53 protein-coding genes and 1 pseudogene are annotated in these 57220 nt (G+C 37.3%); 34 read left to right on the top strand and 20 right to left on the bottom strand.

The window, feature by feature from the left end:
- The coding region (locus tag BTO23_RS21295; RefSeq protein ID WP_170066697.1) for a hypothetical protein at positions 1 to 519 on the bottom strand (519 nt) is incomplete at its 3' end.
- A 166-nt stretch (positions 520 to 685) separates the two neighbouring features.
- Here BTO23_RS21295 and BTO23_RS05540 point away from each other — a divergent pair.
- Together BTO23_RS05540 and BTO23_RS05535 are read left to right on the top strand one after the other, a co-directional pair.
- The gene (locus BTO23_RS05540; protein ID WP_105063126.1) at positions 686 to 1840 is read left to right on the top strand and encodes a hypothetical protein; all 1155 of its coding nucleotides are present in this window, start codon (positions 686 to 688) and stop codon (positions 1838 to 1840) included.
- 187 nt (positions 1841 to 2027) lie between these two features.
- Positions 2028 to 2648, top strand: a complete 621-nt coding sequence (locus tag BTO23_RS05535) for an inovirus Gp2 family protein (RefSeq protein ID WP_105063125.1) — start codon at positions 2028 to 2030, stop codon at positions 2646 to 2648.
- Between the two features lie 41 nt (positions 2649 to 2689).
- On the opposite strand, the gene BTO23_RS05530 is transcribed toward BTO23_RS05535, so the two are convergent.
- The 4 genes from BTO23_RS05530 to BTO23_RS05515 all read right to left on the bottom strand — a co-directional run bounded on the left by BTO23_RS05530 (position 2690) and on the right by BTO23_RS05515 (position 6275).
- Positions 2690 to 3133, bottom strand: coding sequence for a hypothetical protein (locus BTO23_RS05530; RefSeq protein WP_105063124.1), 444 nt, complete (start codon positions 3131 to 3133; stop codon positions 2690 to 2692).
- A 1-nt stretch (position 3134) separates the two neighbouring features.
- Complete coding sequence (locus BTO23_RS05525; protein ID WP_105063123.1) at positions 3135 to 4493, bottom strand: hypothetical protein; 1359 nt, start codon at positions 4491 to 4493, stop codon at positions 3135 to 3137.
- Positions 4494 to 4579: 86 nt separating this feature from the next.
- On the bottom strand, positions 4580 to 5275 hold the full coding sequence (locus tag BTO23_RS05520; protein WP_105063122.1) for a GTPase family protein: 696 nt from the start codon (positions 5273 to 5275) through the stop codon (positions 4580 to 4582).
- Positions 5276 to 5282: 7 nt separating this feature from the next.
- The gene (locus tag BTO23_RS05515) at positions 5283 to 6275 is read right to left on the bottom strand and encodes a GTPase family protein (RefSeq protein ID WP_105063121.1); all 993 of its coding nucleotides are present in this window, start codon (positions 6273 to 6275) and stop codon (positions 5283 to 5285) included.
- Positions 6276 to 6367: 92 nt separating this feature from the next.
- Here BTO23_RS05515 and BTO23_RS05510 point away from each other — a divergent pair, with 92 nt between their 5' ends.
- On the top strand, positions 6368 to 6568 hold the full coding sequence (locus tag BTO23_RS05510) for an AlpA family phage regulatory protein (protein WP_061036726.1): 201 nt from the start codon (positions 6368 to 6370) through the stop codon (positions 6566 to 6568).
- A gap of 47 nt (positions 6569 to 6615) precedes the next feature.
- On the opposite strand, the gene BTO23_RS05505 is transcribed toward BTO23_RS05510, so the two are convergent.
- From BTO23_RS05505 to radC, 5 genes are all read right to left on the bottom strand, one after another.
- Positions 6616 to 7389, bottom strand: a complete 774-nt coding sequence (locus tag BTO23_RS05505; RefSeq protein WP_105063120.1) for a helix-turn-helix transcriptional regulator — start codon at positions 7387 to 7389, stop codon at positions 6616 to 6618.
- Between the two features lie 235 nt (positions 7390 to 7624).
- Positions 7625 to 8527 (bottom strand): LPD25 domain-containing protein, encoded by a 903-nt coding sequence (locus BTO23_RS05500; protein ID WP_105063119.1) that lies wholly within the window; start codon positions 8525 to 8527, stop codon positions 7625 to 7627.
- 88 nt (positions 8528 to 8615) lie between these two features.
- On the bottom strand, positions 8616 to 9083 hold the full coding sequence (locus BTO23_RS05495; RefSeq protein ID WP_105063118.1) for a DUF2787 domain-containing protein: 468 nt from the start codon (positions 9081 to 9083) through the stop codon (positions 8616 to 8618).
- 64 nt (positions 9084 to 9147) lie between these two features.
- Entirely contained in the window at positions 9148 to 9597 is a 450-nt protein-coding gene (locus BTO23_RS05490) for a DUF2787 domain-containing protein (protein WP_105063117.1), read from the bottom strand.
- Positions 9597 to 10073, bottom strand: coding sequence for a RadC family protein (gene radC, locus BTO23_RS05485; RefSeq protein WP_105063116.1), 477 nt, complete (start codon positions 10071 to 10073; stop codon positions 9597 to 9599). The genes BTO23_RS05490 and radC overlap by 1 nt, the downstream gene beginning before the upstream one ends.
- A gap of 221 nt (positions 10074 to 10294) precedes the next feature.
- Between radC and BTO23_RS05480 the strand changes: the two genes are divergently transcribed.
- The 11 genes from BTO23_RS05480 to BTO23_RS05430 all read left to right on the top strand — a co-directional run bounded on the left by BTO23_RS05480 (position 10295) and on the right by BTO23_RS05430 (position 24641).
- Positions 10295 to 12544, top strand: coding sequence for a pesticin C-terminus-like muramidase (locus BTO23_RS05480; protein WP_105063115.1), 2250 nt, complete (start codon positions 10295 to 10297; stop codon positions 12542 to 12544).
- Positions 12541 to 12924, top strand: a complete 384-nt coding sequence (locus BTO23_RS05475) for a hypothetical protein (protein WP_105063114.1) — start codon at positions 12541 to 12543, stop codon at positions 12922 to 12924. Before BTO23_RS05480 ends, BTO23_RS05475 begins: the two co-directional genes overlap by 4 nt.
- Positions 12925 to 13511: 587 nt before the next feature.
- Positions 13512 to 14417: a restriction endonuclease gene (locus BTO23_RS05470; RefSeq protein ID WP_105063113.1), complete on the top strand. Its 906-nt coding sequence runs from the start codon at positions 13512 to 13514 to the stop codon at positions 14415 to 14417.
- 210 nt (positions 14418 to 14627) lie between these two features.
- Positions 14628 to 15014, top strand: a complete 387-nt coding sequence (locus BTO23_RS05465; RefSeq protein ID WP_146107784.1) for a hypothetical protein — start codon at positions 14628 to 14630, stop codon at positions 15012 to 15014.
- A complete protein-coding gene (locus BTO23_RS05460; protein ID WP_105063112.1) occupies positions 14903 to 15445 on the top strand; it encodes a restriction endonuclease subunit S in 543 nt (180 codons plus the stop codon). The genes BTO23_RS05465 and BTO23_RS05460 overlap by 112 nt, the downstream gene beginning before the upstream one ends.
- A 52-nt stretch (positions 15446 to 15497) precedes the next feature.
- On the top strand, positions 15498 to 16964 hold the full coding sequence (locus BTO23_RS05455; RefSeq protein ID WP_105063111.1) for an AAA family ATPase: 1467 nt from the start codon (positions 15498 to 15500) through the stop codon (positions 16962 to 16964).
- Entirely contained in the window at positions 16964 to 17221 is a 258-nt protein-coding gene (locus BTO23_RS05450) for a hypothetical protein (RefSeq protein ID WP_105063110.1), read from the top strand. Before BTO23_RS05455 ends, BTO23_RS05450 begins: the two co-directional genes overlap by 1 nt.
- A gap of 458 nt (positions 17222 to 17679) precedes the next feature.
- On the top strand, positions 17680 to 20958 hold the full coding sequence (locus BTO23_RS05445) for a DEAD/DEAH box helicase (RefSeq protein WP_105063109.1): 3279 nt from the start codon (positions 17680 to 17682) through the stop codon (positions 20956 to 20958).
- A gap of 54 nt (positions 20959 to 21012) precedes the next feature.
- A complete protein-coding gene (locus BTO23_RS05440) occupies positions 21013 to 22548 on the top strand; it encodes an AAA family ATPase (protein ID WP_105063108.1) in 1536 nt (511 codons plus the stop codon).
- A complete protein-coding gene (locus tag BTO23_RS05435; RefSeq protein ID WP_105063107.1) occupies positions 22541 to 24091 on the top strand; it encodes a VWA domain-containing protein in 1551 nt (516 codons plus the stop codon). Before BTO23_RS05440 ends, BTO23_RS05435 begins: the two co-directional genes overlap by 8 nt.
- Positions 24092 to 24104: 13 nt before the next feature.
- Positions 24105 to 24641: a HEPN domain-containing protein gene (locus tag BTO23_RS05430; protein ID WP_105063106.1), complete on the top strand. Its 537-nt coding sequence runs from the start codon at positions 24105 to 24107 to the stop codon at positions 24639 to 24641.
- A 393-nt stretch (positions 24642 to 25034) separates the two neighbouring features.
- Here BTO23_RS05430 and BTO23_RS05425 read toward each other — a convergent pair whose 3' ends face one another.
- The gene (locus tag BTO23_RS05425; protein WP_105063105.1) at positions 25035 to 25895 is read right to left on the bottom strand and encodes a helix-turn-helix transcriptional regulator; all 861 of its coding nucleotides are present in this window, start codon (positions 25893 to 25895) and stop codon (positions 25035 to 25037) included.
- Between the two features lie 202 nt (positions 25896 to 26097).
- On the opposite strand from BTO23_RS05425, the gene BTO23_RS05420 reads away from it, so the two are divergent.
- The 4 genes from BTO23_RS05420 to BTO23_RS05405 are packed head-to-tail and all read left to right on the top strand — an operon-like array spanning position 26098 to position 31788.
- The gene (locus BTO23_RS05420; protein WP_105063104.1) at positions 26098 to 26877 is read left to right on the top strand and encodes a Wadjet anti-phage system protein JetD domain-containing protein; all 780 of its coding nucleotides are present in this window, start codon (positions 26098 to 26100) and stop codon (positions 26875 to 26877) included.
- A gap of 3 nt (positions 26878 to 26880) precedes the next feature.
- Positions 26881 to 29820: a hypothetical protein gene (locus BTO23_RS05415; RefSeq protein ID WP_105063103.1), complete on the top strand. Its 2940-nt coding sequence runs from the start codon at positions 26881 to 26883 to the stop codon at positions 29818 to 29820.
- Entirely contained in the window at positions 29813 to 31222 is a 1410-nt protein-coding gene (locus BTO23_RS05410; protein ID WP_105063102.1) for a hypothetical protein, read from the top strand. The genes BTO23_RS05415 and BTO23_RS05410 overlap by 8 nt, the downstream gene beginning before the upstream one ends.
- Complete coding sequence (locus BTO23_RS05405) at positions 31222 to 31788, top strand: condensin complex protein MksE (RefSeq protein ID WP_105063520.1); 567 nt, start codon at positions 31222 to 31224, stop codon at positions 31786 to 31788. Before BTO23_RS05410 ends, BTO23_RS05405 begins: the two co-directional genes overlap by 1 nt.
- Before the next feature lie 102 nt (positions 31789 to 31890).
- Here the strand turns inward: BTO23_RS05405 and BTO23_RS05400 are convergent, their stop codons facing one another.
- Entirely contained in the window at positions 31891 to 32634 is a 744-nt protein-coding gene (locus BTO23_RS05400) for an HAD-IIB family hydrolase (RefSeq protein WP_105063101.1), read from the bottom strand.
- A gap of 455 nt (positions 32635 to 33089) precedes the next feature.
- Here BTO23_RS05400 and BTO23_RS05395 point away from each other — a divergent pair, with 455 nt between their 5' ends.
- The gene (locus BTO23_RS05395; RefSeq protein ID WP_060990939.1) at positions 33090 to 33521 is read left to right on the top strand and encodes a LysM peptidoglycan-binding domain-containing protein; all 432 of its coding nucleotides are present in this window, start codon (positions 33090 to 33092) and stop codon (positions 33519 to 33521) included.
- A 138-nt stretch (positions 33522 to 33659) separates the two neighbouring features.
- Positions 33660 to 34532, top strand: coding sequence for a DMT family transporter (locus BTO23_RS05390; protein ID WP_061002313.1), 873 nt, complete (start codon positions 33660 to 33662; stop codon positions 34530 to 34532).
- 86 nt (positions 34533 to 34618) lie between these two features.
- On the opposite strand, the gene BTO23_RS05385 is transcribed toward BTO23_RS05390, so the two are convergent.
- Positions 34619 to 35641, bottom strand: a complete 1023-nt coding sequence (locus BTO23_RS05385; protein WP_061002315.1) for a Mal regulon transcriptional regulator MalI — start codon at positions 35639 to 35641, stop codon at positions 34619 to 34621.
- A 247-nt stretch (positions 35642 to 35888) separates the two neighbouring features.
- Between BTO23_RS05385 and malX the strand changes: the two genes are divergently transcribed.
- From malX to manA, 3 genes are all read left to right on the top strand, one after another.
- Complete coding sequence (gene malX, locus BTO23_RS05380; RefSeq protein ID WP_060990942.1) at positions 35889 to 37466, top strand: maltose/glucose-specific PTS transporter subunit IIBC; 1578 nt, start codon at positions 35889 to 35891, stop codon at positions 37464 to 37466.
- A gap of 81 nt (positions 37467 to 37547) precedes the next feature.
- Positions 37548 to 38720 (top strand): MalY/PatB family protein, encoded by a 1173-nt coding sequence (locus tag BTO23_RS05375; RefSeq protein ID WP_105063100.1) that lies wholly within the window; start codon positions 37548 to 37550, stop codon positions 38718 to 38720.
- Positions 38717 to 39823, top strand: a complete 1107-nt coding sequence (gene manA / locus BTO23_RS05370) for a mannose-6-phosphate isomerase, class I (protein ID WP_105063099.1) — start codon at positions 38717 to 38719, stop codon at positions 39821 to 39823. The genes BTO23_RS05375 and manA overlap by 4 nt, the downstream gene beginning before the upstream one ends.
- A gap of 69 nt (positions 39824 to 39892) precedes the next feature.
- On the opposite strand, the gene BTO23_RS05365 is transcribed toward manA, so the two are convergent.
- The gene (locus tag BTO23_RS05365; protein ID WP_105063098.1) at positions 39893 to 40801 is read right to left on the bottom strand and encodes a DMT family transporter; all 909 of its coding nucleotides are present in this window, start codon (positions 40799 to 40801) and stop codon (positions 39893 to 39895) included.
- A 67-nt stretch (positions 40802 to 40868) separates the two neighbouring features.
- Between BTO23_RS05365 and BTO23_RS05360 the strand changes: the two genes are divergently transcribed.
- Positions 40869 to 41690, top strand: coding sequence for an AraC family transcriptional regulator (locus BTO23_RS05360; RefSeq protein ID WP_172794745.1), 822 nt, complete (start codon positions 40869 to 40871; stop codon positions 41688 to 41690).
- Between the two features lie 80 nt (positions 41691 to 41770).
- On the opposite strand, the gene BTO23_RS05355 is transcribed toward BTO23_RS05360, so the two are convergent.
- From BTO23_RS05355 to BTO23_RS05345, 3 genes and pseudogenes are all read right to left on the bottom strand, one after another.
- Complete coding sequence (locus tag BTO23_RS05355; RefSeq protein ID WP_170066696.1) at positions 41771 to 42943, bottom strand: MalY/PatB family protein; 1173 nt, start codon at positions 42941 to 42943, stop codon at positions 41771 to 41773.
- A pseudogene (gene nhaC, locus BTO23_RS05350) lies at positions 42940 to 44408 on the bottom strand (Na+/H+ antiporter NhaC). The gene BTO23_RS05355 and the pseudogene nhaC overlap by 4 nt, the downstream one beginning before the upstream one ends.
- Before the next feature lie 136 nt (positions 44409 to 44544).
- Entirely contained in the window at positions 44545 to 45567 is a 1023-nt protein-coding gene (locus tag BTO23_RS05345; RefSeq protein ID WP_105063097.1) for a LacI family DNA-binding transcriptional regulator, read from the bottom strand.
- 202 nt (positions 45568 to 45769) lie between these two features.
- Between BTO23_RS05345 and BTO23_RS05340 the strand changes: the two genes are divergently transcribed.
- Positions 45770 to 46762, top strand: a complete 993-nt coding sequence (locus tag BTO23_RS05340) for an MBL fold metallo-hydrolase (RefSeq protein WP_105063096.1) — start codon at positions 45770 to 45772, stop codon at positions 46760 to 46762.
- A 139-nt stretch (positions 46763 to 46901) separates the two neighbouring features.
- The gene (locus BTO23_RS21290; RefSeq protein WP_170066682.1) at positions 46902 to 47051 is read left to right on the top strand and encodes a hypothetical protein; all 150 of its coding nucleotides are present in this window, start codon (positions 46902 to 46904) and stop codon (positions 47049 to 47051) included.
- Between the two features lie 40 nt (positions 47052 to 47091).
- On the opposite strand, the gene BTO23_RS05330 is transcribed toward BTO23_RS21290, so the two are convergent.
- Complete coding sequence (locus BTO23_RS05330; RefSeq protein ID WP_170066695.1) at positions 47092 to 49017, bottom strand: RCC1 domain-containing protein; 1926 nt, start codon at positions 49015 to 49017, stop codon at positions 47092 to 47094.
- Between the two features lie 359 nt (positions 49018 to 49376).
- On the opposite strand from BTO23_RS05330, the gene BTO23_RS05325 reads away from it, so the two are divergent.
- Complete coding sequence (locus BTO23_RS05325; RefSeq protein ID WP_061028625.1) at positions 49377 to 50813, top strand: amidohydrolase; 1437 nt, start codon at positions 49377 to 49379, stop codon at positions 50811 to 50813.
- 147 nt (positions 50814 to 50960) lie between these two features.
- Positions 50961 to 51371 carry an acyl-CoA thioester hydrolase YciA gene (gene yciA / locus BTO23_RS05320; protein WP_105063094.1) on the top strand — a complete coding sequence of 137 codons (411 nt, stop codon included), beginning with the start codon at positions 50961 to 50963 and terminating at the stop codon, positions 51369 to 51371.
- Between the two features lie 112 nt (positions 51372 to 51483).
- Here yciA and BTO23_RS05315 read toward each other — a convergent pair whose 3' ends face one another.
- Positions 51484 to 51936, bottom strand: coding sequence for a DUF417 family protein (locus BTO23_RS05315; protein WP_060990953.1), 453 nt, complete (start codon positions 51934 to 51936; stop codon positions 51484 to 51486).
- A 122-nt stretch (positions 51937 to 52058) separates the two neighbouring features.
- Between BTO23_RS05315 and BTO23_RS05310 the strand changes: the two genes are divergently transcribed.
- From BTO23_RS05310 to BTO23_RS05295, 4 genes are all read left to right on the top strand, one after another.
- Positions 52059 to 52619, top strand: coding sequence for a TetR family transcriptional regulator (locus tag BTO23_RS05310; RefSeq protein WP_060990954.1), 561 nt, complete (start codon positions 52059 to 52061; stop codon positions 52617 to 52619).
- A gap of 21 nt (positions 52620 to 52640) precedes the next feature.
- Positions 52641 to 53021, top strand: a complete 381-nt coding sequence (locus BTO23_RS05305; protein WP_060990955.1) for a VOC family protein — start codon at positions 52641 to 52643, stop codon at positions 53019 to 53021.
- Positions 53022 to 53225: 204 nt separating this feature from the next.
- Entirely contained in the window at positions 53226 to 53801 is a 576-nt protein-coding gene (locus BTO23_RS05300) for a glutaredoxin family protein (protein WP_060990956.1), read from the top strand.
- A gap of 2 nt (positions 53802 to 53803) precedes the next feature.
- Positions 53804 to 54487, top strand: coding sequence for a TVP38/TMEM64 family protein (locus BTO23_RS05295; protein WP_060990957.1), 684 nt, complete (start codon positions 53804 to 53806; stop codon positions 54485 to 54487).
- Positions 54488 to 54560: 73 nt separating this feature from the next.
- On the opposite strand, the gene BTO23_RS05290 is transcribed toward BTO23_RS05295, so the two are convergent.
- The gene (locus BTO23_RS05290) at positions 54561 to 55325 is read right to left on the bottom strand and encodes a transporter substrate-binding domain-containing protein (RefSeq protein ID WP_060990958.1); all 765 of its coding nucleotides are present in this window, start codon (positions 55323 to 55325) and stop codon (positions 54561 to 54563) included.
- A gap of 285 nt (positions 55326 to 55610) precedes the next feature.
- Here BTO23_RS05290 and BTO23_RS05285 point away from each other — a divergent pair, with 285 nt between their 5' ends.
- Positions 55611 to 56504, top strand: coding sequence for a sulfite exporter TauE/SafE family protein (locus BTO23_RS05285; RefSeq protein ID WP_060990959.1), 894 nt, complete (start codon positions 55611 to 55613; stop codon positions 56502 to 56504).
- 96 nt (positions 56505 to 56600) lie between these two features.
- Positions 56601 to 57167, top strand: a complete 567-nt coding sequence (gene efpL, locus BTO23_RS05280) for an elongation factor P-like protein EfpL (protein WP_060990960.1) — start codon at positions 56601 to 56603, stop codon at positions 57165 to 57167.
- Positions 57168 to 57220 lie beyond the last annotated feature (53 nt).

Here is a 57220-nt window from a genome sequence, read left to right as displayed (position 1 = left end):
TTCCTCAAGTATCGATGATAAATATTTAACTCTTTCCTTTTCTTTGTCTAACTCAAATTTTAATGTTTCCAATTGAATGGCTGTTAAATTGTTTAATTTAATCTGTTTGTTGTTTTTTATTATATTTTTTTCTTCTTGATAAACTCCTGTAATTAATTTCTCCAATGTATCTTTTATGGTTGAACCCTTAGATAAAAAATTTAGTTTACTTTTAATAGCTACATCTAACTCAAAGCTATAAGACTTTATTCTATTATTACTATCTCTTTTTTTCTTTTTATGCCATGCACCATATAGTTGTCTCCATAATTCTCGGCCTTCAGCATTCTTTTCTAATGCAGAAACTAATTTATCAAATCGTTCTGTTTTTGGAATATGAGCCTGAACACTGAAAATGTTCCCTATATCTAGATAAGGGGCCAGAGTAAAAAGATGGTCATGTCTTTTACTTAAGTAACCTTGTAACCATGCAATATGTTCTTCGTTATCAAAATTAAAGTGATTAAGTTTTTTAGTCATAATTAATACTAGGCATGCAGCTTAAAGCTATAAATGAGTGACTATGATAGTAAAGGAACATAATAACTAAATCACTTTTTTAGACTATGTCTGTGGACTATGTCTAAAATTACATTCTGATTTACCTGTAATATGGGGTGTATAGAGAACAATTTGAGGTTTTAGTGTGTATATACAGTCGCTTTTATTGACCATTAAAGGGTTATCTCCGGAAGGTAAGTATCTTCTTGTTCAACTGATTAGATATTTTGATATCTACAATCCAATTGATAGTAGTGCTGTTCAGCTAGCCAAGCTATGTGGTGTATCTAGAAAGGTTATAGTGCCATCAATGGTAGTACTATCAGAGGCTGGGCTTATTGCTATTACCAATAAAGGAAAAGTAAAAAAGGCATATCAGTTTTCAAGTGGTTTTTTCGAGGCTCTTGAAGTAATAAAAAAATACAGACAGCCTTTATCTTATAGCAAGGCTCTGATTGATGAGTTGCTTGATTCTAACTGTGAGGAGCATGATTCATTGAATGTATCTCATAAGCTCTTATTGAGCCTGTTGCTAGCACAAGCTGATAGCTTTGGCATCGTGCATGATTTCAGTATTGCTGATATTTCTAAATTTACAGGAATGAAACGAGAAAGAGTACGTACTCAGATTAGAAAGTTAATGACGCTTAAATATATTATTTATAGAGTTTCTGGTATTAATAATGATTTACTCTTAGGAAAGAAAAAAGGTTCGTTTTATCTTGATTTAGATTGTAATTTTAGAGCTTCTATTCCTGAACAAGATAAAGTTGAGAATGTAATGCACATCAATAATAATAATTTTTACAATGTTGAGATTTTGATCCGTGAAATGTTAAGGACTAATGAAAAAAAAGACGTCAAATATAAACAACATAATTTACATGATTTATTCTTGGATGACTTGTGGTTTAAAACCATTTCAAAAATATTGCCTGCTAAAAATCTTGGTGATAAATATGGTGGTTATTTTCAATATGCATTGGAGCAATATACCTGCCACATGCTTTCAAAATATAGTGAAAAAAGGTGTTTGCTAATTGAAGAACGTGAGGTTGTAAAAATAAGGCGATTAAAGTCATTATTTTTAGCCAATAAACTAGATGGGGCTATTAGTGATAAAGATGTCGATAATTTATTATTTTACATTTCGATGTTGGTATCAAATCAATATTTAGAGCTTATTGATAGAGAATGGTGTAAACATGATGGTAAGGAATATACTTATCAAATAAAAATATTAAGTGATAATGTGAAGGTGTTATCGAGGTGTGCTAATAGTAATGTTTTTCCAGAGTGAAATATTTCAGTTTTTTGTAAGTGTAACCCTTATGGTATCAACTCTTAGTGTGGAGATGAAGAAAATTAATGCTACGGTTATTAATATTATATAGTTTATTCATTCTACCTAATGCATCGTAATCATAACTACAATAATTAACAGTAACCATTGTACCTATGAACTAAATAATCATAGGTAAAAAACAATGGGAAGTAACAAGAAAAAATTAATAAATACCTTTCAAGGTATGAGAGTACAAACGGATTGTGGTGAATTAGATGAAAAGTATTTAATCAAAATTGATGAAACTATTAAACTGGCTTTGAATGCGTACCCTAGAACTTCTGCTATGCGTGTTGATTTACGCTACCCTAAAGATTATACCGTAGTTGAAAATAACCATATTTCTAAATTTATTGCTTCTTTTAAAGCCATCATTCGTGCTGACTTAAAAAAAAAGAAGAGAGGAAAATCTACACCTAGGTTTATATGGGTAAAAGAACAAGACTCTTCTAATCATCCTCACTATCACATTGTGGTATTTCTTAATGGAAATGTTTACAGTCATCTTGGGTATTTTACAGCGAAAGAAGGAAATACTGCGGCAAGAATAAGGCAAGCATGGGCTAGTGCATTAGGTGTTCATATTATTGATATAGACGGTGCTGTTTATTTTACAGATAATGCAACCTATACTCTGAATAAAGCAGACTCTAATTATAAAGCGCAGTATGATGACCTTTTTTATCGCTTAAGTTATTTTGCAAAAAAGGCAACAAAACGTTATGGCAATGGTGGTAAGAACTTCGGCAGTAGCCGTAAATGAAATAAAAAAAAGAAAGGCATTACCGCCTTTCTTTTCTTATGCTAATCAGTAAAGCGATAATCCCCTTCACTGGATGAAATAGTAATTTCAATGACGTTACAGACGCTGGTAGCTACGTAGCCTGTTGTTTGTCCGAACGCTAACCTAACAGGCTCATAAGGATGCCATGTTGTTCCTTGAGCCTTAACGTTGCTCTTGTTCGGATTGTAATCAGGGTTACTGAGATTATTTAATAAATCATCCGATTGACTGTATTTATCTTTCTTTACTTTAACTGTGGGGGTTTTAGGCCAAGCTAAAGGACAATTACCTCGATTCACTTCAACTTTATTAATCACAACATCATCAAAATGAGAAGTCACAAAGAGCTTTGTTCTTGTACCGTAATGAGTATCTATATTTTTATATTTAATACTGAATCCATCCATCTGTGCAACGGTACTGAATGAGGTGGTGACGAGTAATGCTAGCAGTAATTTACGCATGTTATTTTATCCATTCTTGTTTAAGACTCTCAGCGAGATCTTTATTGTTGATAATAAACATCGGAATACGAGAGTATTTGTGAGCTTCTAGAGGGGCGTGACGCATAACGGAAACAATCATGTCGTCATTGGTCATCACGGGTTGGAATATCCAATCTTTGGCTTCGCTGTCACGAACGATGGTAAGCTGGTTATCGGCATTGATGTACCAAGTGAAACCACCTTTAATATTTCCATTTACATACCGACCTGTATCTCCTATTTCATCAAAAGAGAATTCAATCAGAGAGACGTTAGCGGTAGGGCTATTCTCTGCATCATCAATTAACCAATAGACTTCTTTACCTTGAAACATAGAAGCCGTTGCTGGAATGAAGTTGAAGTTCACTGTATTGGTGTTTTCATCAATGATGGATGCATCAGTGGTGGCGAAATCCATAGCACCGTCGCTGGTGACTATCAGTGAAAAGTCGTGACTAAAATAGATAAACTCTTCTTCAAGTTCAGTGCCTTTAGCGGTATAGGTGTTGTTTGTGATGCTGATAGGTAAGTCAGCAATGTGCTCCCCTTGGCTGGTGGTAGCGGTCAACGTATTGTCTTTAAATACCATCTTGCTATACAAATCATGCTCAAACCAAAACTCATTAGTACTGAATTGATAGAGAGTGGTATCTGCTAAGTATCGAGTTAATGTTGGTGGCATAGGGATACTGTTGCCACTTGCATCAATCACAATATCATTAAGGTTATTTCCAGCGTTCACTAGTTCATCCACCTTGTTATTGATGGTAGTCACTCCTTGTGTGATGACTTGTTTGTTCTTTATGGAATTAACCACAGTATCATTGAGTGTAGTCATACTACTGCGAGCCAATAAATGAACTTGCTCTGCGGTAGCATTTGTCTCTTTTGCTTTGACGTAATCTGAATTAATCAATGTTGTGTCATAACCTAATTGAGCGGCAAGAGTCTCCATTGTGATGTCATTGATTTTTGCTAAGGTTGTAAAAGGGGTAATGATTGTCGAGCTTGTATCTGCCATCAATTCATAGCTTTGTGTTAAGCGTCCACCTTTATCTAAATCATACGTTTGACCAGCAATTGCTTTTATTATGATGGGATGTGTTAGCTGTGATGAATCGATTGTTAGTTCACCTCTCTCTGAAGTAACCCCAACGAATTCATTTTCATCAGCGATGTTATTGCTGTTTCTATCGATATAGACAGACGCATTAGCAAGGTAGCCATCAATGGCTTTAATGGTTGATGTGGATACTGTCGAGTTTGAGTTATCACTGCTGTTACAACCTGAGAGTGATAAGGCAATCAATGAGCCAAGTAAAGAAGGGGTTATTTTCATTGTGTTATTTCCAATAAGGGATAATTAAACCAATAGGATAAAGAGTGCAGCGACACCTTATGACGCAGCACTGATGGAATTGTGATTTAAGAAAGTACTATTTTCCGTTTCTCTGTTGGTAGGGTGTTGATAAGGGCATCAAGCAATACTTGAAGGTGGTAGTGATATCGAGCTGAGTAATAAATTGGGGTAGGAAAGGACTCTGAGCAAGACGCTGAAAGTCGGTGCTTTATGGTATTGGCTTGATGGATTAGGTAATGCTGTAGTGGTGGATAGGGCTCATTTAATAGTGTGTTCCAATGTCGTCCTTTCATTGCTCTGTCGGCTTGATTAATTGCAACCACTATTCTTTCTATGGGGAAATAGGGGAGTAGAGTGTGGTTGATCAGATTAATGGCGGTTCCTATATCTCGGCTTGATCCATCAATCACTATTACGACCATATCGATAAATGCATAATGGTTATCTTTGTAAGGGTAGGCGTATTGAAGCGTATTAATGATTTCTTTTTCATATAACTGTTCATTTTTTAATGTGAGTGAGTCAGGGGGAATAGGCTCCCACATCCGTAAATGTGGATGAATACGATAAGCATGCATCTTTTTCATATCAGGTAACGTTGGGTGTTTGTTTGCTCGCTTACGTAATTTTTTTGGTAGTAACGCTTGTAACGTGGTGGTTTTCCCTGAGCCTGTTGCTCCGACAATCAGTACATCAATGGGATGAGTATCTAAACGACGAGTCGTAAGGTGCAGTTGTTGCTCTTGTGTCGTTGTTAGCATAATACCCTCATAATCTAAACAGGCTGCGTAGACCACCAGAAATTGCGCCTAATGTCCCTCCAATTAAGGCTCCAATCAGCTCTCCTGTACGACCAAAGACAAAACCAATATCAGAGCCGATATCAGCACCATGATGAATAGAATCCATAATTCCCTCCCATAAATGATGTCGTGTTTGCTGATTGTAATCACAACGCTCATCATCATCCTGCCATGCACTCTTCTTGGTTGATAATGTGCGATTAGCCAAAATGACTCTTTTATTTTTTGGTGTATGTTCAACGATGAGCAGCAATAGCTTAGATAGGTTGTAAGGGAGTTGTTGATGCTCACCATCATGAAATCCTGCGACGTAATAGATAGGAGAGATGGTTAGTTTGCTTGATTCAAATAACCTCTGTTTGAGTGATTCTATTTTATTATCAAGAAAAACGGCTGAAGCTGGGGTTGGGCGATTGTTATCGTAGTCCCACGCATCCCTTCCTTTTTGTGCAACATCCGCTTGGTTAATTGCCACTAAAATTCGCTCATTTGGATTATCTCCTATTGAGGGAAGAATAACGTTGTTGATAAGTGTTACTGGCGTCCCTAAATCACGAGTGCTGCCATCAATAATCACCAGCACTAAATCTATCAATAATTCACCGTCCTTTGTTCTCTCTTTTAATTTCTGTTTAATGGCTTTGGCATGTTGCTTGTCATTGGTATAGCCATCACCTAATCCAGCACTATCCCACAACACCAAATTATGCAGTGTGTAGGCTGTGATGTTTGACGTTTCAGGTGAGCTACTTGTGCCAACGGTTGCTATATCCATATTGAATAACGCGTTAATGGTTGAGCTTTTCCCTGCACCTGTTGCACCAACAATCATGATGTTTAGTTGGGTGGTCTTTAATGTGTTGAGGTTACGAAGTAATAGGTTTTGGGTATTTGGGTTAAGACTGGCGAGGTTAATATCTTCTTCAAGCTGTAAGAAGAGATTGGGTGGTTTATTCATTGGAAGTCCTTGTATCAGGAAAGGCGATAAGTTTCGCGTAAAAATAACAGTAGCGCACCTCCTTATGACGAAAACTCATAAGGAATAAAATAATGAAATTCATTAAGTTAAAAGAAGTAATGGCAATGACTGGATTAGGTCGTTCAAGTGTCTATAAATTTATGAATGAAGGGCGTTTCCCTGGCACTGTTAAGTTGGATATAGATAAGAGAGGGGTCCGCTGGGTGGAACATGAAATAGAAGAGTGGATGATGGAGAAAGTTGCATTGCGAGATGCATGCACCGTTCGTTAAGTTATGTATAACTGTATACAGAGTCGTAATTGGCTCTGTAGTTAACCTCAATGAGCATGTGTTTTATGTGATGATTGAACCTCCCCCCATTCTTTATTAAGGTATTGCTGTAAGGTAAATTCACTCGGATAGGTAAATGAAAAGGTAGATACACTTACTTGAATGATGTAGTGAAGGCATATTGAGTGTGCAATGTTTTCTTTTTTTGTTTGATAAATAAGATAAAGCCATTCACCTTGTTGAACTAAACCAAGGGGCATAACCTCTTTTATTTTTTTTGCCTGTGTTCCTTCTGTATAGGTAAGTGACAATAATCGGTTATGAAACAACGCATAACTGACTGGCTCAAAGATATGAGAAGGCATGCATAGAAACGATTGCGTAAAGGAGTCATTGACTACGCCTATTTTATTTACCCACTGACGCTCTTTAGAGTTCGCATTTTCAGGAAGAAAAAGTCGTTTTGTATCAGAGAGTATATTTTCCATTGAAGCCGTCAGTGTCACGGGTAATAAATAACGTAAGTAATGGGTTGCTAAGTATAATAAAAGGGCATCTTGTCTATGCTCTGATAATAAAGAGCTTGAACGACGAGTATATCCATAAGGTTTGTCTCGATTATCCATTTCAATGTCATCAAAGAATTGAACCATATCCGCTAAGTTACGTTGTATAGATCTCTCACTGCGATCAATGCCGATATTAGTTAATTGCTGTTGGATCTCTTTTGCGGTGGTTTTACGATGTTTCGGTATGCGCTTATAAATTTCTAGAATTAATTGAAGATAATGTTGTGAACGGTTTGGGGCATTCTTATTCATTCGCTTAACTTGTTGAGGGTAATTGATAGGGAGTGTATCTATGGCTGCGTTGACTTATGTCGTAGCGATAGTGATCTTAAAAATAAGTGAGTGGTGGATAATTGAGAAGGAGTGATATTGCTCTGTTAAGCACATTGAGATTACAAGTATTAGTCCTTCCAAAGCCGCATAGAGCAAGGGTTTTAAGGTGAGAGACGAAGACCTTTACCTTTTCAAAAAATCTAATGGTATAGCCTCATTTATCTTTTGATAAAGGGATGACGATTTCCCCTAATGGAACGTATTTCGCTTTGTTGTATTTATTCCCAAAGACAATTTTTTCCACACACCAACCATGATAAAGATAATCCACATCCGTTAAGCCAGAGCCTTGCCCTATACCGTAGTTATTACGATGCTCACAGCTTTGCTCTTTATCGTTTAGAAATACCGTATCAGGATGATCCAAACAGGCTTTACGCAGTTCAGGGAATAATCGTCTGGTATGGGTAGACCATGCTAAAATAATGGTGCGAAGGGTTTTGGTGTGATGCTCTCCTGAATGCGGCTCACTGCGTTCTTTATCGTATTCGGTATAAGTAGCCACGATCACGCCTTTCGTCCATTCAGGTATGACTAGAGCTGCTTGAAATGCCTTTTCATTGGCTTGATGTGCTTGCCATTCTTTTTCTTCTTGCTCACGTTTGGCTTGCTCTTTATCTCGCTCTTGTTGCTTCGCAAGTTCAGTGGCTTTGATGGTTTGGTTTCGAGCATCAGTTATAAACTCGATATCAAAATGATAGGCTCTAATGAGTGTGATTAATTGTTGATGATTAGCATCATTACGTAACCACGGCTTATCTGTATCGAGGTGATGTTTTTCATGATATTCAAGCGTACTAAGACAATGATCAGCAAAGCCTACATCATTGCCACCACAACCTAAATCTAATCGACATTGGTGTTCATCCCCATTCTCAAAGGTCACCGTTACATTGGTTTTGTCGTAACCGCCTAATGGGTTTTGTTTAGCTACGTCCAATGCTTTACGCTCAAAGTCCATGAAGTCATACAACTGACCTTCATTGAACTCATTGGATTCAGACCAATTGACTAAGACAGAGAAGGGATTAAGGGTGGGTATTATTTGTTTATTCATGAGTTAGTTATCCTGATTTTTAAGCATAAAAAAACCGCAACCAAAAGGCTGCGGCATGATGTGATTGATATTGAAATAAGGAGGATGATTAAGATACGTTGATTTCTATTTCGTCATACATTCCCATATCGGCATAAGCCAGAAAGTTATGCTCCCATAATTGATACAACTCCTTAGCGGCACCGTCATCTTTGATGGACGAATAACGTCCTAAATAGCTGGCAAACCATTCTTCACTTAGAAAATCAAAATCTAATTCTTTGGCTAATTCAGGATAATGATTACCCACAAAAGCAAAGTCAGTGATGTAGGCATAGTGCCATGTGTTATTTGCTTCTTTGGTTAAAGCAATCTCAACAGGATGAAAACCACCACTTTCAGCACTGTAGCTTTTATCTCGAAAATTGAAGGTGACACTGTTTGTTTCCTCTAAGCCAGAATGCAATTCAGGATGTTGATTAAGCGCATTAACAAGGTATTGGTTTAGTTTGTTTGATACTGGCAATAGCGTAGGTATAAGATTAGTGGTGGTAATGATGGTTTGTAATTCAGACACGTTGTGTCCTCCTATGATTTAAATAAGATAGTGACAAAAAGTAATAAATTGGAAGTAGATGAGGTTAAGTGCGTATCTCGTTAGCAGAGATATCATCAAAGTGTTGGTTACGAAGTTGACGACAAAAGGCGAGTGCCCATGAGGTAAATAGGTCGATGACTTGCGGCCTTGCAAGCTCACAGCCTTGAATATCAGGTTGATAGAACCAACCACGTTTAAAGTTAAAGTTAAAGTACAGCTCAGGTGCAACGTTTGGGCTGTGTTCATCGGGATAGGAAAAGCTGGCAATAAATACCAGCTTCCAAATATGACGATTAATGTCGTCTCGCTCAAAGCGCATTTCAATAGGATGCAATCCTTCCCGACGATGGTAATAGCTGGTGTCTCTAAAATTTACAGAGAGTCGATTGATGTCAGTACGAAGTGAAAAACTATCAAGCACTACTTCAAGGTGACGATGCAGATTTTTTGGTAATGCTAGATCTTTACCATGAACAACTAATTCTCTTTTCATTAGATAAGTCCTCGTTCAGCAAAAGAGACACAAGGTGAGCCAACCACCACATGGTCAAGTACTCGAATATCTAACAGGTTTAATGCATCCACTAATTTAGTGGTAATGCGTTTATCGCTCCCTGATGGTTCAGCAATACCCGAAGGGTGATTGTGGGCAAATATCACCGCAGCGGCATTGGCATATAATGCTGCCTTTGCGACTTCACGAGGATACACACTGGCAGAATCTACAGTGCCATAGAACAGCTCTTGATAACTAATGAGTTGATTTTGATTATCCAGAAACAGCACAGCAAACACTTCACGCTCTTGGTGGCCTAATTTCATGGATAGATAATGTTTGGTGTTAGTCGGATCTGTGAATGAGTTTTCACGTTGATATTGGTGCTCTAGTAATTCAGCGGCTTTTTCGAAAACCTGATTTGCCGTTAAAGGCTCATTAACGACATAGGTGGGGTTGGATTGTTTTTGCATGTAAAGTTCCTTTAAGGCATTCGTTTTGGATATGCATAAAGGTGATATATATGTGAGTTATTTTTGAATTGGGGTGGATGTAAAGAGGACTGAACGGAAAAGAAATGTGATGTGTTTTTCGCTTTTAGAGATTTAGTCATTTTACCTATTAATTCAGTTAAAACGAACTTGCATTTTAGATTAGCATTCGAGAGTGATTTAAAATAAATGAAGAATAACGAATGAAAGCTTGGGATGAAAAATTAGAAAAGTTTGTTGAGCCAGTTGATGACACTAAATCAAAATTTGTGAATGCCTACTTTCCGTGGAATGAAGAATTAGCAAAGCAATGCAAGATTGAAGAACCACATAACGATCCAGTAAAGGAAAAACAAGCTAAAACAGCGGCCTTTGAGTATTCGATTGAAATAGCATGTGCTCAGGATGAATTAAACACCTATCAAATTGGTGTATTCTCTTTAGGGAAAACCAAAGAAGAAGGCAATATATCCACATGGAATAAAACTCAAAATGAGAAAGGCTTTACGTTATTTACTGCTAGTGTGGATGTTGATGAGCCAAAGGTACTCAGTCGAGAGTTCTTTATCTCAAGCGGTAGTGCGATGGTGTTTGATGAGGTTAAGCCTGTTAAGAAAGGTGTTGCTCATGCTACGGAGTCATTCGTTCCTATCAAACCATCGATTCAAGTGTATGAGCGTTTGTCATGGCCTAAAGTGGGGTTCTTTTATCATTTTATCGATGATGAGTTGATTAACGAGTATCAACTTACTGGTAGTGATAAGTGGTCATTTAAGATTACTCATTCTAAAGGTAAATCGTTATCTAACGAATTGCTATCAGAGCATGAATACAGCTTTATTTTATTGCCTTGGAAAATCAACAATGTTGTTGTAGCTCGTCAGCATTTACTTTATACCAAAGAAAAAATAACCCAAGAGCAACTGAGTGATATTAATGTAGCGTGGCTTGATGAGAACGCGAGATGCTTAAACCCAGATGAGGTTGTTAATGCTCGTTCAGAGAAAGCGTTAGAGCGAGAAAAAAATGAGAATGGGCGAGTAACTTATTCTGTTCAATCAGGAGATACGCTTGGGCTTATCGCTCGTAAGCAAGGTGTGGAATATGAATCGATTCTTACTTTAAATCCTCAAATTACTAATCCAGACTTAATACAGGTGGGAGATGAGATTCTCATAAAGGAAGAGAATCAAAATCATGATGAGGTAACTTCTCATATTTGTAAAATTAACCCAAAGACAGGACAGTGTGAAACGTGGGAAGATATTGCTGTTCAGCATGGAATGACCGCAAAAGAATTGTTTGATTTAAACTCAAATAACCCCGAACACAAAGATGGCGCATTGGCATTAGGGGATGAGTTACTGCTTAATCAACAGCAAACAGTAGGTGTCGACGAATCTTATCGAAATGCGCAGAGTCCAGCGGATTTAACTGAAGATAAACTAACGTTTCCTTTTTGCAATGTATGGAGTGTGATCGAAAAAAATCATACAGAGCTTGCTTATGTGCCAGTTCAAGAAGAGAAGGCAATTAAGAATAATACGGCTATTGTGAATGTGAAATCGGTATTGCTTCAATCAAAATTATTAGCACAATCTGAGATACTAGAATCAATTGCTCAAGGAAAGAAAGAGGTCATTAAAAAAGGCGCTAAAGGGGATGAGGTTAAACTGATTCAAGAAGCGTTGCTGAAAATGAAGTTTGATTTAGGTAGTGCAGGAGCTGATGGTGATTTTGGCTCAGGAACAGAAAGCGCGATAAAAACATTTCAAAGTACGTATACACCAACGAATGAGGTTCATCCAGATTACAAAATTGGTAGTACAGATGGAGTGGCGGGGAAGAATACTCTGTTGGCGTTAGATGAAGCTGTTGTTGGTCAGTGGGTTTATGAGACGCAATGTGAATTACAAATAGATCATCATTTCATCCAAAAATTAGAGGGTGTAGAGACCAAAGGCTACGTTCCTTTTCCGGATAAAAGCCAAAGCGGAGTTACTATAGGTACAGGTTTTGATTTGGGTGCTAGAACATTATCGGATTTAAAGAAAATGGGGTTAAGTAAATCATTAATTGATAAATTTACACCATATTTATCTTTGAAAAAGTATGATGCTGTGAATAAATTAGAAGAAATACCACTGACAATTACTAATGAGGAACTTAATACATTGAGTTTACTTGTTAAACAGTCAGAAACAGATAAATTAGTGACGTTATATAATAAGTCGAGTAGTAAAGTTAAATTTGAGTGCTTACCAAGTCAGGCTCAAACTGTAATAGCATCAGTGGCTTATCAGTATGGTAACTTATCGACAGAGACTCCAAAGTTTTGGAAACAGGCAATACAACAAAATTGGACTGGAATGCATAAGAATTTACTTAATTTTTATGATGATTACTCAACTAGACGAAAGACAGAAGCAACCTTATTAAAAGGATTATTATGAAAACAATCATTAGTATATTAGCTATTATTTTTAGTTCGTTATCATTCGCATACCCAATGGATGATATATATAAAACATTAGATATTACGTCGTTTAGTAGTTCATTAATGCCTAAACGTGTGGGAAATGAAAAACATTTTTCAGAACTAAATTTACCTAAGCCAGTCATTACAGACTCATCAATTTTGATTGAGAGTGAGAGATGGCATTACCAATTAAACATTGTTGAAAAAGATGAACAAAACTTACATGTTTGTTTTATTGATAAAGCATTGAAAGGTTCTTATAACGCACAATCATCAATGATTTTACGTAAGTATGGTAATGAGTATGTAGCGATATCTATGAAAAGTAACGCATGCGATAATTTTGCTCTCTAATGATGATAGAGTCTAACTATCAGAAACCGCTCACTTGAGCGGTTTTTTATATTTAATAGATTTGAGTTGCATTAATGACTCATGTGTTAATCCAAAAAACAATCGCCGAATGTCATGTCGTGAGATTACTCGCTATTGGCGATCACAATCAGTGATTGCGTTATTTAGATAAGATCTATTTGAATTGAATTGCATGGTTTCAGATTAATTCCAACCTTCCACCACTAAAGACATAAAGCCTATATCGAAAGGTGTGGGCTTTGTGTTTTTTAGCTTTAAAAATCCCACTAAAGTTATTAAATCGTAGATTACTTTAAAGTGAGAGTAACACTTGATTATACAATGTGTTACGAACGCTCATTTATCTGATTTGAATGATGAATATCATTGTCCTTTCCTCAATTTTCTCATATCCTTCCAGGCTATTGCCATAAAGAGTCTTGCTATAAAATAATAGGCTAAATTTTAACTTTGAAAGAAGTAACAGTTTGCATAAATTTAGCAGAAGATTAGCTTGATGATTTATAGAACATTAAGCATGAAGAGTTGCGGTGAGTGGATTGAACAGTAAGTATATAGGTGAGTAAATGCTTCCAAGTTACCAAGATTTAATGGAGCCTGTGTTAAAGGCCGCGAAGAATGAAGAAGTAAAGCTTAGCAATGTTACTGACTTGCTAGCTGAGCAATTCAATCTGTCAGAAGAAGAAAGAACAGAACTTCTTCCTAGTGGACGACAAGCTGCATTTACTAACCGAGTTGGATGGGCCAAAACTTATCTAGCTAAAGCTGGATTGTTGGATTCAACAAGGCGTGGTCATTTCGTGATCACAGATTTGGGAAAAGAGGCACTAAATAGTGGAGAAGAGATCAATAACCATTATTTAAAACGTTTTGATGACTTCAATGTGTTCACTAAGCAAAAAAATGGTGACGTCGATAAAGCTGAAGCTATTGAGGTTGTTGATAACGATGCGACACCCGATGAAATACTAAGAGCTGCTTACAAACAAATCAACGACGCCTTAGCCTCAGATATTTTGTCGCGTACTCGTAAAGTATCACCTGCATTTTTTGAACAACTACTTATCGATTTACTACTAGCTATGGGTTACGGCGGTAGTGATGAAGGCATGGCTCATACCCTTGGAAAAAGCGGTGATAATGGTGTTGATGGCGTCATTAATCAAGATCCATTAGGTGTTGACCAGATTTATATTCAGGCGAAGCGTTATGCTGATGGGAATAACGTTGGCGCTGGTGAAATCAGAGACTTCTTTGGTGCACTCAATTTGAAGAAAGCACAAAAAGGAATTTTCATTACAACCTCAGAGTTTACTTCATCAGCAACTCAAACTGCTAAAGACCTAGGTATGCGTATCGTTCTTATCAATGGTAAGGAGTTAGCAAAACTGATGCTCCGCTACAACATTGGTAGCCGAGACGAGCAGGTGCTGTATATCAAACGGATCGATGAAGAATTTTTTGAAGGGTAACCTCTATGGATAAAAAATTAACGCCAGAAGATCAAGCAAGGTTAGTTATAGACCAAAAGCTAATTAATGCAGGTTGGACTATTTAAGATAAAAAGCAAAAATATTCTACATGCTTTGCGCTATGTAGCGTTTTCTTTTATATAGCATTTTAAAACCAATGAAGTCGCTGTAATATGCCGTATTAAAAGAAAAATAATTACGGAAGATAAAATGGCAACTTTGCTTAGTTGGCTTGGCAGAACAGATCTTGATCAGATGAAGCTAGACAAAACAGCTTCTATAGCAACGATCGCATTGAAAGCTCCTATATTTGATGATGTTGTAATCCTTGCTAGTACATGGGAGGAGGAGTGGCATGATTATAAAGAATGGCTTGTGAAAAAACTTGCTTGTTCAGGTCGTTCCAAAACCTTGGTAACTATTCAACGTATCAGATTGTCATCACCTATTGATTACACCGCAATTACTAAAGTCATGCATAAGCAATTGGCTCATATTTCATCCCAATCAGATGGTATTTATCTGAACCTTACCTCTGGAACTCCGGCAATGACGGTCGTTTTGTACAGGGTAGTATTATTCCAAAAAGTAACTTAACGATATCAAGTAAAAAACACCAAGAACTCACAGAATATCATCTAAGAGCTGGAGATATCGTAATGGGAAGAAGAGGAGAAATGGGACGATGTGCCATTGTAAATGAGCGAGAAGATGGGTGGATGTGTGGTACTGGAAGTCTATTTATTAGACCAAGCCAAACAGGTGTTTTCTCAGAATATTTAAATAAACTTCTCTCAAGTGAAGCTATGAAAAAGTACTTAGAGGGGGAATCTCAAGGTGCGACCATGCCGAACTTAAATAAAACGATAGTGGGCAATATTAAGATTCCCGTCCCAAGTGATGAAGCGTTGAGTCAATTTAGCGCTATTAAATCCAAGTTTATCGGATGCTTGGATACTTCATACAAGTTTAGTAATGAAAAGTATTTTGAGTCTTTGAGTCAGCAAGCTTTCTCAGGCCAACTATAAATTTCAGAGGTATCTTCGGATGCCTCTTTTTTTGATTAAAGGTTAGGTTAAAATGAAAATAACATCACTTACCGTTGGTGGTTTCAAAGGTATTAAAAATAAAGCCACGATTCCACTAGCATCCATCACGCTTTTCTTTGGTGCAAACAGCACAGGTAAAAGTACTGTTTTACACGCATTGCTCTATTTGTACGAAGTAGTCGCAAAGCGAAATTTTGATGCGCAATACAGCTCAATTGCAGGTGAATCACTTTATTTTGGCGGTTTTCAAAATTTGGTTCATTGCAAAGACTTAAATGGTGTTATCACTATAGGTGCTACTCTCGATTTTAGAGATGGAGTGATAGATATCTGGGATGATTATTTGTCTGATTCTGAGCGTTGGTTGCTTGAAACAAATCTGGGAATTACGCCTGATTCAGAGGCCGATGAACTAAGCTTTGAGATCGATATTAAGTGGGATTATCATAAACAGAAGGCATTTATAAGTCGCTATGAGTGTAAAAGCCGAAGTGTTGTACTTTGTAGAATCGAATCTCAACAAGGCAAACAGGAAAGTAATATAACGCATTACCAACCGTTACCTCATTGGGAAGTAGACGAGTCATTCTCTATAAATAATTTATTTGATTCAGGGGAGTGGGAAGATATTTTCTTAAAAGGCCAAGATTCATTACCCAATATTTATTCTCGTATGGATTTATCAAATGTCCCTTTTGATTGGAGTAATGCGTTTCCTGAGCATCCTTTTGCTGGCAAATTGTTTGCAGAAGCAACGTCTTCTCAAGCCATTCTAGCGCCCATCAAGCTTTTGGTGAAAAAGCTTGAAGATTTCATTCACATTGGTCCTTTACGTATTGTGCCAAATCGTTCAACGGTACTGAATGCTAAAACATCATCTGGTCGTTGGTATGATGGTACAGCTGGGTGGGATACATTCGCATTTTCGAATGATAGAGTTAAAAACAAAGCTAACGAAAAATTCAAAAGTAGTGATTTCTTTGGAACTAATTATTATTTTGAAGCGCCTTCTCATGGAGAAGCGAGTTTGCTAGAAAAGACAATAATACTTAAAGACTCGCACACTGAGATACCTTTATTACCATCAAGCGTAGGTGTTGGCGTTTCCCAAGTATTCCCATTTGTCGTTGCTACATCACTTGAGCAAGACCTTATTGTGTCATGTGAGCAACCTGAACTGCATATCCACCCTAAATGGCAGTTGGCATTAGGCGACATGATGCTCGAGGCAATTAAGACAAATCAGGACCGAATGTTTTTAATTGAAACGCACAGCGAACATTTGCTGTTAAGGTTACTAAAACGTCGACGCCAAACAGCAGATGAAGAGATTTCATACGAGCCATTTGGTTGTAAGAAAAGTGATGTGCAGATTATTTTTTGTGAGCAATCAGAAGGTAAAACACGCTTGCTTCCAATCAAAACAACCGACGAAGGTGAGTTTGATGCTCCGTGGCCAAACGGCTTCTTTGAAGAAAGAAGAGAGGAGCTATTCTAATGTTACATTTGGAATTTGCAGTTGCGCCGACAGAAATTAACTCTTTAGCAGATTTAGCACTGTTGGATGCGCGGCTTGGGTTTGACCGTGGCGCTGTATTATCTGGTTTTCCGAAAGCTTGGTTTAGAAATGTGTCTGACCAATTAAGCCGGACGCACAATGGAACTTCACTGGATAAAGCAACAGAGCGACTTAGATCTTTTAAAAATAATAAAACAGTTGCCTTTAATCGAACGTATCAAGCCAGAAAATATTAAGCTATATTGGTATTGCGCCGATGATGAGCGTTCTGGTTTTTTACATTCTCGAGGGTTATTTACAGCTAAGGGAGGTTTGATCTATGACAGAGGGTTTGCAGAACCTGGTGATAGAGATCAACGTCAAGAGTTAACGGACATAACTCCGATGCCCACTGATTTGCTTCACGCGAAAGCCAATTCGTACAATACATCTCTTCAGTATGACGACTTCAAACTCGTAAGAGGTGTTTGGTCCTCTCATCCTTAGTTAGAAATTAAGGTCTGTCACTTGATGCGATACATGTGGCAGATCTTACTTGTACTTATATGCGTAAATTTATTTCCTTTTCGTAAAAATAATTACCAGTGAAAATTGTGATGGTTTACTAATATCTAAATAAATCATAGTGTTAGAATTTGGCATGTTTGTTGAAGGTACAATACATCAACAATAACTTTTAGAGGAGCCATTAAATATGACCGACGCTAATCTTGCCACTTTAACAATCCCAACTTTTTCATTTCCTGATATTAAATTATCCGGCAATAAAGTCGAAAGATTTGGACATCGACAGTTTGAAATAAACGTTGTTATCACTTTTACAGATGATCCCGATATAGTTATGGCAATGTCGTCGAGAGAAGGGTATTTCTCGACGTTTTACATTGTGAAAAGTAAGTGCGTTTGTGTTGCGTCTCTAAAAGATTATCCAGTTTTATACACCTCAAAGCCTTCTCAGTTTAAATCACTAGTAGCACTAACAGAGTTGCGATGGTTAAATCATCCATTGATGCAGCTTGAGGATTTACAACCTTCTGATTTGGCTCAATCTTGGCAAAACAAGTTCATGTTTAAGGCAGAAGATCAAGACGCTGGAACTTTGGGTTTACGAACACCTCAGATTGGAGCCCTTCATGCGATCTCTGCAGAGTTTTCTAAATCTTCTAATATTGAACCGAGTACTGTTGTTTTACCAACAGGGACAGGTAAAACAGAAACAATGTTGTCTACAACGATTTATCATCGTTGCGATAAGGTATTAGTTTTAGTTCCATCAAACTCACTACGAGACCAAGTTGGCGATAAGTTTAAAACATTAGGTTGCTTGGCTGAGCTAGGTGTTATTCCTGAAGGTATTTTACATCCTGCGATCGTTAAGATTAAGAAAGGTATTAAAAGTGTAGAGGAGGCTCAAAAGCTTCTTGATAAAGCGAATGTACTAATAGCAACACCTCAAATTTTGAATTCACGATTTGCCAACCTTGATGTACTGAAAACTATTTGTGATTCCTGTAGTCACCTTTTTGTAGATGAAGCACATCATATATCAGCTAATAAATGGAATGAGATTAAGAATAGATTTTTAGGTAAACGAGTTATTCAATTTACAGCAACTCCTTTTCGTAATGATACTCAAAGTTTGGGCGCTAAAATCATTTATAACTATACGATGGGAGAAGCTCAAAAGGCTGGTTATTTTACGAATGTTCAGCTTGAGCCTGTTGAGGAATATTTCCAAGACACTATGGATAAATCAATTGCTGAAAAAGCAATTAAATTATTAAAACAGGATTTAAAATCGGGTCTTGATCATTTAATGATGGCTCGTGTGAAAACAAAGGTAAGAGCTGAAGAAGTCTTTGAACTATATCTACAGCTGGCTCCTGAGTTAAACCCGATATTAGTTCATTCTGATCTTTCTAAAACTGAACAAACACGACGTCTCGCTTACTTACGCTCGCAAGAAGCGAAAGTGGTGATTTGTGTCGATATGTTAGGAGAAGGATACGACTTACCAAATTTAAAGATTGCAGCTATTCACGATCATCATAAGAGCTTGGCGATAACGCTACAGTTTATAGGTCGATTTACTCGTGTCTCCCACAAAGAGAAATTAGGTACGGCAAGCGTAGTTGTGAATATTGCGGATTCTGGCGTTGAAGGGGCATTACAGAAGCTATACGCACTTGGTGCTGACTGGGATGAGGTGTTGAGACGTTTATCTGAAAATCAAATTGAACGAGAAGTAAGATTGCAAGAAGTTGTAGATTCACTTAAAGGGCAAGGAGACTTGCATGAGCAATTATCTCTTTGGAATTTACGTCCATCTTGTTCTGCTATGTTATTCAAAACTGAGTGTGAAAACTGGAATCCTGATGCATTTTCTGATCTTAAGTTCACCTGTGATGAGATGTGGCATTCAGTTTCTGAACAAGAAAACATTCTAGTTTTGTTAGCGGTTTCCAGTACAGCAGTGAAGTGGGGGCATTTCAAGGATGTTAAGGACATAAACTACAAGATATTGATAGCTCATTGGGATAGTGAGCGAGATGCACTGTTTATTTATTCAAATGATTATAAGGGATTCAAAGTAGATACCTTGGCTGAAAAGCTATGTGGCGACTCAACTTATGTCATGTCTGGTAAGCAAATATTTAATGTACTTAATAATATTGAATATCCACTAGTCAATAATCTGGGTTCCGCTCAAAACGGTGCAATTAGTTTTACGCAGTTTTTTGGTTCAAATGTAACTGAAGGTTTGAGTGCCGTAGAGAAGTCAGCATCAACACTCAGCAATATCGCAGCGATGGGGTATGAGGATGGAAATAAAGTACTTTGGGGGTGCTCTGAGCGTAAAGGCAAAGTGTGGTCACCTAAAGCTGGTTCTATTGCGGATTGGTTACTGTGGGTAAAAGCTGCATGGGATAAGGTAGTTTCAGGAGCTTCCGATGAAGCTAATATTACACGTGATTTCTTAAGACCACAGAAAATTGATACCCCTCATACCCATATGCCGATATCAGTTCAGTGGGGAGAGCATCTACAACAACGAAATGAAGAAGGTGTTAGGATTTTCTTTGGTGCAAAACAACTCTACTTGTATGAAGTTGATTTGAAAGTTACATGGGATGAGCAAACCTGTAACCCAATAGTGATTTTTGAATCGAATCAAGATAGTTCTAAATATAAACTCTTGATCGATAGTGACTTATCAAAAGGCTATGAGTATCAACTTATAGAAGGTGAGCCGATTACCATTCAGGTAGGAAGTGCTGACCCAAGAGAATTGATTGAAGAGATGTACCTTGATCCTATCTTTATCTATTACGCCGATGGTTCGTTCTCTTATAACTGTTATTGGGTTGAGGTGAAGGACAATATAGGTATCTACGATGCTGAATCTTTGAGCCCTGTCGAATGGACAGTAGATATAACAAAAGAATCGATGGGTGCTAATCAAAATGTTGATACGATCCAACATCAAACATGGCAATCCATTGAAGAAGACTACGATATTATAATTAATGACGACGACAGTGGAGAGGCAGCCGATTTAGTTGCGCTTAAATCTTTACCAGACAAAATAATTTTAAGCTTATATCACTGTAAGTACTCTCATGGTGCAGAGCCTGGGAGACGTCTAAGTGATTTGTATGAAGTTTGTGGGCAAGCCCAGCGTTCTGTGCGTTGGAAACATGTTGGCCTTCCATATGTATACAAACATATCAAAAAGCGTGAAGCAGCATGGAAAGCGAAAGGGCAAAGCCGTTTTTTAAAAGGCAGCATCGCAGAATTAGAAAGTTTTAAGAATCGCTCTCGTACTACACCTATCGAGTTTCAAGTGACAATAGTTCAGCCCGGCTTAAGTAAAAAACAGGTAACAGAAGAAATGCTCAAGTTGTTGGGTACAACAGAGTTGTTTATTAAGAAAACGACACTGGCTGAGTTACGCGTTTGGTGTTCAGATTAAACCAATTGATGTATTTCATTTGGAACTAAAAAATTAAAATAGAAGGAATTAGATATGACAACGTCAATAAGTACAGTGAACCTAAACAGAAAAGAAAAAATCCAGACGTTAATGACTCAAATGAATAACGGTCTATTAGAAAGAGAGCATCAAGTTAAGCTGATGATGCTTGCTGCTTTATCAGGGGAGCACGTATTACTTATAGGACCTCCGGGTACGGCAAAGAGTGAATTAGCAAAACGCCTGAAAAGTGCGTTTGTAGAAGCAAACTACTTCGAGCGTCTAGTGACTCGCTTTTCTGTTCCAGAAGAGTTGTTTGGTCCTCTTTCAATTAAGGCATTAGAAGAAGACCGTTATAACAGATTGACTAGTGGTTATTTACCAGAGGCATCGGTCGCTTTTATCGACGAAATTTTTAAAGCTAATAGTGCTATTTTGAATAGTCTTTTGACGTTGCTTAATGAGCGTCAGTTCGACAATGGAAACCGAAGAGTAGATGTTCCGTTAGTATCTGTAGTCGCGGCAAGTAATGAACTACCTGATGGTCAGGAATTAAGTGCATTGTATGATAGATTTATTCTGCGCTCTTACGTGTCACCAGTGTCTAATGATTCATTTGACAAACTATTGTGCGGTGCATTAACGGATTTTGATCCAGAACTCAATATCCGTTTAAAGATTGAAGATCTATATGAGGTACAACATCTCGCCGAGAAAGTAGATCTAACTCCTGCGACATTAGAAGCTTGTAAAGAGTTTCGTAATTACCTAGTCACTGAAAATATTTACGTATCTGATCGCCGTTGGCGAAAATTAGTGAAGCTGATGAAAGTATCTGCTTTCACTTCAGGCTTTAACGAAACCAGTATTTACGATGCTTGGATTCTTCCTCATTGCTTGTGGGAACAACCTGAACAGTTTAAAGGCCTTCAGAAGCTTTATAAACGTTTGGTGACAGTTGATGGGAAAACACCCCCATCCCGTTTACTTAAGGTTCTAAATGTATGGGAAGAGAAGCTTAAAGAAGATCAAAAAACGCATAAACAAGATGCGAAAGGAAACACATTATATCTCGACAGAGATGGCGAGGAAACAATAAAAGAGGTGAGCAAGTCCCATAAAAAAGATCATCGGGGTAATTTTCTCTATGCGGATCGTAACGGAAATGAGACTACAGAACTGACTCAAAATTACGGTTACAGTTACAGTCCAGAGAAGAATAAACCGATTATGGTAGAGGTTAAGAATACACCAATACCTCTGAATAGCTCCTTTTCGAAAGCTCATGTTGAAGGACGAGTTTTAGAAATTAAAAATATAAGGAGTAATATTGAGGGTTTTTATAGTCAGATAAATAAAGAGATCTCAGGTGTCTCTGGGTACTTTGAAAAGCATCTTTGGCTAGATAGAAGTATGCTCTCTGAGGTTATTGATTCTCTGCACTCTTCTCAAAAAGAAGTTGATAAGCTTCTAAAAAGGGTTACATCTTTGGAATCTGGTTTTAACAATCTTCCGCTGGAGTCAGAGCTTAACTTGGCGTTTGAACTGGAAGATAACAGTGGGATAATTGAAGGAGAGCTATGTGATTAGCGAATCATACATAGTTAAGTCTCCATTGTTAAATTTAGACAGTCAGTTCAGTTGTCTTGATAATGTGCCGGAGAAGTTCCTTTCGGCAGTTATTACTGGCTCTACTGGTAGTTTAACTGAGCGCAGTGAGTCTTTAATCAACTCTAGGAATGAGCTTTTATCTGGAAGAAGTCCGGTGAGTTTGTATCCTTTAGCTCCTCAATCAATGAAAAATGCGATTTGTAAAGTGGTGATGGAAACAGGCTTAAATCGTTACTGCTCAGAAAGTGCAGAAGTCACAGATGCTTTGTTAACGGACATACTTTTCGTGATAGATAAGCTCCAGTCCCAAGCATTACCATTGGTGTCTGACCTGATAAAACAGATGGAAAATGAGGCATTAAGTCAAATAAAACAGGCTTTAGATAAGAAAAAGAATCAGCGTAAACAAGTTAAACCTATTTTTTTGAGCAATGAACAGCGAGCAAGAATTACCGTAATGGCTTCAGAGAAAATCTGGCAGCAGTTACTTTCTGATGAGGTAAGTATCGGCATCTTGCCTGATGTATGGCAAGAGAGACTAGCAGTATGGTCTCAATTAGAAGATGTCTTTTCTGAACTTGGCTTGATTACAGGGTTAGGTTTTGATTTATCAAAAGGAGTATTTCAAAGTCATGGGTGGCTTGATATAACCCGATTGAATAAAATAATAAAAAAATTACCAAAACTACAAAGTTTAATTCAAGATCTAGGGCGTGATGAAAAGACTGATGGTCTTATGCTTGAAGAAATCATCACCCAAATGAGTATAGTTTCAAGAAATGAGAAATATGTGGACACACCATTGATCCCTATGGAGACAAAAGGTATTACACGTTCAGATTCAATTTCTCGGATGCTACCTCAAGAAGCGTCTTTGCTTACTAACCCTATATTAAAAAAACTTTGGCATGTTAAAAGAGCTGAGCATGCCTTAATTTCTTATTCTGTTGAAGGAACTGAAATATTTAAAGTTGATGAAGTGAGAAACCAAGAGGTTACTTCTGAGCGAGTTGGTCAGCATATAAATAAAAAACGTGGCCCCATGGTTATTTGCCTAGATACTTCCGGTTCAATGCGAGGTTTACCGGAAAATATTGCAAAAGCTACTGTGTTGGAGTGTATGAAGGTTGCTTACAAAGAAAAGAGAAGCTGTTATGTATATCTCTTTGGAAGTAAAAAAGAAGTAAGTGAATTGGAATTAACGTTAGATGTATCTGGTTTTAATGAGTTACTTAACTTTTTAACAATGTCTTTTGGTGGTGGAACCGATGCTGAAGGACCGCTTAATAAAGCATTGGAAAAGTGTGATTCGGAAGAGTGGCATAAAGCTGACATCTTGTTAGTGAGCGACGGTGAATTTCCAGTGTCTTCAGGATTAAGTAGGAAAATAAGTAACCGAAGAGAGAATCTGGGTTTACAGGTTCACGGTATTCAGATAGGTAACTCTCATTATGCATCAATGAGTAAAATTTGCGATCCGATGCATTATTTCTCAGAGTGGATTGATTTAAGACGACAATAAAAAAGGATTAAATATGTGCCAAGCAAAAAGTGTATTTGATGTTTCTATCCAAGATGCTGAAAGGATATTAGAAGCTTATGAACATATGAAGAATATTCCTGAGTTGGGACGTGATCCTGAAGAGTTAAAGCGAGCTGCTCTTATAATGACTTTAACTGCATGGGAAACATATGTTGAAGACAAAATCAGTGAAGAAGTAGCGATGCAAACAAAGGTTCTTCAAGGTTCACAAATAGGCAATTTCATTAGCAGAACTTTGGAAACAGATCTTAAATTTTTTCATACTCCAAATAGTAAGAAGACAAAAGATATCTTTGAACGCTTCCTTGGTATCGATGTGACTGAATGTTGGACATGGCCTGGATACGAAGATCAAAATAGAACCAGAGCAAAGCTGAACGAATGGATAAAAAAACGTGGGGACGCAGTGCATCGTTCTGTTACAGATAAGCAAAGTTCTCATTTAATCAGTAAGCCGGAAGCAGAGAAGTGCATTAAGTTTTTTAAAAGTTTGGTCGAGGTTACGGATAGGGCTTTAACTAGTCATTGATAAGTTAATATTACTAGTTAAAGCTTGCTTAAGTCAAGAGTCAAAGGCATACCGCTATTAATAGGAAATAATGTCGTGACAGTGTCACACGTTAGGTGTGATAATGCTTTTATTAGAGTAAGATTTTATCAAAGTAACACCAGAGGTAACACTTTAAAAGTCTACTTTAAATAACTTGTTTATAATCAATTGGGTAGGGTATGTAATCGAGTCCAGTAGCCAATTCGTTCTTTATGAACAAACAAAAAAGCCCACCTAGTGTGGGCTTTTTTGTGCCTGTAATTTGAGGTTTATTAGCTCTAGGAACTCCTATCTTATGTTGCAAAATTTACCGTTTGAAGCCGTTTTTTAAATAAACTATTTTCGAGATTGCTTTAAGTTTTTATTGCCGATTTAGAAGATTACATATTGTTTCAACTCCTCAAGGTTCCCCAAGATTATCTGCTGTCCTTTGGGATTCGAGTCCAATACATTGATATCGATATTATACGTGTCTAAAACATAGCGAATTAAAGCTGCATTGGTATTTATGTGCAGAGTTCTTTTTTCCATACCATAGTCATTGGCAATGATCGCTGCCTGAGCTTCAGTTAATCTAGGATCTGGCTTTAATTCGATACAAAGTTGAGTAGTCCAATCCTCATCTTCATCTTTCCCCATTACAATTCTATCGTTGATATCTGGAATACCTCGAATACGACTAAGTACAAAATCTCTATAGCCTTTAGAATGCTCACAATAAGCACGAACATGCCAACGCAAAGGGGTACAAACGAGCGTATGTGGAGAAATAATTCGGTCAGCTTCCTCGCCATCTTTCAAAGATATGTAGCTTATATCGACACGTTTTTTCTCTCGAATAGCTTGAACCAGTGGACGTAAAATGTCAGGTGAGATATTGCGTGTTACGGGACGGACCATGGTTGTATTTTCAAAGCCCATATCAAGCTCATCAAAAGTTACCGTCATGTCTTCAGTGCGAGATAGAACATGTAAGTACTCGTCTGCATGACCTCGTGTAAGCTGAGGAGTAAAGCTCTCACTGGGTTTATAGCCTTTTAAATGTTTGTCGTAGATTAGGTTATCAGGTGCGATATTTTTTAAATAGCTGTTTATATCCTTTGATGCTTGTTGGCGACCAATACCAAAGCTTTGGATTAGATGATTAGTGGTCAACCTTCCTTCCCATAACGCAATAATCTCGATCATTCTGTATCGAAAAAGAAGATCCCACCGAATTGGCCATTTACTCATAGTTTGATTCCTGTCTAGTTATGCTACATGTATATGTAATCAGTATTTACCTGTCGCTAATGGTGTCATATTATTTTGAGTGCAAATAGTAGTCAACAGGCTGGGGGATACCTTCTCTAATAAATCGACTTGGTTCGCAATTCCCATTAGGGTTTTATGAAATACTCAACAGTATCTACATGATTAAATTGGATTTGATGAAATGAAGCTTAATCAATACCTCACTAAGATCTCACAAGGAAGAACGATAAATTTAGATCGGTTTATCGACTGCTTGCCTCATTCTGATTTCAACGAGTGGCGTAATATATATAGTGCTACGCGTGTTCGTGGTGGTCATAACTTGACCATACTTGATGAAAAGTGGCATAACGCGCTTTTTGAGCCAGAACTAAGTAATAGAGTTAGTGCGTCTCATGTGGGGCGTTCACATGATTTTCCGAGTAATTTTGCGCATATGCTAGTTCTGAACCGCATCACTAAATCTCAGATTCCGTTTGTTGTTGTATCTAACCTTGAAGGTTACAAAACAGAAGGGAAGCTTATTGGTAAAAAGGCTGTTCTTATCGAAAATATTGAGAATTTTTATCGTTATCGGGAATTTTTAGAGTTCATTGGTCACTCTTCGATGATAGATAGTTGTGACATTATTTTTGGTTCAGGTAATCAGATATGCCATCAGCTGAATCACTCGTTTCTTTCCAATTATGATGAAATTTATTGTGCTCAAGATATAGATTTAGGTGGTTTAACAATATACAAAACGCTCAAAAACTCTTTTCCCCAGAGCAATTGGTTAGCACCAGATGACTGGGAGATTTTTAGGAATAAATTTAAGTTGAAGCCAAAAAATAGTACCCACCTTGAGAAAGCCATACAGCTCGCTCGTGATCTTGAACTGAATACAGAAGCAGATCTCATGAATCAAACGCGCTCTTTCTTAGAGCAAGAAGCTCTACTACCAGCATTATCACAGGACTAACTCATGTTTAATAAAGCAATCGATAACCTTTTGATCAGTATATCTCGTCTTGTAGCTGTAGATTCTGCGGGTGTTGCCATCGCAGAAATTGATTTGCGTGAAGGTGGAATACTGATAGGTGGCGGAAATATCGGTAAAACCTCAATCCTTAATGCAATAAGATTATTTTTATTGCCGGAAGAAAACTTTAAAGACTCGACAAAGAAATTTGGGTTTTCAGACAAAGAAGGCAAATTTTATACTAACGATGAGAGTTTCGAGCACTATTTCCCAAGCAGTACTAGCTTTCTGATTTTGGAGTGTGACAATTACTTGGGTGGACCTTTACCTCATTGCCAGATTCTGTATAGAGGCAATTCTGATAAGTTGGATTATCGCCGAATGTTTACCTCATTGCGTTATGAGCAGATTCGACATCTTTTTTGGGATGCAAACGCTGGAGAGGATGGAATTGGTGGACGAGTAGCAGATTTAAGTCCAACAAAAGTTCAAGCCTTCCTCAAGCGAGAAGATAAACATTTTAAGACACTTATGCGTTCGGCGGCAATTAAAGACGTGATTTACGCAAATCAACTGCTAAACATTGATGCTATGCGCTTTTGCCTCTTCCCACTAAGTACGACGAGCGATGCTGATGTCGATGCTTTTCGTGCATTAGTTCGTTTGCTGTTTGATATGAAAACGGGCTCTGACACAGTACGATTAGCCATTGCTAATATTATTGAGTCGCAGAAAAAAGAGCGTAAAGATGAACTCAATTTTGATATTGATGCTTTTATTGCGCATAACGAATCACTGATGCGTCGTGAAGAGCTACTAAAAAATATCGATAATTTAAGACCAGAGTTTGAAGTACTGTCTGACAGTCATCAGCAGTTAATGAAAAATAGAAATGCTGAAGATGAGTTAATGCAGTATGCAATGATGGTGCAAAACCGAATCGGTAATGAAAACCAAGCCTTAGATTTAGAAAAGACTCAACTAGAACTGATAGAAGTTAAAACACGATCTGCTAATAAGAATTGTAGTGATATAACGGATAAACAGAAGAACTTAGAAGGGGAGAAGAAAGTACTACTTCGTCAACATCAAAAACTTGATGAAACTGTGCAGAAAACTCAGCTGTTAGTAAATTTATACGATGACTCAGATTCTCTTGAAACGATTGTATCAGGTCATAGACTGCATTTAACTAATAAAAATAACGAGCTGGAACTGAAACAAGATGCCGAAAAGCGACAGAATGAATTGGATGAACTTGAAAAAGACATTAAAAAGTTCGAAGAAATGGAGCGTCGTTTTCAATCCTCAGTAAATAAGCAGGAATTGAAATTATTTAATCAATTATCTAAATCTACTTGGGAGAAGTTAGCCGCAGTAAACTCGGAAGTAGCAGAGGCTAACCCGGAAAGAGAACTCACCTCATCAGAGAAACACGCTATAGAGTCTTTTACTGATTTAATTGAGGCTGATGGTTTAAACTATGAGCTATTCGGTGTAAGACTGGATACGATTTCTATCGATGGTAGAGAGTCAGATCAAGTTAAGCTAGATAAGGCTCGAACGGCTCTTGAAAAGAGTCGTAGACGGGCAGCTGAAATTAATGCGATAGATAATGAAAATCGGTTTGAGCGGATTAGAGCCATTAATGTGCTTAAGGCAGAAATCAATCGAACTCAGGTAGAAATTGATCTGCTATTGGCTTTCAATAGTAATACACATCAGCTTCATAGTGTAACTGAAGAGCTTGAGCAAGAAAAAATCAAAGAGCAGAGACTTGAAGAGCAACTTGAAAGTCAGAAAGTAGTATTAGCGCAAGAAAGAGAAGCATCTGAATCGCAAAAAATCAAAGTAGACCAAATTAAATTAGACCTAGAGACATTAGGTAATTATCACGTTCGGGTTAAGGCAGAGCTTGAAGCCAATGCTTTACCTACTATCGACTTTTCTGTATTGCCAGATCATACAGTAGAGTTAAATGAAGACAACTTACAACATCGTATAAAAGCCCTACAAAATAAGCGACAAGCGAAAAATGAGATTGTTGAAAAAGTTCAAGGTTTTGTGCGAAATCAGGTGCTTGAAAATGACGATAAACTTATGGCTTCTCATATTGAGGATGATCTACTAGAACACGCTTTCCAACAACTTCAGTCGCGTTATCGTGGCTTAGATGAAGAATTTGATATTCTTGGAAAAAACTTTGTAGAACATAAGCATTCTGTTCACGCCATTATTAATGAATTAAAAAATAACCGTGAAATGGTGCGCCAGTTTGAACAGAGCATTAACCGATCTTTTAAAGGTGTCGCTATTAATGATTTAGCAGAGGTCGAAGCAAATATAAAAATTGAAGTGAGGTTCAGTGATTTAGTTAGTGAAATAGAGCACTTAGATACGCATTCAGACCAAAAAGCATCAGATCAATTTATTGAACGTCTTAAAGCATTTAGTAAAAAGTTTTTCCCAGATGGCAAAGCAGCGCTGTTAACGATGGATCAGATTGTCTCTGGTATTGCTTATCGAGTGAAAAAGCAAGGGCAAACAGGCTGGGAAAGTAAGTCACAATCCACGTCCACAATAATGCTAATCAATATCAAGTTGGTTGAAATTCTCCTCGGTAAATTAAGAAACAGTGCATGTACAACTCAGTTTCCTTTAATTATTGACGAAGGTGCTTCTGTTGATAGTTCACAGTTTGATTGGTTATTGCCCAATATGAAACAAGCGGGATTTAGAGTATTAAGTGCATCGACTAATTCAGCATCCAGTGAGATCATTTTTAAATTCGGACAACATTTCCGATTAGACGCGATGCGTACCGCAACCCCTTATAGTGCAGCGCGAACTATCGCCTTTACGGGTATGCCTGACAGTTTTATTACAGAAGGAAGTGCATTGGATAGAGAACAACTTGATATGTTTGGAGACGCAGATGAGTGAGCAACGGCTCCTAACTATTCCTACTTTTTCTATCATGCTTGAACATCACACTATTATGCGTGACATCATTCGTGAAATGGATGAAATGAGTGAACCTTATGTACGTGAAGCAACATTTATTTCTCGGCTACATCGTTATATTCAAGGACAAAATAAAGATAAACAGAAACAGCTGCGTACGGCTTTTTCGACAGATAACTTACTCGCAGTCCACATTTTGGTTGATAAAGATGAATTTGGTGGTGAAAGTCGACTGATTTTTGATCGTTCCGTGATTGGCGTATTTCGACTATTTGATCATAGTTTATTTCAAGATTTAACGGATGTAGCATTGAAAATTCAACTCGGAGGAATACGTTTATTATTAGCTAAACTTCAATCGAATACTTTGTTGTTTAGCGATAGTGATCTTGATTTTAAAGAGTTGATAGATGAACTGTTCCATCGCTTGAGTGAATTGTTAAACAGCATTCGTTTGAACTTAGTTAAAATGCAGATGATTAACCAAGAGTTGAGTGAGGCGAGTGAATTAGCCGCTAAGTCAGATAATCCACAAGTTTTCTCGGTGTTACAACGAGAATCTATTGGAAAAATTTCGCTACTTTTGTCTAGGCATATTTTGCCTACTCGACAGTTTCTTGATGAAAAGAGTCGCTTGAAAGATGGTCCTAACTTATTTGAATGTCTGCAAAGTTTACGTAGCCAGTTTGAACATCATCAAGATCACCAACGCTCAACAGCAATGCTGAAATATGAGGTTAGCTTTAATAGCTTTCATTCACAAATAAGCAAGGTATCTCAGTCGGTTGATCAGTTTTTGGCTCGATCGAAAAAACGCCTTAAACAGTTTAATGCGATTGAAACGGCATTTAGTGATCTAGTCAAAGAGTTAGATGCGACAAGGCATAACCTTAAACGTAGCCAGATTGATGGGCAATTTGCTCGTGACAATGGTGCATTCCTTGGGTTAATGCAGCAGGCAAGGCCAAAAGTACTGCGTATTAGCAGTTCTGAAGCTTATCTTAATAACGTAGTCAGTGATATAGAAGCAAGAGTAGCTGATCAAGGTTTGCTAGAAAAGGATCGCTATGTTGATTTAATAAGCTCTAAAGATGATTCTACGGAGCGAAGACTAGAAAGAGCTGAATGTATATACAATTTGGTCAAGCAAATGAAAATGACAGAATATCAAGATTTAACACTCGCGCTGCAGCGGAGACTCAAAGGTAACTTACCTGAATATCATTTTATTGATTTGCTAGAAGGACTAAATTTTCTGATGCGTAGCAATGAAATGCTTGATGGTCATGCAGTAAAAGTAACGAATTTCCGTAATCGTATAGTTCAAGGCGATACTGTGTATTTATATCGTAAAATTCGAACAGAGAGAGTGACACAATGATGACAGATTTTTCCCAAATAAGCATGGCTAAAAGCCAACAGATTTACTCAACCTTTGTAAACGGAAAGGTGATTACTAAGCAAGCTTATGATCTTTATCAGCAGAGCTTTATAGAAAGTACTCTTTATACTGAGCTGTACAATAATCTTGATCATTTTACCCAGCTATATCTGCATATTGGCTATAATCTGAATTTTAACGTTGAAGGGGAGTTTTTCTATATCAGCCGTAGTGAGGCAGAAGAAGATGCTGATACCAACGCCACCAAGATTCAGGCAATATTATTGATTATTGCCCGTTATTGGGTAGATAAAGGTTTTGACCTAGACGATCTAACCACTCCGGTGATTGGATTAGGACGTTCCGCACTAGAAGAAATTGCAGAACAAACTATATATGATGACATTCGACAGGCGCTTGGAATCGAAACGTGGGATAAGGCGTTAAACTATCTTACAGATCGGAACTTTCTCTACCCTTGTGGTGATAAACACTATGTTTTAAGTTCAGCCGGAATGCATTTTTTAAATTTACATGTTGAGAAATACTCACAAGAGCAAGAGTAAACGATTTACGCTATTGATAGCCACAAGCTTGATTTATGATTGTTAGTTAACTCTATGAATTTACTAACAGATCAAAAGTACTCTCAATGTCACTTATGAATGCTATTTCACCATTTTTTCTACCGCATTATTTTGCCAGTATATTAACCCTTCTAATACGCCTTCTGCATGGGAGGCATTACTTGTATACACGTGATTGAGCCCAGACAAATGAGCGACTTCGTTATAATGGTTTGCGACTAAAATGGCGTTAATACCTGGCATAGTCAGCATGCTGGTATCATTGGCTGAATCTCCGGCGACACAAATTTCTTCAGCAGCCAGATTGTATTTTTCCATGATGTAATGAATGGCACTGGCTTTGTTTATCCCTTTTGGGGTGATATCAAGAAACCAGTCATGAGAATAGGTAATATCGACATCAATTGAGTGTTGTTCAAGTGCTGTTGCTATTGTTGAATATTGCTTGTGGTCCAGTTGTCCCTCAAAAGTGATCTTATAATCGCCTTGATGCGATGGATTACACTCTCCTAAAAACGTGATGTCTTGCAAAGCGGTTTGTATTGCCGATTTATTCCATCTTGTTTGCAATTGGTGTTGCCAACGTTCATCTGCAATTAAATCATAGTCATAATTAATACGTGTGCCAATATCACTAATAATACACCGTGGTTTTGGGTAGTTATGCGTAGTTAATCCTTCTTTAATAGAGGGCAGCGTTCTACCTGTAGCAATAATAAAATGCAGTTCGGGTTGTGTATCTAGGTACGCTGAAAATTGGTCTACACCCAGTGATGGTCCGCCATTAATCGTACCATCGAAGTCGCAAACTAGCATTTTTATCATGGTGATTACCTATTTGTTGGTGTCGAGAAAAAACGCACTGTTTTAAACGTGTGTAGAATATTACGTAAGATAGATAAACTTATCTTAAGCCTTTTTTATTGGTCAATAACTATGTTTAGTGTTGTCTGAAATGATCTAAATGTATACTAAATTGCTTTAAAAAATACGATGAGATCACAGGTAAATAATGTAAATTAAAGTAGTGTTCTATTAACTAAATATTCAAGGCTTCATTTATCTTTCTGGTTTTTTCGCATCATCTTAAAGCGAAAAAACGGGATGTTGAGATGATTTTTGTTACTAAAATTGATTGATGTTTTAATTAAAATAGTTAATTAAACTGGCACCAAACAAGCAAAATCCACTGATAACGCTATTTATTACTTGTGCATACATCTTATTTTTATGACAATGGTCGAAGTTATTTGGCAAACAGATGAAGTTGTGAGAAAAGTATGAAACAGACAAAAAATATTATTCTAGTCGCGTCGCTAATGTCTACATTAGTTCTTACTGGCTGTGCATCAAATGATGAACTTATTGCTCAGCAAAAAAATCAGACAGAACAAATAAGCGCCCTAGAATCAAAAGTAGGTACGTTAGAGTCTAAAGTGAATACACTAGAAACTGAATTACAATCACAAAAAGACACTGACAGTGAAATTTACCAAACGGTTCGCAAATTAGATGCTGAGCAAAATGAGCTTAAAGCTCAAGCGCAAAAGCAAGTTGATGAAGCGGTTATGTATTACACAATCAAACAAGATGATACGTTATACAGCATTGCAAGAGAGCAAGGTATTGCATTAGAAGATTTACTTCAATTGAATCCTCAAATCGATAACCCTAAACGTCTGCTTATTGGCGATGTAATTAATACTAAATAGTCATGTTTTAAAGAGGTTATAACTTTACGAAGTTCGGCATCTTAATACCTATAAACTATTTAGCATAAAAGAGCATGTTGGTTGTAATCACAATATGCTCTTTTTTTATTTTCCTCATCATTACTATTAAGCCCTTTTATGCTAACTAAATTCCGTGCAGAGCCTATTTTAATTATAACCACTCTTTTGGCTGGTGCTGGGTGGGTATTTTCTAAACAAGCAATTCAAGAGTTACCTCCGTTTGGTTTTATTGGTATTCGCTTTATTCTGGCTTCATTGTGTTTATTGCCATTTTGCTTTGGCGCATTGAAAAAAGCCTTATGGCAAGATTGTGTTCGTTCAATGGGGGTTGGTGTATTGCTTTCTGCCGCTTTATTCTGTTGGATCCATGCAATATCAATCAGCGACACTTTAGGTGAAGGGGCGTTTATTATGAGCCTCTCTATGCTGTTTGTTCCTTTACTTGCTTGGCCGTTATTTGGCAATAGGCCACCAAGAGCATTTTGGTTATCTTTACCCGTTGCGGTTTCTGGTTTGTTTTTATTGGCATGGAACGACGGTTGGAATGTATCGGCAAGTCAACTATGGTTTATTTTTGCAGCAGTAGGGCTTGCGACGCATTTTAATTTTAACAGTAAATACTCAGCAAGCTTGCCGCCCATTTTATTAACGACATTGCAATTATTCATGGTTGGTTGTTTAGGTGTGGTGTTATCACTGTTTTTAGAAACATGGCCACAAGAGGTGAGCTTAGTTACGTGGAAGTGGGTGTTACTAAGTGTGTTACTGGCAACCAGTTTACGTTATTTATTGCAAACGATAGGACAAAAGTGGGTAACCCCAACTAATGCAGCGATCTTAATGTTACTTGAACCTATTTGGACCATGCTGCTGAGTGTTTGGATATATGATGAATCCATGCCGTTAAATAAACTGATTGGCTGTGGTTTATTGCTTCTGTCTTTGGTTTTCTATCGCTTTAGCCAAGTGAGACATAAGCTGCGGTCGTAGTATCAGATGTTTGGGCTTGTAATTATATATTACTAACCCAAATGTTTTTTCTTCTATCTGTGGTTTTTATTTATTAAAACAGGTAATTAAGCTGAATCACGGGCAATTAATTCTGGGTTTAAAATCAGACTTTGAGGTGCGCTGTCTTTATTGTTGATTTGATGAATTAATCTATGTCCAGCTTGGCGGCCAATGTCACGGATAGGGGAAGAGACAAAGGTGAGTGATGGTTGAATTAATTCAGCTTCAGGCACATCATCAAACCCAATGATAGCGATTTGTTGCCCAATATAATTATCGTTACCCACACTGCGGTTAGATCGATTAACACCGTATACAGCGCCAAACGCGGTTGATGAATAATGGCAAAGTATTGCTGTTATTTTTGGGTTTTTATTAATTAGTTGATTTACAGCTTCTGCAGCAGCAGTTTGACTCTTATCACACTCTACTACCCATTCAGGCTTAAAGGGTAAACCAAACTGCATTAGTGTACTGCAATAACCCCCTAAACGTTCTGCTCTGCTTAATGAATCACTTTGGCCGCCAACGTAAGCAATTTGACGGTGTCCTTGTTTAATCAAATACTCTGTAGCAATTTTGGCTGCTTGCATATTGTCTGGCCCAACAAAGTCAATTTGTTGTCCTACTTTTGCTCGAGCTACACACACTATCGGTAAATTTAAATCTTGTATTTTTTGGACATTAGGAACGCCAATGTCACGGATAGGGCAAAATACAATCCCACCAACATCTTGAGCGACCATGGTTTCAATGCATTGATCAAACTTATCTTGATTTGTGCCTGATTGAGTAAGAAAAAGCATATAACCTTTTTCTTCTAATACTTCACTTAACCCTGCCGCAATTTCAGCATAATAGGGATCACTAATGTCTCTTAGGATCAATCCAATTAATAATGACTGTTTTGAGCGTAAATTAGAGGCCGTACGGTTTTTAATGTAACCAAGCTCTTGTACTGCTTGATTTACTTTTTGAATGGTTTCAGGTGAGATCCGTCCTTTATCGCTCAGTGCCATTGATACGGTTGTTACTGAGACGCCAGCGCGTTTTGCAACATCCTTAATATTTGCTTTTTTGTTTGTCATAGCACTTCTTTTACCACGATTAGATAAAACGTTTTACCTAATAAAACACATTTATTACCGCCATTCTAGCGTAATTATCAATCGAATGGAAAAAGATCGTGATCACTCGCACAAGATTATTGGTAAAACGTTTTACCAGTATTTATCAGGTGTATTGTGTGACCAAGATTAAGAGGAAATTTAAACCAATGAAGATGTTTAAATTACTCAACGGTATTTATTTTAAGTGATCAATTAAGGATATTTTATGCAGCAAAAAGCGAATAAAACGACTTTATGGGAATTCTTACAAAGCTTAGGAAAAACCTTCATGGTACCTGTTGCTTTACTTGCATTCTCAGGGATATTACTTGGTATTGGTAGCTCTTTCTCAAGTGCTGCATTAAAAGAGGCAATGCCATTTTTTGATAATGTTGTTTTCCAATATTTATTTATATGGATGACAAAGATTGGTTTAGTTGCCTTTATTTATCTTCCTGTCATGTTTGCAATTGCCATCCCTATGGGTCTTGCTCGTGAAGAGAAAGGGGTAGCTGCATTTTCTGGTTTGGTTGGTTACGCTGCACTAAATTTAGCGGTTAACTTTTACCTAACGGTGAATGGTGTACTTGATAATGAAGTGTTACGTGAAGCTTACGGTGTAAAATCTATCTTAGGAACCGAATCGATTGATACTGGTATTTTAGGTGCGGTTATCGTTGGTATTATCGTTGCTAAGCTGCATGTTCGCTTCTATACGTTTAAGATGCCTGATGCATTAGCTTTCTTTGGTGGTGCTCGCTTTGTTCCTATTATTTCAACGATTACGTTAGGTGTTGTTGGTTTATTGGTTCCTTTTATTTGGCCTTACTTTGCGGCAGGTATTAACGGCATTGGTCACGTTATTGCTGGTGCAGGTGATTTTGGTCCTTTCTTATTTGGCATGAGCGAACGTCTACTTTTACCTATTGGTCTTCATCATATTTTAGTTGCGCTTATTCGTTTTACTGAAGCGGGCGGCACTATGGAAGTGTGTGGTGATACGGTATCTGGCGCATTAAACATTTTCTACTCAGAGCTTTCTTGTTCTGAAACTCAAGGCTTTACTCCATCAGTTACTGCTTTCTTATCTCAAGGCAAAATGCCTGCGTTCTTGGGTGGCCTTCCTGGTGCAGCTTTGGCTATGTACCACTGTGCTAAAGTTGAAAACCGCAGCAAGATTAAAGCGTTATTAGTTTCAGGAGTGGTTGCTTGTATTGTTGGTGGTATCACTGAACCGCTTGAATTCTTATTCCTATTCGTTGCTCCAGTTTTGTATTTTATCCACGCAATTTTAACTGGTCTTGGTTTCATGATTATGGGAATGCTAGACGTTACTATTGGTAACACCGATGGCAATATTATTGATTTCTTAGTCTTTGGTGTGCTTCAAGGTCTGTCTACTAAATGGTATCTAGTTCCTGTGGTTGCAGGTGTTTGGTTCGCGGTTTATTACTTTGTGTTTAAGTTTGCGATTCTTAAGTTCAACCTTAAAACTCCAGGCCGTGAAGCGGAAGACGTTGCGATGTCTAAAGAAGAAGCGGCAATTATTGCAACAGCTGGTGGTAAAGGAAAACTTATCCTTGCAGCACTTGGTGGTGCAGAGAATATCACGTCATTAGATAACTGTATTACACGTTTACGTATGACGGTTGAAGACATGAGTTTGGTTGATGATGCTCAGTTAAAACTGTATGGCGCTCTTGGTGTCGTTAAGCTTGATGAACATAGCTTACAGGTTGTTATTGGCGCGCAAGTTCATATTGTAAAAAATGAAATGCAATCCTTAATGTCAGCAACAGCTTAATCGCTAATAGGTGGAGGTTCTCTCCACCTTTTTCACATCCTTCGTATTTTAATCTTATAGAAATGAGCTTTTGGAGTCGCTATGTTTACTTTCTCTGAGCAAATCAATCGTAAAGGCAGTTACTGCACTCAATGGGATTACGTTGCTGATCGCTTCGGTGAGGCCGATCTTTTACCGTTTACAATATCAGATATGGATTTTGCTGCGCCACCTGTGGTTATGAATGCACTAAAATCACGAATGGAACATCCTGTATTTGGTTATAGCCGTTGGGATCACAGCGATTTTAAAGGGGCGATTACGGATTGGTTTAAGCACCGTTTTAATGCTGAGCTTGATGGTAACCATCTTGTTTATGGGCCATCTGTTATTTACATTATTTCGCAGTTGATCCGTCAATGGAGCAGTGCAGGTGAAGGTATTATTATTCATACTCCTGCTTATGATGCCTTTGATAAAATGATTTTAGGGTTAGAACGAACGATTATTCCAAATCAATTATCCCCTTCTTCAGATGGTTATCAAATTGATTGGAATGTATTTGAAGCTCAATTATCTGATCCTAATAACACGATTTTATTGCTTTGTAGCCCTCATAATCCGACAGGTAAAGTCTGGAGTTATGAAGAGTTGAAACGCATGGCAGTTCTTTGTGAAAAGTATCATGTTGCTGTTATTAGCGATGAGATCCACATGGATATCTGTTTTAAACCTCATACGCCTTGGCAAGGGTTTGGTATGGGGACTCGTTGGGCTTTAGTCAGCTCAGCATCAAAGTCATTCAATATTCCGGCACTTAACGGCTCTTATGCATTTATTACTGATGACATCGCAAGAGAGAATTACTTATTTAACCTTAAACAAGTGGATGGCCTTTCTTCTCCTTCTATTCTTGGTGTTATTGGTTTAATGGCCGCTTATCAAGAAGGTGGTCCTTGGCTTGATGAACTGAAATCGTACTTATATGAAAATCATCGTTATGTTCAAGAGATGTTGGCGAAAGAGTTACCAAGTATTGGTTATCAAATTCCTGATTCAACGTACCTTGCATGGATTGATCTTTCTTCTTTATCGTTAGATATGGATGCTTTAAATCAGTGCTTAATTAAGAGCCATAAAGTTGCCATCATGCAAGGCAGTACTTATGGGATTGCAGGGAAAGGTTTTGTAAGGCTTAACCTAGGTTGTCCGCGCATAAAAGTAGAGCAAGGATTAACGGCTCTTATTTTTGCAATTAAAGAGTTATCTTTATGAATAGTGTATATACCGTTAAAGCAGGGCAGCGTCATTACCAATGGGGATCTCATCTACTTTATGGGCTGTTTGGACTTCCAATCCAAGATGATAAACCACTGGCTGAATTATGGTTTGGTGGGCATCCATCGTTGCCTTCTAAAGTTCAACTTGATGACAATTCTTGGCAAACATTAGATAAGTTTTTAGAGCAAAAACCTCTGAATTTTTTGTTTAAAGTATTGAGTGCCTCTCAGCCTTTATCTCTTCAGGTTCATCCGAATAATACTCAAGCGAAAGAAGGTTTTGAGCGTGAAAATGCACAGCACATTCCTTTAGATGCACCACACCGAAATTATAAAGACGCTTACGCGAAACCTGAAATGGTCATGGCGTTGTCACCTTTTAAAATTATGGTGGGATTTAAAAGGTTAGAAGATATTACTGATAATCTTAATTTAATTCAGTCAGATGCATTAAACGCTATCTTACAAAGTGACGCATTTAATCATCAGACATTATTATTATCACTGTTGCAATTAGCACCAGAAGATAAGCAACATATTATTGCGCAGGCATTATCTATTGGGATTGGTCACAATGATTCAATGTGGCAGCAATTGGTTGAGCTTGCACATTATTATCCAAGTAATATCGGGGTATTAGCGCCGCTTTATATGAATTGTTTAACTTTAGAGCCTGGTGAAGCGATGTACTTACCGGCAGGTACTATCCATGCGTATACAAAGGGTACTTGTATTGAGTTGATGGGTTGTTCAGATAATGTATTACGAGCAGGGCTTACTCCAAAATATATTGATACCGCTGAGTTAATGGCCTGTACTCAATTTACTTCGTTTACTCCTGAAAAGTTAACTCCAATGCTTGTTGAGTCAGAACAAATATTGCAGCCAACAGAGACTGATTTCGGGTTAGCATTATGCCAAGTCACTGAGCATGAACAATCTTTAATGGTGACGTCTCGTTCAATTTTATTGGTTGCCAAAGGACGAGTTAAATTTAATGACACTGTGTTGTTAGCTGGGCAATCATTATTCATTGAATCAGGTGCTTATCAGGTATCTGGTGATGGATTATTAGTTCGGGCTTTTGAATCTAAATAGAAGAAAGAGCCGATAATGTTATCGGCTTTTTTTATAACTAAAGAATGAGTGAAAATATCGTGACTGGTACTAGCTTTTCGATGTCTTGATTATATTCGGATTAATACCCATTCGAAGAGGAAAGATTTTCACTTGAGCGAGTAATAAACCGATAAAGACAAAACTCCCACCAATGAGGTGATATATGGTGGGTGATTGCCCTAAAAAGACAAGACTAATTGCTACTGTAAATACCGGAACTAGGTTCATAAATAAGGTGGCTTGAGGCGCTCCAATTCGCTGAACTCCTTTTAACCAAAACCACGGAGCTAATACAGAAGCAAATGCAGCAGCAAACAGAACCATAGGCAAAGCATCTGTAGTAATTACATAAGAGTCACTGCTAAGGAGTAGAGGGAGTTGCAGTAATGTGGCAATTGCGACTTGGCTAAAAATAGAGGCCCAAGGCTTAAGAGGTAACTTCCATTTATTCAGCAGTATTGAATAAAGGGCGTAGGCTAAGCTCGAAATAAACATTAAACCGTCGCCTTGTTGAATTCCGCTTGTGAGTAAATTAGTAGGGTTACCTTTACTGAGCATATAGACCAAGCCAGAAAGAGAAATAACGGCACCAATTAATGCTTGTTTTTTTAGCTTGTTGCCTAATAAAGGCACAGCAAGAAACAGCCCAAATAGTGGCATGAGTGATAAAAATACGGCGATATTTGTTGCGCTCGTTGTGTGGGCAGCATAGTAAGCAAGACATTGATTTAACACCATGCCCAGCGAGGCGAGAGCAGTGAGCTTGCCTAAGTTACTTACGATTAATTGTCGTTGTTGCCATACGGGTTTAATGCAAAATGGCAACAAAATAAATAAGGCAAAAAGCCAACGATAAAAAGCAATGGCTCCGGGCTCTATTGCGCCAGTGGCTAATTTGCTTACTACTGCGTTTGCAGCCCAAATAAAGACAGCAACAATTGGGAAAAATAGATTCATAGTTATCTCTGTTATTGATAGTTAACAGAATTGTCACACTAATACAGAGAGCAGTGGTATACCATTTATGACACCTGATATAGCGATTACGACAGATAAAAAATTCATGCCTAAATTGACAGAAACACTGCCAACAGATGTTTTTTGTCACTATTTTTTTATTGAAGCGAAAACAGAAACCTTACCGCATTCACACTCTTGGGGGCAGTTGCATTTAATTAAGCAAGGAGTGTTAGAAATGGAAGTGGATCAACAGAAAATGGTGTGTCCTGCAAACTATACGATTTGGACTCCTCCTCACCAACATCATCAGGCATTTAATCGGAATGATATTGAATATTGCGCCATTAATATTACGGCAGAGTTGAGCGAAAAGTTTCCTAAACACGCGTGTATGATCCCATTAACACCGTTATTAAGGGCAATAATTGATGACTTGATTGAACGAAAAACAACGATGGTGAGCTCAGAAGAAGATAAATGCCTTAGCTATGTGCTTATGGATAGATTAGTAAAAATAAACCCAATTGAAATTTATTTACCATCAACGCAAGATAAGTTATTAGCACCTATTTTGACGCAACTAGAAGAAAACCCTGAAGATGATTCGAGTTTATCTGTTTGGGCTAAACGTGTGTTTAGTACAGAAAGGACGCTAGCCAGACGCTTTCAAAAAGAATTAAAAATGAGCTTTAATGATTGGCGGCAGAGAGCAAAATTAGTTAAAGCAATGACATTATTGAAAGAATCCATAAGCATTAATGAAATAGCGTATCAGCTGGGTTATAGCCAAGGGTCTTCTTTTATTAAAATGTTCCGAAAGCATACTGGTGTAACTCCCGAACAATTTAGAAAGCAGAATGAAACTTCAACAGTGAGGGATAATTAGAAAATAGAAAACCAGTTGTTTGATGATAAAAAACCGCTGAATTTAGCGGCTTTTTTGTTTTAGACGTTATGGTTATTTATTTAGCTACTCAGCGCAACGTTAATTCGCTGCATTGCTTGAACTAACACTTCACGAGGACAACCTAGGTTTAAACGAATAAACCCTGAGCCTTCACTGCCAAACGCAATCCCCATGCTTGGAACAATGCCAGCCTCAACTAATTTCAATTCTAGCTCTTTGTCCGTTAATCCAAGAGAGCGGCAATCTACCCATGCTAAATATCCAGCTTCTGGAGGCGTAAAGCTCAGATCTGGTAGTTCGCTTTCAATAAAAGTTGCTAGAGTAGTAATGTTCTCTTGTAGATAGGTTTTTAGCTCGTTTAACCACGGTGCAGAGGTTTGGTAAGCAGCAGTGGCTGCACACATTGCCAAGCTATTATAAACATCCATACCATGAGCATCTAAACGACGAACTAAACGTGCTTTTAATTCTTGATTAGGGATCATGAAATTAGAAATACGAACTGAAGACAAACCAAATGTTTTACTTGCTGCTGTTGCTACAATCAGTTTTTGTTGTAGATTTTCTGGTAGTGATAACGCTGAATGGTAAGTGTTATCTCCCATCGCTAAATCGCCCCAGATCTCATCACTTAACAACCACACATCGTATTGATGACATAGCTCTGCTACCGCGGTTATCTCTTCTTTTGACCATGCTTTACCAACAGGGTTGTGAGGGTTACAGAAGATCATCACTTTAGCGCCTTGCTGAAAACAAGATTCTAAATGAGCGAGATCGAGTGAATAGTTCCCTTGTTGCTCTACTAATGGATTTTCAACTAATACTCGGTCATTAAACTCAACGATTTTACGAAATGATCCATAGCCCGGCGTTTGCATTACCACTTTATCATTGGTTTCTGTTAGCAATTGAATTGCCATTGAAAGCCCCGGTAATACACCGTGTACGGTTGTTATCCATTCTTTTTCAATTTGAATGTGATGCTGCTGTTGATACCAAGTGATGATCGCTTGGTAGTAGTCATCATTACGTTCTGCATAACCAAAAATACCATGGTCAATGCGATTATGAAGTGCTTCTAATACGTGTGGTGGCGCTTGAAAGTCGTAATCAGACACCCACATAGGTAGTCGGTCCGTGCCATCTAATCCGAGCTTTTCTTTCATGAAATCCCATTTTAATGAGCCGGTGTTACAACGGTTGTGAATGCAGTCAAAAGAAGTTGTCATGAGATAGCCTTAGGAGATAATGAGTCGTTGTTGTCTTGAGTTACGGGTGCTTTTGCAATACCAAAGCCCGTGAAACCATAAATGATGGCGAAAATCACGCCGGTGTAACATTGAATTGCCCATGGAAGGTAATCAAGCGTTGCTACGCCTAATGTGCTTGCCATGTAAATACCTGCGGCTGTCCATGGAACCAGTGGTTCGATAATGGTGCCTGCATCTTCAATGGTTCTTGACAGATTTTTTGTATCCAATCCCATTTTACGATAAGCGTTTTGGAATAATTCTCCTGGGATTAATAGGGCAAGTTTGCCATCAGAAGTTGTGAATACCACGGTAATCGTAGCAATCACGGTTGATAGAATTAACTGGCCTGTACTATGAATCAGGTGTAAGAAGCGACCTAATACTACATTGAGTGCGCCAGTTAAACTTAAAATACCCGCGAAAGCGAAGGCACAAAACACAAGAAGAATAGTGCTCATCATCGAGAATAGGCCACCACGGTTAAGCAGTTTTGCAATATCAGGAACCAAGCCATCGGTTGCATGACCATTTGCGTTTAGCATATCGATATTAAAGCCATTCACAAACGCTTGCAGAGCTTGTTGTAAGCTAAAACCTTGTACGAAAATGCCAATAACAATCGCTAAAGCAGAAGCCGCAAGCATCAATGGAAGTACTGGTTTTTTAGTAAATGCACCCCATAAGATCATCATTGGTGGCACAATTAATAGAATATTAAGGTTATATAGGCTTTCTAATCCTGCAAGTATGTCGAGTACTTTTTGAGGCTCGCTTACATTCGCGACATCACCATATTGACCAGCGAAAAAGAAGACAACAGAAGCGATAACAAAGCCCGGTAGCGTGGTATAAAGCATGTGTTGGATGTGTTCGTATAAGGTCGTGCCAGAAACAATTGGAGCAAAGTTGGTTGAATCAGAAAGAGGGGAGATTTTATCACCAAAGTAAGCACCAGAAACCACAGCACCTGCGGCGGCTGCCATTGATACATCAAGACCTGCGGCAACACCCATTAGAGCAACACCTACAGTTCCTGCAGAGCCCCATGATGTACCTGTACACACAGAAACCACACTGGTAACAAAGAAAGCAGCGATCAAGATATATTGAGGACTAATAACTTTTAATCCCCAGTACACCATATAAGGAATAGTACCACTGACCATCCAACTTGCGATTAGGCCACCAACAGAAACCAAAATTAAGATAACAGGCATTGCTTTCGCCAGTTTCTCAACAATGGCATTCATTATTTCATCCCAGTTGTATCCCAGTTGTATCCCATTTTATAAGCGATAAAACCGGTAAAGGTGGCTGAAGTAAGTAGCAGCGCTTCAATTTGTAGACCGAAGAGGCCGTATCCAATTGCAAGTAGACCAAACATGACTGCAATAGGTGCTATTGCGAGTGCAAATGATGGTAGAGGCTTTGATTGTGTCATTTTGTATTCCTCGTAAACAGATGTAGGGTTGTTTTGTTTTTATGAGGTCATAATAAGAGTTCTATTCATTGGAATATGAGAGATAGGTAACGGACTCATGTAAGCGCTTACATGGGGTTGTTACCTAAGATGTTCATCACACTTTTAGGGCTTGTATGTCTGAATAAGGTATGACAGTTTGGCGCTTAACCAAGCTAGCATTAAAGCGATGATTTGATGGAGGGACATATCCAGAGTTTTTGATTTTTAATGCTAAATCAGCAGCATAAGTCGACATTTCATCAATAGGGTTGTGCATGGTGGTTAAGCGTGGGTAGAGATATCGAGCTAATAAAACATCGTCAAACCCAATAATAGAAATATCGTCAGGTACACGAATATTATTTTCATGTAAATTCGCCATCAAACCCGCAGCCATTACATCGTTAAAGGTAACCACAGCGGTGACTTCTGGGCATTGAGCCAGTAATTGTTCACCCGCCAGTTCTCCGCCTTGTTCGCTAAAGTTCTGATTTATTATCCAGTTTGGTTCAATAGTAATATTGGCTTCTTTCATGGCATCGCGATAACCGTTAAGTCGCTCTGTTCTGTCTTCAATAGGAAGATCACTGGTGACACAGGCGATCTTACGATGACCTTGCTCAATTAAATGAACCACAGATTCTTTAGCACCAGCTCTATTATCAATATAGACTGAGCGGTTGGATATTTGTGGAATGGTGCGATTAAGCAATACCATCGAAGGGAGTTGAGCGCTGTATCTAAGTAGGGTGGTATCGTCTAGCATTTTTGCGTGAACCACCATAGCTTCGCATCCTTGGCTTATTAAAAAATCTAACCCTTCTTTTTCTCTTTGTGCATCGTGACCACCGCTTACCACAACTAGTTGGCATTTATTTTTACGTGCCACTTCTTCTACATGTTTGGCGATTAAAGCAAAGAAAGGATCAGCAAGATTCCCCGTTAATAAACCAAGCGTGTTATTTGTCTTTTTTGCTAAGGCGCTGGCTCTTGCATCTCGCTGATAATTGAGTTCACGGATGGCATTTTGTACTCGCTCAAGAGTGACAGGTTCAACATAAGCTGAGTTATTAATTACGCGGGAAACGGTAGCAGTTGAAACCCCTGCTAACTTTGCAACGTCACTGATTGTCGCCATGATTACTACTTCGGTGATTAACATTGAGCGGAAGTGTAGCGTGGATTTTTAGGTAAAGATGTTAGTGCTATCAAATTCTGTGGGTCATGTTGTTTATAATTACTTTCTTATCAATAGTCTTAAATATTTAATACACCATTTATTTATCTCATTGTATTATCTGATTGAGCACAAGGGTGTGCAGTATTATTTAAGGTTGGATATGTTTAAAAATAAATTGGCAGTGTTATTTACGTGTTTGTCTGTTTTTTCTTTTTCGGCTCAATCCGCGAGTTTTGATACCGTTACTTTAGGGAGTAAAGGAGGGATCCAAGATGGAAATTTAACGGCTTTTTTAATTAAGAGTGAACAAGATTCAAATTTTATCATGCTTGATGCCGGTTCTGTCGTGAATGGATTGATTGTCTCAGAGCAGAAAGGCGCCTTTAACAATATCGCGTTGCCAGATAATTCTCCTTACACAAAAGTAGGCTATTTACTAAATGATAAAATCAAAGGGTATTTGATTAGCCATGCTCATTTAGATCATGTCTCAGGCTTAATTATCTCTTCTCCTGATGACAGTAAAAAACCGATTTATGGATTAGAGGGCACAAACAAAGATCTAATGAAGAATTACTTTAATTGGTCTGCATGGCCTAATTTTGGAAACAAAGGCGATGGTTTTAAACTTAATAAATACAATTACGTCGATTTGGTGCCAACGATGTGGAGCGCGGTTTCAAATACAACAATGACAGTAATGGCACTGCCGCTTTCACATTCTGGTGGAGAATCGACAGCCTTTATTTTAAAAGATCAAAAAGGGGATGTATTTGCTTATTTTGGGGATACTGGTCCTGACGATGTTGAAAAAAGTTCGGCATTGAAAACAGTGTGGTCAACATTGGCGCCTTTTGTTAAGGAAGGAAAGTTAAAAGGAATTATTATTGAAGTTTCTTTTACTAATGAAACGCCGGATAAATCGCTATTTGGACATTTAACACCAAACTGGTTACTCAAAGAGTTGACAGTACTTGAAAGCATGAATGATAAAGGTTCTTTAAAAGACTTAAACGTAGTTATTAGCCATATTAAATACAGTCTAAAGAATAGTGAAGATCCTAAAGTGATTATCAAAAAACAGCTAGCGGATGCAAATAAGCTAGGGGCTAATTTCATTTTTCCTGAGCAAGGCGATTCATTGCAGTTTTGAAAAAAGTAATCGTATTCTTAATGATTAATTTTATAAAATATCGTGAAATTTTTATTAATAAATTTGGAATGATTTGACGGTGCTATGATATTTACTATTTAAAACAGTGTTATACTCTCGTTATCAAATGGAGAGTTATATGACTGATAAAATAAAACCAGTACGTGAAGTAAAATCAAGGAAGAAAGCAAAACAAGCAAATTCTGATGGGAACATTAAAGTTGATGCTCGCTCTAAAATTGAAGAGATTTTAGCACAACGAGAGTTTGATAAAATGTATGAACTATAGTGAACGAGCTAAAATAGTAGGCTCGTTCACTTATTAGATCTTAAATCGTGGTATCTATTTTCTTAAGTACTGCGACATCATTAGACGTATCAATGTTATAAATATTCCCTTGGTCAGTATAGATAGTAAAACCAGTACTGCGAGGGAATACTCTATCTACTTTTCCCGGTAGCTTTATATTCGTTAAACCACCACCGAACTCTTTATATCCCCATGAATTAAGAATGAAGTGTGGAGATGATTCTCGTTTTGCTACTTCTGTTAATAAATAAGCACCATCATTTGAAGTGAAAATAGAAATTTTATCTGGTGAAGCGTTTATAAATGCATCAGAGAAATTTACATGACTAGGTCTATTTTTGTCATAATAGTAATATTTAATATATTCACCAAATTGTACTTCAGCATTAAGATCCCATATTCCTTGCCATGAGGTAATATCCCCATCTTGACGTATTGTTGAGTATCCTCCTGTATTTGTTTTTATATCAATAATATTAGTTAATTTATTTACATGGTTAACGTTATCAGAATAGATATTACCCCCACTAAAAATAGTTCCCCATGTAATAACATTCCCATCAAAAGTTAATGCTGCGAAAGAGCCTGAAGCTCCGACGATTTTTTTTACGTTTTCTAATTCAATATCTAGTTTATATTCGACGTGTGTTTTTTCTGGTGCAGAATATGCTGGGATAGAAATTTGTTTATACCCCCGGCCACATATAGCGTCATAAACTGGTTCATAATCAGGGTCATACATATCGCTTGAGTTATATTCAGATTCATCATATTTTATAGGAACGCATTTTTTACTGGCTTTAAAGTTAACTTGTTCAAAGCTGTAATAGTCATAAATAAACTCACCACCTTTAGTCCTACTTCCCCAGGCACCAACAGTTCCATCTGATTTAAGAAAAGCAAAGGCACTATAATTTGCAATTATGCTAGTGACATTTTGGCTAACTAACTCACCTTGATTTGTTGTTAGTTTTCCCCACTTATATAGATACCCTTGATCAGTGAGAAGAGCATAGTTACCTTTATAATCATAGCTTAACTCGACAAGGTGCGTAATATTACCTTGTATATCACTACATGATATTTTTCCGGTTTCTTCAATTAGGCAAGCTTCACCTTGCTCAGTTTGAATAATAGTACTACTTTTACTTGTTAAGATATCAATGCCATTATTGATATTTATTTTTTTAGTCATGTTTTTAGTACTACTAATAATATAAACATTACCTGTATTCGTTAATATTGAAAAGTATTTATCGGCAGCGGTTACTTTTCTAACACCTTCAATATTTATGTCATCAATTAAATCGATGCTATTTTTTATTTTTGGCCCCCAAAGATAAAAGTCGCCATTACTTTTTATACCAGAGAAGGCATTAGCATGTGCATAGATAGCGACAAATTGATTATTATCTGTAGGTTTTATTTTCTCAAAACGCCTTTCTGCTTGATAGGCAAACTCTCCATCAAGAATATTATTCCACTCAAGAACCTGACCTGTATTAAATAAGGTTACCTTGCTATAACTATTTGCTACTTGTTGTATAGGGAAGGATTTAGTAAATATTTTTACGAATGGTTCAGTCACTTGTTCTTTATAATTAAGTTGAGCTGATACCATAATCGGAAAAAGGTGCTCATTTTCTTTCAGTTGATATTCACAGTCGTTTGAGACTGTAATGTTATCTATAATCCAATTACAAGATATACTTTCTGAACCGTCAGTAATATTGTCAGTGGAAAATACAACCTTCAAAGTATCTAAGCTAGAGTAGTCATTTGTTTTCTGTGGGTAAAGTGTTGATTTTAAGCTAATACCATCAAGGTTAACAATTTTTTCTGGTGTTGCTACATGATTAACTACGGATTTATTGTCGGAGGTACTTTTATCGCCACCACACCCAAATAAAGGTAAAACAAGCAAAGCAGTTAAAAGATATTTCATAATGTGTAATTCTATTCTAATTAATATAAAAGTATGACTAATTGAAATCAATCAGTGGTTTATCGACATGCTATACCAAGGCTATTATTTATTAGTGCCTTTTAGTAAATGATATTTTATAACCAAAACAAATGCCATATATAAATGCATTGCCTGTGTGAATACCCTATGTTTTTATACAATGGTGGTTTTGTGTAAATGCTATTTTTTCGTTGCTTAAATGGCATTTTATTTTTGAAAGTTTCATATTCATAGAACAAGCTAGGTGGTAGATTACTTATAAAAAGAGAGTAAGTTTAATTCTTCCCTTTAAACTTACTTTACCTCTTTAATTAGGGAACATAAGTTAAGGTTTAGGAATGAAGCTTAAAAGCTTGGTATTTAGTATTAGCGTTATTTTACTTTCTGGTTGTGGTCTAGCGAAAGAAAAGCAAAAATACAATGCAGATGTGATTGTTAATAATGGGCAAGTGTTAACGATTAACTCAACGATGCAAATCATTGATGACGGTGTTGTGGTTATTAAAGATGATCAGATTATCGCACTTGGGACTGTTGAATTATTAAATCAATATCAAGCGCCGAAAATGATTGATGCAAAAGACGGTATCGTGATGCCTGGCATGATCAACGCTCATAATCACCTGCCAATGATTGCGTTTCGAGGCTTAGGTGAAGAGGGAATTTCAAACCGTTTATTTGCTTATTTTTTCCCTCTAGAATCTGAAATGTTAAGTCGTGAACTTATCTACAATGCGACTAAACTAGGAACTATCGATTTAGCTCAAAGCGGCGTGACGACATATGCAGATATGTACTATCACATGGATGAAATGGCGAAGGCGACGAAAGAGGTAGGCTTAAGAGCGGTACTTGGTGAGACAGTAATTAAATTCCCTGTGGTAGATGCAAAACAACCTTACGGTGGTATTGAATATGCAAAAGGGTTTATTGAAGAGTACCAAAATGATCCATTGATCACACCTGCTTATGCCCCTCATGCCGTTTACACTGTGAGTAAAGAAAAGCTCCAAGAGATCAATAAGCTATCAGAAAGTTATGATGTGCCGGTATTAATACACGTTGCAGAATTCCCAAATGAAGAAACACGCATTAAAGATCCAACTCAAGCAAAATCGCCTGTTGAGTATTTAGACGAGATAGGTGTGCTTGATGAGCGAGTTGTAATTGCACATGGCATTCATTTATCAGAACACGATCAAGTTTTACTTAAAGAAGCGGATGCCGGTATTTCATACAACCCAATGGCGAACGCAAAGGGTGCTACAGGTATTGCCCCTGCATGGGATATGTATCGTGCTGATATGAGAATTGGTTTAGGGACTGATGGTCCCATGAGCTCAAATCAAGTCGATTTATGGAGAACACTTAGTTATGCCGCAAATATGCAGCGCCTTAAGAATTCGGATAGAACGATAATGGTCCCAGAGCAAGTGATTGAAATGGCCACCATAGGCGGAGCTAAAGCTCTGCATATGGAAAATGAACTTGGCTCTTTAGAAGTCGGAAAAAAAGCGGATATTATTATTGTAGAAACTCAGTCCGCGAATATGATGCCAAATTATGATCCGTATGCCACATTGGTATATCAAGCAAATCCAAGTAATGTAGATACAACTATCGTGAATGGTGAGGTCATTATGGAAAATAGAAAAATGCTGACCGTTACATTAGATGATATCCGAGATAGTGTTGAGCAATTTGAGAGTAATATTGCCACATTTGCTAAAGAGTTATCCAAGAAGGCGATTAAATCCAAAAGTTTGATGGATTAACACAAAAAATAGCCTACGTAGCGTAACGTTAAGCAGGCTTTTTTTAGAGATAAGAGATAAATACTTCTCTTAAGTAAAAAGGAATATCTCTGACGATAAATTTAAAGTGTGATATGGTTCTCAAAATATTAAATATGGAGAACTACTTTGATAACTGAATTAAACACCAATCAAGCACCAAAAGGGCAGCTACTTCTTCGAACTCTTTCTATGCCTGCAGATACAAATGCTAATGGTGATATCTTTGGTGGCTGGATTATGTCTCAACTTGACCTAGCGGGTGCAATTTTAGCTCAGGAAATTTCAGGTGGACGTATTGTGACGGTGTCAGTATCTAGCATTACATTTAAAAAACCGGTAAGTGTTGGTGATGTTGTTTGCTGTTATGGTGAGTGTACGAAAATTGGACGTACATCAATGTCGATTGATTTAGAAGTTTGGGTGAAACCAATTAAAGAAGATGAAATTAGCCATCGTTTTCAGGTGTGCGAAGCAACATTTAACTATGTCGCGATTGATTCAAATGGTAAACCAAGAGCAATACCTAAACATTCATAACTATCATGCTTGGTATTAAGTAGAGCTTACAAAGTGCTTGTCGTGATTTCTGTTTAACATCAAAAAATAATAGCCTGCTTAACATAATGTTGAGCAGGCTTTTTTATCGGCTTTAGATATACTTTTTATTATGCTCAATCACTAATAAAGAAATTGAAATAAACACAATATCTTTTAATAAGAAAAAGTTAGTGGTTAGCACACCATCAACCATTTTCCATGTATTTGGGGTTGTAGCTAAAAAACTTAATGTTGTAATAAAGGTCAGTAGGGCAAGGATCCCTGAAACGTAGCCCACTTTAGAATTAAAGAATCCAACGATAAGCCCTATAGCAATGATGATTTCAGTTAATCCAATAATGTTTGAGACCATTTGTACCGATATAAAGTTATATACCCAACCGATTAAAGGGTGATTGACAACAAGGGGTTCTATTGCAGCGGCTTCTGTTGGTGTAAATTTAAAAACTCCGATCCATAGTAGGGTTATGACGACACCAAATACGCCTAATTTATATCCTAAAGATGTATCTCTATGTGTGTTGGTTATGGTTTGATTGTTCATTTTTTTTCACAAATTAAACTAAACTGTTTAGTTTAATTTATAGTGTAATTGTATTAAGTCAACCATTTTTGAACTAAACAGTTTATTTTGTTACTATGGAACTAATAGAGGAGAGAGATGTCATGAAAGAAGAAAAGAGACTGAATGCATTACAAAAAACGATAGAATTATGTGCTCTGCATGGGTTTCATGGTACAAGCATGGATAAGATCACCGCAGCTACTGGTTTATCAAAAGCGACTATCTATAAATATTTTCAATCTAAAGAAAATTTGATTGTTAATGCGTTAGAGCTCTTTAGTGAGCAATCTTTATCGAGTGTAAAGGTACTTTTTGAGAATACAGACCTGACTCTAGAAGAAAAAATAGCTCTACGTTTTGAAGGCCTTGCAGCTTGTATTGATATTGATTCATTTAATGGCTGTTACTTCCAACTTGCTTTTAGTGAATACAGTAATGAAGATAAGGCTATTACTGAGGTTAGTGCTCGATATAAGCAAAAAACTCAAGATTTATTAATCGCACTTTTAAAAAGACATGATATTGGTAATGCGGAATTGAAAGCTAAAAAAGCAGGACTAGTTTATAACGGCTTATTAGCATCACTACAATTAACGAAAGATATATCACTTATTGAATTAGCTCATCAATTGTTTTTAGATATCATTTTTAAGTCGGAATAACATTTAAGGTGGGGTGCCATCATGGAAATTAGTCATTTAGATCATCTTGTACTGACAGTAAAAAGCATTAATAACACGGTAGATTTTTATACTCGAGTGCTTGGAATGAAGTACATAACCTTTGGTGAAGAGCGAGTCGCTTTGTTATTTGGTGAGCAGAAGATTAATCTACATGAACAAGGTTATGAATTTGAACCAAAAGCTCTGAATGTAAAAGATGGAAGTGCTGATCTTTGCTTTATTGTGAATACGAACATTACAGAAGTAAAAAAACACATAGAAGAGCAAGGCCTTACGATTATTGATGGGCCAGTCGAACGAACAGGAGCTCTGGGTAAGATTATATCTATCTATTTTAGGGATCCAGATGGTAACTTGATAGAACTCTCAAATTATCTGTAGTTTTAAGACTAAGCAGATTAATCACTACTAAATAGATGGTTATCTCACCATTTATCACCTATACCGTATTCATAGCATAAAAATAGCGACTATCATTAAGTTAACTAATTATGTCTTTTTGTTTTTTAATGGTTGACTTAAATTTGATATAAGCTAAATTAAACTAAACAGTTCAGTTTAATTTTTATCGGTAAGGGATAAATTATGAAGCCAATTAAAATTACGTTATATCGTTGGGCAGGTAGTTGGGGACCATTTAAGGTTAATATCCCTTGCGGAGAATGCACGTTAACTAAAGATATCCTTCAAGATACATTTAATACTGAGCTTACGGGGATCCCTATTGAGCTTGAAGTTAAAGATTGGTTATCTCATTGGTGGGAACCATTAAAACTGAAAGCATGGCATGCGCCGATCATTATTGTTGAAGATAAAGTGATCAGTGAAGGGGAAGCCTTAAATCGTGGTGTTCTTGTTCAGGCTGTTATTGCTCAAGTTGCTAAACGAGATGAAATTAAAGGAAATGTTGTATTTGGTAAAGCAACGTGTCCATTTTGTATAAAAGCCAAAGCCGCGCTTGATGCTGCTGGCGTTGAATATACTTATCATGATGTGGTTAAAGACAGTGCTGCGTTATATAGAATGATCCCAGAAGTTAAAGCCATTATTGGTGAGAAAACGCCGGTCACAGTGCCGCAGATCTGGATAGATGGTAAGTATATTGGTGGTTTTGATAACTTGACTAAAACGATGAATACCGATGCCAAAATAGGGAGTTAATTATGAATAAAAAACTGATCTTATTGGCGGTTTTATTGGTTTCGTTTTCTGTAGTGTATTTTAATTTTGGGCACCTACTGACACTTGAACAAATTAAAGGCTTTCATCAGTCACTTCAAAGTGACATACAAGAAAATCTTTTCTTTTATAGTGCAGCTTACTTTTTTGCCTATGTTGTTGTTACTGCATTATCTATTCCAGGAGCAGCCGTTGTTACATTACTTGGTGCAGCTCTATTCGGTTTTTGGTGGAGTTTGTTACTGGTTTCTTTTGCGAGTAGTATCGGCGCGACTATTGCCTTTTTAAGCAGTCGTTATTTGCTAAGGGAGTGGGTAGATAACAAATTTAAAGATAAACTTGTACCTATCAACCAAGGCGTAGAGAGAGATGGTGCTTTTTACTTACTCACACTACGATTAATTCCTATTTTCCCATTTTTTGTTATTAACTTGCTCATGGGATTAACGAAGATCAGTGCAGGGCGCTTCTATCTCTTTAGTCAATTAGGTATGCTACCAGGAACTATGGTGTACCTTAATGCTGGTACACAACTATCAGAGATTACGTCGTTATCTGGATTGATTTCTCCTCAAATATTAGGTTCGTTAGCGTTACTTGGGGTCTTCCCAATTGCGATTAAATTTGTGATTAATTTGATCCAAAAAAGACGAATAAAAGCAGAATAACCTTAAATAAAAAAGAACGTATTGATAGTTATCTTTACGTTCTTTTTTATAATTAGGTTTTAAAAATTAAGGATTATCGAAGTGAATTTTTTTTCATTAGCTCTTCATCAATTCCTTTCAATTTCATTTCATCCATAATGAAATTCATTGTATTTAATAGCTCTTGTTCACCTTTAGGTACAAGGTAACCAAATTGACTTTTGGTAAATGGGTTCTCACATCGAGTTGCTTCTAATCGCTTATCTGTTGCCTGATAATAGAGAGCTTCAGGTGTTTCAGTCACCATAACGTCTATCTTTCCTGTCGCAACAGCTTGAGGTACATCTAAGTTATTTTCATAGCGTGTGAAGCTGGCTTTTTGTAAATGCGTATCTGCAAAGACTTCGTTAGTACCACCAATATTAATACCAACATGAATTTTGTCGGTATTTACTTTATCAATAGTATTGAACTGCTTAGATTTTCCTTTAGCAACTAAAAAGCATTTACCAAAAGTCATGTAACCTTGAGTTTGCTCTGCGTGCAGTTGACGCTGCATTTTTCGGGTTATTCCTCCCATAGCCACATCATATTTATCGGCATTTAAATCAGGGATCAGGTTTTTCCAAGAAGTCTTAACTAACTCTAGTTTTACCCCAAGTTGTGTTGCGACATGTTTTGCCACATCAATATCGTAACCAATGTAGCTTTTCCCATCGAACGAAGAGAAGGGCTTGTAATCTCCAGTGGTACCAACACGAAGTACTCCTGATTCTTGGATATCATTTAAGCGATCTGCGTGAGCCGAGCATGAAGCGGCAAGTAACATTGAAATGCATAATAGTTTATTTTTCATCATAGATTTTTATTTATAAGTTTAACCAACAAACCTATCACTTTTTTTCAAACTAACACATCAAACCATCCTATAAATAACCATAAAAAAACAAAGAAAAGTACATATTCTCAAGTTGAGGTGACTTATATATCAATATTAATGATGATTTTGTTCTTGGGTGTTAATTATATGGATTGATTGTTATTTTGAATAAATACCTAAGCCTTATGCTATAAGGGCGTTGGCTGGTTTTTAAGATAAAACTGGATTACTATTTGCGCCTTTCTTACTATCGTGTGAATTATCATGACCGTTCTTTTGCTCTTACAGATTAGCCTAGTTATTGGAGGCATTATCTTTCTTTATATGCTTATTAAATTATGGATGAAAAAAAGAGAATCTGAGAAGCAGACCAATATATGGGCTATTGGTTTAATTGGTGGTGTGGCTAACTTTTTTGATACGTTAGGTGTTGGCAGTTTTGCGATAAAAACAGCAGGATATAAGCAATTTAAACTTCTTGATGATAAAGACTTACCCGGCACAATGAATGCTCAAGCAACCATGGCGACGGTATTTCAAGCTTTGATATTTTTGACCGCAGTCAATGTAGATTTAACTACGTTGCTTAGCTTAATTGTTGCTGCGTGTGCGGGTGCAACAATTGGTGCTCGTCTAGTTTCTAATTTTGATCGTCAGCTTATTCGTTTAATAATGACTGGTGCATTATTTGTTGTTGCATTACTGATGTTTGCTGGTCAATTTCATCTATTCCCATTAGGTGGTGATGCTCTTGGTTTATCTGGTGAAAAGTTAATTATTGCTGTTATCGGTAATTTTATCTTTGGGGCATTGATGACCGTCGGAATCGGTTTATATGCGCCATGCATGACTATGATCTATCTATTAGGGATGAATCCATTGGCGGCATTTCCGATCATGATGTGTTCATGCGCATTTTTATGCTTCTTCTCATCAGGTAATTTCATTCAAAAAGAAGCATTGAATTCAAGAGCAGCATTAGTGGTGGTGGTTACGGGCTCTATTGGTGTGTTCATCGCAGCCTTTATCGTAAAATCATTAGATGTTGAAATGCTTGCTTGGTTAGTATCTTTTGTTGTTCTCTATACTGCGGTAACTATGTTGCGATCTTGGCAGCAAGGCCGAAAAGAAGCAATGATTGAGTCAAGAGCCCAATAAATAGTCGATAAATCGCGAGTTTCAAGCACATAATTATTGGAGATATAAAAAGTTCATGGTATTTTCCACTTACCAATTATTTATGGATTTTTTATCATGCCAAAGGCAAGTGACATTAAAAAAGGTTCAGCAATTGAACTGAACGGTAAAGTATTTTTCGTTAAAGAAATCAGCAAGCTAACACCAAGTGGTCGCGCTGGCGCAACGTTATTCCGTATGCGTATGTATGATGTAGCAACTGGTTCTAAAGCAGACGAGAGCTTTAAATCAGATGATATTATCACTTTAGCTGATTTTAGCCGTCGTAGTGCGACTTTCTCTTATGTTGATGGTAATGAGTACGTTTTCATGGATGTAGAAGATTACACTCCATACAACTTTAACAAAGAAGCGATTGAAGAAGAGTTACTTTTCATCTCTGAAGAGACACAAGGCCTTCAAATTCTTATCGTTGATGGTGCTCCAGTTGCGATTGAATTACCTTCAGCTGTAGATTTAGTTATCGTTGATACAGCACCTTCAATTAAAGGTGCGTCTGCAAGTGCTCGTACTAAGCCTGCAACAATGACAACTGGTTTAACTGTACAAGTTCCAGAATATATCGCTAACGGTGAGAAAGTGAAAATTAACACGACTGAACACAAGTTCATGAGTCGTGCATAATTTAAAACGGTAAATATCGTAAAAATAAAGGCCAGAAGCTTATTGAGTTTCTG

It is taken from the genome of Aliivibrio sifiae, assembly GCF_002954715.1.
Lineage (GTDB): Bacteria > Pseudomonadota > Gammaproteobacteria > Enterobacterales > Vibrionaceae > Aliivibrio > Aliivibrio sifiae.
This window is presented reverse-complemented; position numbering and strand designations above follow the sequence as displayed.

What these genes read in the sequence shown, in the direction of transcription:
- BTO23_RS05535 (WP_105063125.1), top strand. Translation starts at nt 2,028, where the DNA reads ATGGGAAGTAACAAGAAAAAATTAATAAATACCTTTCAAGGTATGAGA.
- BTO23_RS05530 (WP_105063124.1), bottom strand. Translation starts at nt 3,133, where the DNA reads ATGCGTAAATTACTGCTAGCATTACTCGTCACCACCTCATTCAGTACC.
- BTO23_RS05525 (WP_105063123.1), bottom strand. Translation starts at nt 4,493, where the DNA reads ATGAAAATAACCCCTTCTTTACTTGGCTCATTGATTGCCTTATCACTC.
- BTO23_RS05520 (WP_105063122.1), bottom strand. Translation starts at nt 5,275, where the DNA reads ATGCTAACAACGACACAAGAGCAACAACTGCACCTTACGACTCGTCGT.
- BTO23_RS05515 (WP_105063121.1), bottom strand. Translation starts at nt 6,275, where the DNA reads ATGAATAAACCACCCAATCTCTTCTTACAGCTTGAAGAAGATATTAAC.
- BTO23_RS05510 (WP_061036726.1), top strand. Translation starts at nt 6,368, where the DNA reads ATGAAATTCATTAAGTTAAAAGAAGTAATGGCAATGACTGGATTAGGT.
- BTO23_RS05505 (WP_105063120.1), bottom strand. Translation starts at nt 7,389, where the DNA reads ATGAATAAGAATGCCCCAAACCGTTCACAACATTATCTTCAATTAATT.
- BTO23_RS05500 (WP_105063119.1), bottom strand. Translation starts at nt 8,527, where the DNA reads ATGAATAAACAAATAATACCCACCCTTAATCCCTTCTCTGTCTTAGTC.
- BTO23_RS05490 (WP_105063117.1), bottom strand. Translation starts at nt 9,597, where the DNA reads ATGAAAAGAGAATTAGTTGTTCATGGTAAAGATCTAGCATTACCAAAA.
- radC (WP_105063116.1), bottom strand. Translation starts at nt 10,073, where the DNA reads ATGCAAAAACAATCCAACCCCACCTATGTCGTTAATGAGCCTTTAACG.
- BTO23_RS05480 (WP_105063115.1), top strand. Translation starts at nt 10,295, where the DNA reads ATGAAAGCTTGGGATGAAAAATTAGAAAAGTTTGTTGAGCCAGTTGAT.
- BTO23_RS05475 (WP_105063114.1), top strand. Translation starts at nt 12,541, where the DNA reads ATGAAAACAATCATTAGTATATTAGCTATTATTTTTAGTTCGTTATCA.
- BTO23_RS05470 (WP_105063113.1), top strand. Translation starts at nt 13,512, where the DNA reads ATGCTTCCAAGTTACCAAGATTTAATGGAGCCTGTGTTAAAGGCCGCG.
- BTO23_RS05465 (WP_146107784.1), top strand. Translation starts at nt 14,628, where the DNA reads ATGGCAACTTTGCTTAGTTGGCTTGGCAGAACAGATCTTGATCAGATG.
- BTO23_RS05455 (WP_105063111.1), top strand. Translation starts at nt 15,498, where the DNA reads ATGAAAATAACATCACTTACCGTTGGTGGTTTCAAAGGTATTAAAAAT.
- BTO23_RS05450 (WP_105063110.1), top strand. Translation starts at nt 16,964, where the DNA reads ATGTTACATTTGGAATTTGCAGTTGCGCCGACAGAAATTAACTCTTTA.
- BTO23_RS05445 (WP_105063109.1), top strand. Translation starts at nt 17,680, where the DNA reads ATGACCGACGCTAATCTTGCCACTTTAACAATCCCAACTTTTTCATTT.
- BTO23_RS05440 (WP_105063108.1), top strand. Translation starts at nt 21,013, where the DNA reads ATGACAACGTCAATAAGTACAGTGAACCTAAACAGAAAAGAAAAAATC.
- BTO23_RS05430 (WP_105063106.1), top strand. Translation starts at nt 24,105, where the DNA reads ATGTGCCAAGCAAAAAGTGTATTTGATGTTTCTATCCAAGATGCTGAA.
- BTO23_RS05425 (WP_105063105.1), bottom strand. Translation starts at nt 25,895, where the DNA reads ATGAGTAAATGGCCAATTCGGTGGGATCTTCTTTTTCGATACAGAATG.
- BTO23_RS05420 (WP_105063104.1), top strand. Translation starts at nt 26,098, where the DNA reads ATGAAGCTTAATCAATACCTCACTAAGATCTCACAAGGAAGAACGATA.
- BTO23_RS05415 (WP_105063103.1), top strand. Translation starts at nt 26,881, where the DNA reads ATGTTTAATAAAGCAATCGATAACCTTTTGATCAGTATATCTCGTCTT.
- BTO23_RS05410 (WP_105063102.1), top strand. Translation starts at nt 29,813, where the DNA reads ATGAGTGAGCAACGGCTCCTAACTATTCCTACTTTTTCTATCATGCTT.
- BTO23_RS05405 (WP_105063520.1), top strand. Translation starts at nt 31,222, where the DNA reads ATGACAGATTTTTCCCAAATAAGCATGGCTAAAAGCCAACAGATTTAC.
- BTO23_RS05400 (WP_105063101.1), bottom strand. Translation starts at nt 32,634, where the DNA reads ATGATAAAAATGCTAGTTTGCGACTTCGATGGTACGATTAATGGCGGA.
- BTO23_RS05395 (WP_060990939.1), top strand. Translation starts at nt 33,090, where the DNA reads ATGAAACAGACAAAAAATATTATTCTAGTCGCGTCGCTAATGTCTACA.
- BTO23_RS05390 (WP_061002313.1), top strand. Translation starts at nt 33,660, where the DNA reads ATGCTAACTAAATTCCGTGCAGAGCCTATTTTAATTATAACCACTCTT.
- BTO23_RS05385 (WP_061002315.1), bottom strand. Translation starts at nt 35,641, where the DNA reads ATGACAAACAAAAAAGCAAATATTAAGGATGTTGCAAAACGCGCTGGC.
- malX (WP_060990942.1), top strand. Translation starts at nt 35,889, where the DNA reads ATGCAGCAAAAAGCGAATAAAACGACTTTATGGGAATTCTTACAAAGC.
- BTO23_RS05375 (WP_105063100.1), top strand. Translation starts at nt 37,548, where the DNA reads ATGTTTACTTTCTCTGAGCAAATCAATCGTAAAGGCAGTTACTGCACT.
- manA (WP_105063099.1), top strand. Translation starts at nt 38,717, where the DNA reads ATGAATAGTGTATATACCGTTAAAGCAGGGCAGCGTCATTACCAATGG.
- BTO23_RS05365 (WP_105063098.1), bottom strand. Translation starts at nt 40,801, where the DNA reads ATGAATCTATTTTTCCCAATTGTTGCTGTCTTTATTTGGGCTGCAAAC.
- BTO23_RS05360 (WP_172794745.1), top strand. Translation starts at nt 40,869, where the DNA reads ATGACACCTGATATAGCGATTACGACAGATAAAAAATTCATGCCTAAA.
- BTO23_RS05355 (WP_170066696.1), bottom strand. Translation starts at nt 42,943, where the DNA reads ATGACAACTTCTTTTGACTGCATTCACAACCGTTGTAACACCGGCTCA.
- BTO23_RS05345 (WP_105063097.1), bottom strand. Translation starts at nt 45,567, where the DNA reads ATGGCGACAATCAGTGACGTTGCAAAGTTAGCAGGGGTTTCAACTGCT.
- BTO23_RS05340 (WP_105063096.1), top strand. Translation starts at nt 45,770, where the DNA reads ATGTTTAAAAATAAATTGGCAGTGTTATTTACGTGTTTGTCTGTTTTT.
- BTO23_RS21290 (WP_170066682.1), top strand. Translation starts at nt 46,902, where the DNA reads ATGACTGATAAAATAAAACCAGTACGTGAAGTAAAATCAAGGAAGAAA.
- BTO23_RS05330 (WP_170066695.1), bottom strand. Translation starts at nt 49,017, where the DNA reads ATGAAATATCTTTTAACTGCTTTGCTTGTTTTACCTTTATTTGGGTGT.
- BTO23_RS05325 (WP_061028625.1), top strand. Translation starts at nt 49,377, where the DNA reads ATGAAGCTTAAAAGCTTGGTATTTAGTATTAGCGTTATTTTACTTTCT.
- BTO23_RS05315 (WP_060990953.1), bottom strand. Translation starts at nt 51,936, where the DNA reads ATGAACAATCAAACCATAACCAACACACATAGAGATACATCTTTAGGA.
- BTO23_RS05310 (WP_060990954.1), top strand. Translation starts at nt 52,059, where the DNA reads ATGAAAGAAGAAAAGAGACTGAATGCATTACAAAAAACGATAGAATTA.
- BTO23_RS05305 (WP_060990955.1), top strand. Translation starts at nt 52,641, where the DNA reads ATGGAAATTAGTCATTTAGATCATCTTGTACTGACAGTAAAAAGCATT.
- BTO23_RS05300 (WP_060990956.1), top strand. Translation starts at nt 53,226, where the DNA reads ATGAAGCCAATTAAAATTACGTTATATCGTTGGGCAGGTAGTTGGGGA.
- BTO23_RS05295 (WP_060990957.1), top strand. Translation starts at nt 53,804, where the DNA reads ATGAATAAAAAACTGATCTTATTGGCGGTTTTATTGGTTTCGTTTTCT.
- BTO23_RS05290 (WP_060990958.1), bottom strand. Translation starts at nt 55,325, where the DNA reads ATGATGAAAAATAAACTATTATGCATTTCAATGTTACTTGCCGCTTCA.
- BTO23_RS05285 (WP_060990959.1), top strand. Translation starts at nt 55,611, where the DNA reads ATGACCGTTCTTTTGCTCTTACAGATTAGCCTAGTTATTGGAGGCATT.
- efpL (WP_060990960.1), top strand. Translation starts at nt 56,601, where the DNA reads ATGCCAAAGGCAAGTGACATTAAAAAAGGTTCAGCAATTGAACTGAAC.